Source organism: Sporosarcina sp. P26b, from assembly GCF_002743245.1.
Lineage (GTDB): Bacteria > Bacillota > Bacilli > Bacillales_A > Planococcaceae > Sporosarcina > Sporosarcina ureae_C.
In genome coordinates, this window is the sequence record NZ_PDYW01000014.1 from 1 (window position 1) to 57,671 (window position 57,671).

Annotated in this window: 62 protein-coding genes, 3 pseudogenes and 1 riboswitch (1 of these 66 running past the window's edge); of the genes and pseudogenes, 55 read left to right on the top strand and 10 right to left on the bottom strand. The window is 42.1% G+C overall.

What is annotated here, in order from left to right; translation table 11 throughout:
* Positions 1–142: 142 nt before the first annotated feature.
* From CSV69_RS17335 to CSV69_RS11715, 9 genes and pseudogenes are all read left to right on the top strand, one after another.
* Positions 143–487, top strand: a pseudogene (locus tag CSV69_RS17335) (lyase family protein); the annotation flags it as partial.
* 228 nt (positions 488–715) lie between these two features.
* On the top strand, positions 716–970 hold the full coding sequence (locus CSV69_RS17340; RefSeq protein ID WP_255396882.1) for a hypothetical protein: 255 nt from the start codon (positions 716–718) through the stop codon (positions 968–970).
* A 67-nt stretch (positions 971–1,037) separates the two neighbouring features.
* Positions 1,038–2,342 (top strand): MmgE/PrpD family protein, encoded by a 1,305-nt coding sequence (locus tag CSV69_RS11685; RefSeq protein WP_233192387.1) that lies wholly within the window; start codon positions 1,038–1,040, stop codon positions 2,340–2,342.
* Between the two features lie 21 nt (positions 2,343–2,363).
* Positions 2,364–3,374, top strand: a complete 1,011-nt coding sequence (locus tag CSV69_RS11690) for a D-cysteine desulfhydrase family protein (protein WP_099693492.1) — start codon at positions 2,364–2,366, stop codon at positions 3,372–3,374.
* 27 nt (positions 3,375–3,401) lie between these two features.
* Positions 3,402–4,394: a tripartite tricarboxylate transporter substrate binding protein gene (locus tag CSV69_RS11695; protein WP_099693493.1), complete on the top strand. Its 993-nt coding sequence runs from the start codon at positions 3,402–3,404 to the stop codon at positions 4,392–4,394.
* A 77-nt stretch (positions 4,395–4,471) separates the two neighbouring features.
* Complete coding sequence (locus CSV69_RS17420; RefSeq protein ID WP_099693494.1) at positions 4,472–4,921, top strand: tripartite tricarboxylate transporter TctB family protein; 450 nt, start codon at positions 4,472–4,474, stop codon at positions 4,919–4,921.
* A gap of 46 nt (positions 4,922–4,967) precedes the next feature.
* Positions 4,968–6,425 (top strand): tripartite tricarboxylate transporter permease, encoded by a 1,458-nt coding sequence (locus tag CSV69_RS11705; RefSeq protein WP_233192382.1) that lies wholly within the window; start codon positions 4,968–4,970, stop codon positions 6,423–6,425.
* A gap of 22 nt (positions 6,426–6,447) precedes the next feature.
* Positions 6,448–7,203, top strand: coding sequence for a sulfite exporter TauE/SafE family protein (locus CSV69_RS11710; protein WP_099693496.1), 756 nt, complete (start codon positions 6,448–6,450; stop codon positions 7,201–7,203).
* Between the two features lie 751 nt (positions 7,204–7,954).
* A pseudogene (locus CSV69_RS11715) lies at positions 7,955–8,296 on the top strand (response regulator); the annotation flags it as partial.
* A 99-nt stretch (positions 8,297–8,395) separates the two neighbouring features.
* Here the strand turns inward: CSV69_RS11715 and CSV69_RS11720 are convergent.
* Together CSV69_RS11720 and CSV69_RS16870 are read right to left on the bottom strand one after the other, a co-directional pair.
* Positions 8,396–8,575 carry a hypothetical protein gene (locus CSV69_RS11720; protein WP_099693497.1) on the bottom strand — a complete coding sequence of 60 codons (180 nt, stop codon included), beginning with the start codon at positions 8,573–8,575 and terminating at the stop codon, positions 8,396–8,398.
* A gap of 73 nt (positions 8,576–8,648) precedes the next feature.
* The gene (locus tag CSV69_RS16870) at positions 8,649–8,822 is read right to left on the bottom strand and encodes a hypothetical protein (RefSeq protein ID WP_158232664.1); all 174 of its coding nucleotides are present in this window, start codon (positions 8,820–8,822) and stop codon (positions 8,649–8,651) included.
* Between the two features lie 219 nt (positions 8,823–9,041).
* Between CSV69_RS16870 and CSV69_RS11725 the strand changes: the two genes are divergently transcribed.
* The 17 genes from CSV69_RS11725 (at position 9,042) to CSV69_RS11800 (ending at position 19,931) form a co-directional block, all read left to right on the top strand.
* The gene (locus tag CSV69_RS11725; protein ID WP_099693498.1) at positions 9,042–9,464 is read left to right on the top strand and encodes a hypothetical protein; all 423 of its coding nucleotides are present in this window, start codon (positions 9,042–9,044) and stop codon (positions 9,462–9,464) included.
* 47 nt (positions 9,465–9,511) lie between these two features.
* Positions 9,512–11,770 (top strand): ATP-binding protein, encoded by a 2,259-nt coding sequence (locus CSV69_RS11730; RefSeq protein ID WP_143560828.1) that lies wholly within the window; start codon positions 9,512–9,514, stop codon positions 11,768–11,770.
* A 33-nt stretch (positions 11,771–11,803) separates the two neighbouring features.
* Positions 11,804–12,049 carry a hypothetical protein gene (locus CSV69_RS11735; protein ID WP_158232665.1) on the top strand — a complete coding sequence of 82 codons (246 nt, stop codon included), beginning with the start codon at positions 11,804–11,806 and terminating at the stop codon, positions 12,047–12,049.
* 71 nt (positions 12,050–12,120) lie between these two features.
* Positions 12,121–12,351, top strand: a complete 231-nt coding sequence (locus tag CSV69_RS11740) for an ATP-dependent Lon protease (protein WP_233192383.1) — start codon at positions 12,121–12,123, stop codon at positions 12,349–12,351.
* 103 nt (positions 12,352–12,454) lie between these two features.
* Positions 12,455–13,051 carry a hypothetical protein gene (locus CSV69_RS11745; RefSeq protein ID WP_099693501.1) on the top strand — a complete coding sequence of 199 codons (597 nt, stop codon included), beginning with the start codon at positions 12,455–12,457 and terminating at the stop codon, positions 13,049–13,051.
* A 131-nt stretch (positions 13,052–13,182) separates the two neighbouring features.
* The gene (locus CSV69_RS11750) at positions 13,183–13,392 is read left to right on the top strand and encodes a hypothetical protein (RefSeq protein WP_085428004.1); all 210 of its coding nucleotides are present in this window, start codon (positions 13,183–13,185) and stop codon (positions 13,390–13,392) included.
* Between the two features lie 87 nt (positions 13,393–13,479).
* Complete coding sequence (locus CSV69_RS11755; protein ID WP_099693502.1) at positions 13,480–13,764, top strand: hypothetical protein; 285 nt, start codon at positions 13,480–13,482, stop codon at positions 13,762–13,764.
* Between the two features lie 72 nt (positions 13,765–13,836).
* The gene (locus CSV69_RS11760) at positions 13,837–14,061 is read left to right on the top strand and encodes a hypothetical protein (protein ID WP_085428006.1); all 225 of its coding nucleotides are present in this window, start codon (positions 13,837–13,839) and stop codon (positions 14,059–14,061) included.
* Between the two features lie 112 nt (positions 14,062–14,173).
* Entirely contained in the window at positions 14,174–14,650 is a 477-nt protein-coding gene (locus tag CSV69_RS11765; RefSeq protein WP_099624974.1) for a hypothetical protein, read from the top strand.
* A 171-nt stretch (positions 14,651–14,821) separates the two neighbouring features.
* Positions 14,822–15,550 (top strand): Fic family protein, encoded by a 729-nt coding sequence (locus CSV69_RS11770; protein WP_099624975.1) that lies wholly within the window; start codon positions 14,822–14,824, stop codon positions 15,548–15,550.
* 105 nt (positions 15,551–15,655) lie between these two features.
* Positions 15,656–15,808, top strand: a complete 153-nt coding sequence (locus tag CSV69_RS16875; RefSeq protein WP_158232666.1) for a hypothetical protein — start codon at positions 15,656–15,658, stop codon at positions 15,806–15,808.
* Between the two features lie 120 nt (positions 15,809–15,928).
* The gene (locus CSV69_RS11775) at positions 15,929–16,216 is read left to right on the top strand and encodes a hypothetical protein (protein ID WP_099624976.1); all 288 of its coding nucleotides are present in this window, start codon (positions 15,929–15,931) and stop codon (positions 16,214–16,216) included.
* A 145-nt stretch (positions 16,217–16,361) separates the two neighbouring features.
* Positions 16,362–16,772: a type VII toxin-antitoxin system MntA family adenylyltransferase antitoxin gene (gene mntA, locus CSV69_RS11780; RefSeq protein WP_099624977.1), complete on the top strand. Its 411-nt coding sequence runs from the start codon at positions 16,362–16,364 to the stop codon at positions 16,770–16,772.
* An 85-nt stretch (positions 16,773–16,857) separates the two neighbouring features.
* A complete protein-coding gene (locus CSV69_RS11785) occupies positions 16,858–17,313 on the top strand; it encodes a hypothetical protein (RefSeq protein ID WP_099693503.1) in 456 nt (151 codons plus the stop codon).
* 57 nt (positions 17,314–17,370) lie between these two features.
* Positions 17,371–17,862, top strand: a complete 492-nt coding sequence (locus CSV69_RS11790; protein ID WP_099693504.1) for a DUF4825 domain-containing protein — start codon at positions 17,371–17,373, stop codon at positions 17,860–17,862.
* 135 nt (positions 17,863–17,997) lie between these two features.
* On the top strand, positions 17,998–19,044 hold the full coding sequence (locus CSV69_RS11795) for a threonine aldolase family protein (RefSeq protein WP_099693505.1): 1,047 nt from the start codon (positions 17,998–18,000) through the stop codon (positions 19,042–19,044).
* A 284-nt stretch (positions 19,045–19,328) separates the two neighbouring features.
* The gene (locus tag CSV69_RS11800; protein WP_233192388.1) at positions 19,329–19,931 is read left to right on the top strand and encodes an RIO1 family regulatory kinase/ATPase domain-containing protein; all 603 of its coding nucleotides are present in this window, start codon (positions 19,329–19,331) and stop codon (positions 19,929–19,931) included.
* 46 nt (positions 19,932–19,977) lie between these two features.
* Here the strand turns inward: CSV69_RS11800 and CSV69_RS11805 are convergent, their stop codons facing one another.
* Together CSV69_RS11805 and CSV69_RS11810 are read right to left on the bottom strand one after the other, a co-directional pair.
* Positions 19,978–20,823, bottom strand: coding sequence for a DegV family protein (locus tag CSV69_RS11805; RefSeq protein ID WP_099693507.1), 846 nt, complete (start codon positions 20,821–20,823; stop codon positions 19,978–19,980).
* A gap of 232 nt (positions 20,824–21,055) precedes the next feature.
* Positions 21,056–22,102: an FUSC family protein gene (locus CSV69_RS11810; protein ID WP_099693508.1), complete on the bottom strand. Its 1,047-nt coding sequence runs from the start codon at positions 22,100–22,102 to the stop codon at positions 21,056–21,058.
* A gap of 243 nt (positions 22,103–22,345) precedes the next feature.
* Here CSV69_RS11810 and CSV69_RS11815 point away from each other — a divergent pair, with 243 nt between their 5' ends.
* Positions 22,346–22,600: a GlsB/YeaQ/YmgE family stress response membrane protein gene (locus tag CSV69_RS11815; RefSeq protein ID WP_099693509.1), complete on the top strand. Its 255-nt coding sequence runs from the start codon at positions 22,346–22,348 to the stop codon at positions 22,598–22,600.
* 193 nt (positions 22,601–22,793) lie between these two features.
* Positions 22,794–23,303: a YfiT family bacillithiol transferase gene (locus tag CSV69_RS11820; protein ID WP_099693510.1), complete on the top strand. Its 510-nt coding sequence runs from the start codon at positions 22,794–22,796 to the stop codon at positions 23,301–23,303.
* 69 nt (positions 23,304–23,372) lie between these two features.
* Here the strand turns inward: CSV69_RS11820 and CSV69_RS11825 are convergent, their stop codons facing one another.
* Positions 23,373–23,786, bottom strand: coding sequence for a hypothetical protein (locus CSV69_RS11825; protein ID WP_099693511.1), 414 nt, complete (start codon positions 23,784–23,786; stop codon positions 23,373–23,375).
* A 108-nt stretch (positions 23,787–23,894) separates the two neighbouring features.
* On the opposite strand from CSV69_RS11825, the gene CSV69_RS11830 reads away from it, so the two are divergent.
* The 3 genes and pseudogenes from CSV69_RS11830 to CSV69_RS17425 form a co-directional block, all read left to right on the top strand.
* Positions 23,895–24,650, top strand: a complete 756-nt coding sequence (locus CSV69_RS11830; RefSeq protein ID WP_099693512.1) for a TcaA NTF2-like domain-containing protein — start codon at positions 23,895–23,897, stop codon at positions 24,648–24,650.
* Between the two features lie 125 nt (positions 24,651–24,775).
* The gene (locus CSV69_RS11835) at positions 24,776–25,357 is read left to right on the top strand and encodes a DUF6518 family protein (protein ID WP_233192384.1); all 582 of its coding nucleotides are present in this window, start codon (positions 24,776–24,778) and stop codon (positions 25,355–25,357) included.
* A gap of 219 nt (positions 25,358–25,576) precedes the next feature.
* Positions 25,577–25,807, top strand: a pseudogene (locus CSV69_RS17425) (PaaI family thioesterase); the annotation flags it as partial.
* 39 nt (positions 25,808–25,846) lie between these two features.
* Here CSV69_RS17425 and CSV69_RS11845 read toward each other — a convergent pair.
* Positions 25,847–26,680: a cytochrome c oxidase assembly protein gene (locus tag CSV69_RS11845; protein ID WP_099693513.1), complete on the bottom strand. Its 834-nt coding sequence runs from the start codon at positions 26,678–26,680 to the stop codon at positions 25,847–25,849.
* A complete protein-coding gene (locus tag CSV69_RS11850) occupies positions 26,670–27,173 on the bottom strand; it encodes a DUF2243 domain-containing protein (RefSeq protein WP_099693514.1) in 504 nt (167 codons plus the stop codon). The genes CSV69_RS11845 and CSV69_RS11850 overlap by 11 nt, the downstream gene beginning before the upstream one ends.
* A gap of 380 nt (positions 27,174–27,553) precedes the next feature.
* Between CSV69_RS11850 and CSV69_RS11855 the strand changes: the two genes are divergently transcribed.
* From CSV69_RS11855 to CSV69_RS11875, 5 genes are all read left to right on the top strand, one after another.
* Positions 27,554–28,675: a glycerate kinase gene (locus tag CSV69_RS11855; RefSeq protein ID WP_099693515.1), complete on the top strand. Its 1,122-nt coding sequence runs from the start codon at positions 27,554–27,556 to the stop codon at positions 28,673–28,675.
* A 66-nt stretch (positions 28,676–28,741) separates the two neighbouring features.
* Positions 28,742–30,163 carry an alanine/glycine:cation symporter family protein gene (locus CSV69_RS11860; RefSeq protein WP_099693516.1) on the top strand — a complete coding sequence of 474 codons (1,422 nt, stop codon included), beginning with the start codon at positions 28,742–28,744 and terminating at the stop codon, positions 30,161–30,163.
* 337 nt (positions 30,164–30,500) lie between these two features.
* A riboswitch (cobalamin riboswitch) is annotated at positions 30,501–30,677 on the top strand.
* A gap of 198 nt (positions 30,678–30,875) precedes the next feature.
* On the top strand, positions 30,876–33,059 hold the full coding sequence (locus tag CSV69_RS11865) for a ribonucleoside-diphosphate reductase subunit alpha (RefSeq protein ID WP_369823301.1): 2,184 nt from the start codon (positions 30,876–30,878) through the stop codon (positions 33,057–33,059).
* Positions 33,047–33,484: a flavodoxin gene (locus tag CSV69_RS11870; RefSeq protein WP_085428032.1), complete on the top strand. Its 438-nt coding sequence runs from the start codon at positions 33,047–33,049 to the stop codon at positions 33,482–33,484. Before CSV69_RS11865 ends, CSV69_RS11870 begins: the two co-directional genes overlap by 13 nt.
* Complete coding sequence (locus CSV69_RS11875; RefSeq protein WP_085428033.1) at positions 33,463–34,500, top strand: ribonucleotide-diphosphate reductase subunit beta; 1,038 nt, start codon at positions 33,463–33,465, stop codon at positions 34,498–34,500. Before CSV69_RS11870 ends, CSV69_RS11875 begins: the two co-directional genes overlap by 22 nt.
* A 413-nt stretch (positions 34,501–34,913) precedes the next feature.
* Here CSV69_RS11875 and CSV69_RS11885 read toward each other — a convergent pair whose 3' ends face one another.
* The gene (locus CSV69_RS11885) at positions 34,914–36,434 is read right to left on the bottom strand and encodes a succinyl-CoA:acetate CoA-transferase ScpC (RefSeq protein ID WP_099693518.1); all 1,521 of its coding nucleotides are present in this window, start codon (positions 36,432–36,434) and stop codon (positions 34,914–34,916) included.
* 431 nt (positions 36,435–36,865) lie between these two features.
* On the opposite strand from CSV69_RS11885, the gene CSV69_RS11890 reads away from it, so the two are divergent.
* From CSV69_RS11890 to CSV69_RS11940, 11 genes are all read left to right on the top strand, one after another.
* A complete protein-coding gene (locus tag CSV69_RS11890) occupies positions 36,866–40,540 on the top strand; it encodes a nitrate reductase subunit alpha (protein WP_099693519.1) in 3,675 nt (1,224 codons plus the stop codon).
* Positions 40,530–42,146: a nitrate reductase subunit beta gene (gene narH / locus CSV69_RS11895; protein WP_099693520.1), complete on the top strand. Its 1,617-nt coding sequence runs from the start codon at positions 40,530–40,532 to the stop codon at positions 42,144–42,146. Before CSV69_RS11890 ends, narH begins: the two co-directional genes overlap by 11 nt.
* Positions 42,139–42,708: a nitrate reductase molybdenum cofactor assembly chaperone gene (gene narJ, locus CSV69_RS11900; protein ID WP_085428037.1), complete on the top strand. Its 570-nt coding sequence runs from the start codon at positions 42,139–42,141 to the stop codon at positions 42,706–42,708. The genes narH and narJ overlap by 8 nt, the downstream gene beginning before the upstream one ends.
* On the top strand, positions 42,701–43,396 hold the full coding sequence (narI, locus tag CSV69_RS11905) for a respiratory nitrate reductase subunit gamma (RefSeq protein ID WP_085428038.1): 696 nt from the start codon (positions 42,701–42,703) through the stop codon (positions 43,394–43,396). The genes narJ and narI overlap by 8 nt, the downstream gene beginning before the upstream one ends.
* A gap of 30 nt (positions 43,397–43,426) precedes the next feature.
* Entirely contained in the window at positions 43,427–43,906 is a 480-nt protein-coding gene (locus tag CSV69_RS11910) for a GAF domain-containing protein (protein ID WP_099693521.1), read from the top strand.
* Between the two features lie 13 nt (positions 43,907–43,919).
* Complete coding sequence (locus tag CSV69_RS11915; protein WP_233192385.1) at positions 43,920–44,969, top strand: sensor histidine kinase; 1,050 nt, start codon at positions 43,920–43,922, stop codon at positions 44,967–44,969.
* On the top strand, positions 44,950–45,600 hold the full coding sequence (locus tag CSV69_RS11920) for a response regulator (protein ID WP_085428041.1): 651 nt from the start codon (positions 44,950–44,952) through the stop codon (positions 45,598–45,600). The genes CSV69_RS11915 and CSV69_RS11920 overlap by 20 nt, the downstream gene beginning before the upstream one ends.
* A gap of 15 nt (positions 45,601–45,615) precedes the next feature.
* Entirely contained in the window at positions 45,616–46,149 is a 534-nt protein-coding gene (locus tag CSV69_RS11925) for a hemerythrin domain-containing protein (RefSeq protein ID WP_233192386.1), read from the top strand.
* A gap of 68 nt (positions 46,150–46,217) precedes the next feature.
* Positions 46,218–47,729, top strand: a complete 1,512-nt coding sequence (locus CSV69_RS11930) for an MFS transporter (protein WP_099693524.1) — start codon at positions 46,218–46,220, stop codon at positions 47,727–47,729.
* A 43-nt stretch (positions 47,730–47,772) separates the two neighbouring features.
* Entirely contained in the window at positions 47,773–48,792 is a 1,020-nt protein-coding gene (locus CSV69_RS11935) for a ThiF family adenylyltransferase (RefSeq protein ID WP_099693525.1), read from the top strand.
* A 12-nt stretch (positions 48,793–48,804) separates the two neighbouring features.
* Positions 48,805–49,326: a MogA/MoaB family molybdenum cofactor biosynthesis protein gene (locus CSV69_RS11940; protein ID WP_099693526.1), complete on the top strand. Its 522-nt coding sequence runs from the start codon at positions 48,805–48,807 to the stop codon at positions 49,324–49,326.
* A gap of 589 nt (positions 49,327–49,915) precedes the next feature.
* On the opposite strand, the gene moaC is transcribed toward CSV69_RS11940, so the two are convergent.
* Positions 49,916–50,407, bottom strand: a complete 492-nt coding sequence (gene moaC, locus CSV69_RS11950) for a cyclic pyranopterin monophosphate synthase MoaC (protein ID WP_099693528.1) — start codon at positions 50,405–50,407, stop codon at positions 49,916–49,918.
* 71 nt (positions 50,408–50,478) lie between these two features.
* Here moaC and CSV69_RS11955 point away from each other — a divergent pair, with 71 nt between their 5' ends.
* Genes CSV69_RS11955 through CSV69_RS11985 form a run of 7 tightly spaced genes read left to right on the top strand, consistent with a single transcriptional unit; the run spans position 50,479 to position 55,436 of the window.
* On the top strand, positions 50,479–51,735 hold the full coding sequence (locus tag CSV69_RS11955; protein WP_099693529.1) for a molybdopterin molybdotransferase MoeA: 1,257 nt from the start codon (positions 50,479–50,481) through the stop codon (positions 51,733–51,735).
* Positions 51,732–52,202: a molybdopterin-guanine dinucleotide biosynthesis protein B gene (gene mobB / locus CSV69_RS11960; protein WP_158232667.1), complete on the top strand. Its 471-nt coding sequence runs from the start codon at positions 51,732–51,734 to the stop codon at positions 52,200–52,202. The genes CSV69_RS11955 and mobB overlap by 4 nt, the downstream gene beginning before the upstream one ends.
* Positions 52,199–52,645 carry a molybdenum cofactor biosynthesis protein MoaE gene (locus CSV69_RS11965; RefSeq protein WP_085428050.1) on the top strand — a complete coding sequence of 149 codons (447 nt, stop codon included), beginning with the start codon at positions 52,199–52,201 and terminating at the stop codon, positions 52,643–52,645. The genes mobB and CSV69_RS11965 overlap by 4 nt, the downstream gene beginning before the upstream one ends.
* Positions 52,642–52,875, top strand: coding sequence for a molybdopterin converting factor subunit 1 (moaD, locus tag CSV69_RS11970; protein ID WP_085428051.1), 234 nt, complete (start codon positions 52,642–52,644; stop codon positions 52,873–52,875). The genes CSV69_RS11965 and moaD overlap by 4 nt, the downstream gene beginning before the upstream one ends.
* Positions 52,872–53,441, top strand: coding sequence for a molybdenum cofactor guanylyltransferase (mobA, locus tag CSV69_RS11975; RefSeq protein WP_099693531.1), 570 nt, complete (start codon positions 52,872–52,874; stop codon positions 53,439–53,441). The genes moaD and mobA overlap by 4 nt, the downstream gene beginning before the upstream one ends.
* Positions 53,438–54,457, top strand: a complete 1,020-nt coding sequence (gene moaA / locus CSV69_RS11980; protein ID WP_198166157.1) for a GTP 3',8-cyclase MoaA — start codon at positions 53,438–53,440, stop codon at positions 54,455–54,457. Before mobA ends, moaA begins: the two co-directional genes overlap by 4 nt.
* A gap of 13 nt (positions 54,458–54,470) precedes the next feature.
* Complete coding sequence (locus tag CSV69_RS11985; RefSeq protein ID WP_085428054.1) at positions 54,471–55,436, top strand: 2-hydroxyacid dehydrogenase; 966 nt, start codon at positions 54,471–54,473, stop codon at positions 55,434–55,436.
* Between the two features lie 174 nt (positions 55,437–55,610).
* On the opposite strand, the gene CSV69_RS11990 is transcribed toward CSV69_RS11985, so the two are convergent.
* A complete protein-coding gene (locus CSV69_RS11990) occupies positions 55,611–56,492 on the bottom strand; it encodes a TetR/AcrR family transcriptional regulator (RefSeq protein ID WP_099693532.1) in 882 nt (293 codons plus the stop codon).
* A 175-nt stretch (positions 56,493–56,667) separates the two neighbouring features.
* Between CSV69_RS11990 and CSV69_RS11995 the strand changes: the two genes are divergently transcribed.
* Positions 56,668–57,671, top strand: the 5' portion of a protein-coding gene (locus CSV69_RS11995) for a DHA2 family efflux MFS transporter permease subunit (protein ID WP_099693533.1). It continues 499 nt past the right edge of the window; 1,004 of the gene's 1,503 nt are visible here — the first part of the coding sequence; its start codon is at positions 56,668–56,670; the stop codon falls past the right edge of the window.

A 57,671-nucleotide genomic window follows, 5' to 3' on the forward strand; every position in this document is an offset into this window, starting at 1 on the left:
TGTAAACCATCCACTTTTCCACTTCCTATTCCTCTCTTTCTATAGACTAGCTTCAGTATATAGAAAGTAGATTTATATTGGAAAACTGTTGATTCTTATTTGTTGGAAGCTGTTGAATCTAGTTTAACGTTTACACCGGTCTTCTGAGAGATTACAGCAAATGAAGCCTAGATTGCTAGTTGGACAATTTTCCGGTGCAGTTGGTTCTTTAGCTTCAATTAAGGAAAATGGTATTGAGCTTCAGAAAGAGTTGATGAAGGAACTTGACTTGGGCGTGCCAAGCGTATCATGGCATGCTTCAAGAGATAACTTTACTGAGTTCGCTGGATTCATGGGTATTCTAGGAAGTACTTTGGCAAAGATTGCGAATGAAGTGTTCCATCTTCAAAAAACAGAATTCACAGAACTTGAAGAACCGTTTAAAAAAGGGAAAGTGGGCAGCAGTACAATGCCACATAAACGCAATCCTTCGAGAGCACAAAACATTGTTACGATGTCTAGAATTTTAAAACAAAATGTTCCGTTATTCCTAGAAGCTATGATTCATCAGCATGAACGTGATATGATTTCTTGGCAAATGGAGTGGGAAATTCTACCTGAATCGTGTATGTTGTTCGGAGCTATTCTATCAAGTACTGAAGAGTTATTAAAAGGTTTGACAATCAATAAGGAACGCATGTATAAGAATGTGTCCGAGTTAACTAATGGACTTATCATGTCTGAAGCTATCATGATTAAACTTGGTGAAACAATTGGACGTCAGCATTCACATGACTTAATCTATGACGCTTGTATGGTTGCATACGAAGAGAATATCGATGTGAGGGATATCCTATATAAAGACGAAGTGGTAAAGACAGAATTCTCTCAGGAAGAATTCAAAGACATGTTTGATATAAAAAACTATACTGGTTATTCTAATGTTTTTGCTGATCAAGTGCTCGAAGAAACTAGAAAATTAATTAGATGACATTGACTGAAAGTGAAAGGAGGTACTTTTCATCAATAATACTTTAAGTGAAGTATATAATTTCATAATAAATACCGACTTTAATGACTTACCGGAAAACTCCGTCAAGACTGCGAAACTCGCATTCCTAGATACGATAGCTGTATCTCTCGCAGGAATCGGAAGTGAGGAAATGAACATTCTTTCCGAAGAGCTGATCGGTGGAAGTGATCTATCGTTGTTGGAGCGACTGAAGGAAGCCAATGAAAAAGACTTTGCATTATTATTTGCAACACTTAGTCACGTCATCGATTATGACGATGTAAATTTTACTTTTCACGGACATCCTTCTGTTGCATTAATACCACCATTATTGACCTATGGGAAATTCCAAAATGAATTAAGCGGTAAAGAATTGATTTTATCCTACGTTATCGGTTTTGAGGTGCAGGCCAGACTCGGAGAAGATCTCGGCAATGCGCAATACCAAAGGGGGATGCATGTAACATCTACACTTGGCATCTTTGGAGCGGCAGCAAGTTTAACAAAGGCTATGAAACTGAACTTTGAACAATTTAGTAATTTGATTGGGATGTGTGTGTCGTTTTCTAGTGGGGTGCGCAAGAACTTCGGCACAATGACCAAGCCTTTGCATGTGGGCATTATGGCGAGTAATGTAATGCTGTTTGCAAACCTTGTGAGAAAAGGCTTTACGTCCAACCCAGAAGCGTTCTCTGAGCCAATGTCTTATTCAGACGTCTCAACAGGCTCCCATAATAGTTTGCTAGCGATAAAGAAGCTCGGTGAGGTCTGGGAATCTGCGGATTTTGGAATTATCGTGAAAAAGTACCCTTGCTGTGCATACACTCATAGATCAATCGATAGCGTAATTAAGTTGATAAATGACAATGATATCGATGTGTCTAGTATTACAAAAGTAATCGCTAAAGTGAATCCTAAGGTACCAACTGTGCTAATTTATCCGAATGCCAATACACCAGCTGAAGGGAAATTCAGTATGCAGTATTGTCTAAGCGCAGCTATTATTGATAAAGAAGTAAATTTAAATACGTTTACACAAGACAGAGTGGATAGAAGTGAAATCAGAGTTCTGATGAGTAAAGTAGAAATGGAGGGTGACGAAGCACAAATAGGGGTGAATAAAGAACAATCTGCATCCGTTACTATATATACTGCCGATAATGTATATCATGAAATGACAGAGTTCCCACTCGGACATCCGAAAAATCCATTGTCAGAGATACAAATGTTTGAAAAAGTAGCTGACATTGTGAATGAAAACATCACACGAGATAATAAGGAGCTATTACTTAGTTTACCAAAATTTCTACAGGACAAAACATCAGCGGATTTACTAAATATGTTTTCTTGATTCGAAAAAGGGGTTTTCAAAATGAAAATTAACTATGATAACAAAGTCAAACTAGGCAATTTGCCTACTACCATACAATCGTTGAAAACGTTGTCGAATACATTGAATGGACCTAACATTTATATTAAGCGCGATGATGAAATCGGTTTAGCATTCGGAGGTAATAAAGTTCGGAAATTAGAATTCATAATGCATGATGCACTTGAAAAAAAAGCAGATATTATCATGACATCAGGTGGAATCCAAACAAACCATGGAAGATTGACAGTTGCTGCGGCTAATAAATTTGGACTTAAATCAGTACTAGTAATTACGGGTGAGGAACCAGAGCGTTATGAAGGGAATTTACTCTTAAATGAGTTGCTTGGTGCTGAAATTCATTTCGCTTATAATCATGATTTCGATAGATCCGTAATGAATCAAAATGAAGCAAATCGTGTGGCAGGAGAGAATAGAATAAGAGAGCTGGTAGAGTATTATGAAAGTCGTGGCTTAAATGTCTACGTAGTACCTAGAGGTGGGCGATGTATTCCTGGCACGTTAGGCTATACATCGGCTGTTAAGGAAATCATAGAACAAGAGGAACAAATGAATGTGAAATTCGATTATGTCGTTACTTCAGTAGGTAGCTCCAGTACTATAGGTGGCTTACTTGCTGGTAAGAAAATGTACGACCTGGGTGCTAGTATAATTGGTGTAAGTGTTTCGCGGAAGGAAAGCGAACTGAAACAACTAATCATCGAACAAGTACATGCATTTGCGGAGTATTTTCAAGAGCAGATTAATATCAATGAAGATGATATTAAAGTTTATGATAGCTATGTAGGTGAAGGGTATGCTATACCATCGGAATTAGGTAATCAAGCAATTCACTTATTAGCAGAGAAAGAAAGCGTTTTCATTGATCCGGTGTACACAGGAAAAGGGATGAGTGGACTTATTGATTTAATAAAGAACAATGTTTTCAAACCGGAAGATAATGTGTTATTTATCCATACCGGCGGAGCACCCGCGCTATTTGCTTATGCATAAATGTAACCTAGGAGGAGTTAGGATCATATGAAAAAGATATCATTAATTACTTTGCTTGCTGTATTGTTATTGGTCGTGGCTGCTTGCAGTAATAGCGATTCGAGCTCAGAATCAAACGAAACATCTGGAGACAGTAAGACAAACTTCCCTGAAAAAAATATGAAAGTCATTGTTCCATTTGCCCCAGGTGGGGCGGTTGATACGATTAACCGTATGATTAGTAAGCATAGCGATGAATATATGGATGGTCAAAAGATCATTGTTGAAAATAAAGAAGGCGGCGGGGCAGTCATAGGTCAGTCATTCGTAGCAGGAAGCAACCCTGATGGCTATACATTGCTAGCATTCACTTCATCGGCAGTTAGTAATCCGCTGACGACAGAAACTAATTACACACACGAAGATTTTGAACCAATCGTTATGTATTCATTTGAACCTGAGTTGCTTGTTGTACCGGCTAATTCTCCTATTAAAAGTTTCGAGGATTTTGAAACACAAGCAAAAACAGGAGAAGTCATGTTGGCAACACCAGGACATTCAACATCACACCATACAGCAGGAATACTTCTCCAAGAAAAATTCGGATGGAATATTAACTTTATTCACACCGAAAGTGGAGGAGAACAGCAACAGCAATTATTAGGTGGCCATGTCGAAGCAGCGTTGCTGACATATGGTGAAGTACAGGCGCAAATTAAAGAGGGTACGATTCGCCCAATCGCTATCATGGATAAAGAAAGAAGCGAAGAAATTCCAGACACTCCCACATTTAAAGAGAATGACGTAGATATTGAGTATGGTCCCTTCCGAGGCATTGCTACGCCAAAGGGGATTCCTGAAGATGTGAAAGAAAAACTTGAAAAAATGTTCACTGGAGTCTTGGAAGATCAAGGATTTATTGATGATATGGAAAAGGCGGGATTTAAAGTAGTGTATGGCGATTCAGAAGTATTACAAAGTAAAGTAAATCAAGAATTTGACTTTATTAATCAAATTTTGCCATTACTTTTGGAAAAGTAATCACAGATGCAAATGACTACGAAAGAGCTACCTTTTGTGTAGCTCTTTTCAATCCATTTAGGGGGAGGGCTAGTTAAGTGAAGGTATCAAACATTATATTCTCTTTCAGTATGATTGGGTTAAGTATATACATATTTATTTATAGTCTCTCATTAGGTAAGGATTCTTCACTATTTCCAATTATAATATCTGTTCCTTTGTTTGTTTTTTCAATAATGCTTCTTATAATAACTGTAAAAGGGAAAAGCATTGTTTCTGCAAATATACAAGTAAAAAGGGAGAAGCAATTAAAGTTTACTTTTGCAATTGTAACGATGGTGGTCTATACAATCATAATAAATTATCTTGGATTTTTCCTGTCTACGATTTTTTTATTTATTTCTACCGTATTTATTTTATCGGAAGAACCAATTAACAGATCGATCAAAAGTAATTTATTGATATTTATTACTGCAATTATTATTGTTGGGATTGTTTATTCACTGTTCAAATTTATGCTAAATGTTCCACTTCCGGAGTTATTATAAGGGGGATTGAGTGATGGAAGGAATTATTATAGGAATTAACGAACTTATGAATGTTTATACTTTACTATTTTTAGTAGGTGGCGTAATAATCGGTCTAGTAGTCGGTACTCTACCTGGCATGAATGACAATATTACAATTGCAGTGCTCATCCCAATTACATTTGGTATGGAACCACAGCATGGATTATGTTTACTTGTAGGTATTTATTGTGCAACTTGTTTTGGTGGATCATTTCCTGCAATACTATTAAACATACCAGGTACTGCATCGTCAGTGGTCACGACATTTGACGGCTATCCTATGGCTAAAAATGGACTAGCGGGACAAGCACTGGGAATAAGTACAGTGAGTTCTGTAATTGGTGGTGTGATCAGTGGATTCACGTTACTTCTATTTGCTCCGATTCTTGCCCAACAGGCATTAAAATTTGGACCTACTGAATACTTCTCCTTGATCATTCTGGGTTTCTGTACAGTAATAGGGATGGCTACAGGTAATATTATTAAAAGCATGATAGCCGTTATTATCGGATTGTTCATTTCTACTATTGGTATGAGTCCTCAAACTGGTGAGAGCCGCTTTACTTTTGGAAACGCAAACTTGCTGGATGGTATTCCACTTGTAACGTTAATGATTGGATTATTCGGGGTGACAGCTGTTTTTGAGATGATATTTGAGGTAGTTACCAAAAAATCTAATAAGAAAATGGAAGTGGGCCGTATTTGGCCTGATAAAAAGCTCTTCAAACGCATTCTTCCCACTACATTAATTTCTGGTACAATGGGTACTGTCGTTGGTATTTTACCAGGAGCAGGAATGATTATGGCTATTTACTTAGCCTATGATACGACCGTCAGACGATTGAAGAATAAAGTAAAGAACTTTGGTCAAGGAGCACCGGAGGGGGTAGCCGCACCCGAGTCGGCTAATAATGCCGTCGTTGCAAGCTCCATGATTCCTTTAATTTCACTTGGAATTCCAGGTAACTCTGTTTCGGCTCTGTTCATTGGAGCTTTGATGATTCATGGACTACAGCCAGGACCAGCATTATTCAAAGATGCTCCTGAAATCTCCTATTTGTTATTAGTTTCATTTTTAGCGGCGTATGTTTTCATTTTGCCATTAGGTTTATTAATGGCAAAGTTTTTAACAACAACAATTCTAAAAGTGCCCAAGAACTTATTGGGGGCTACTGTCATTGTACTTTGTTTTACAGGAGCCTTCGCTTTTAAGAATAGTCTGTTTGACTTCTGGATTATTATCATTTTTGGCGTTATCGGATTCATCTTTAATAGATTAAACATACCATTTTCTGCTTTGATACTAGCTGTTGTGTTAGGTAAATTGTTGGAAAAGAGCTATCATCAAAGTATGGTTCTTTCAAATGGCTCATTCGCAATTTTCTTTGAGAAGCCGATCAGTCTGACTTTGCTTATTGTATCATTATTGTTTGTTACATGGCCTATCATTACAGGTTTCAGAAAGAAAGAACCAATAACTTAATTTTGGAGAAGGTAGAGATAGCATGGAAATTTCATTACTAATATTATTGTTTTTTGTAGGTATTTTGGTTGGATTTATCAATATCGTTTCTGCTGGCGGATCGATGCTTACGTTACCTATACTTATTTTTATGGGGCTGCCCTCTTCGACCGCAAATGGAACAAACCGGATTGGAATAATAGTCCAAAATATTTCCGCAATGATGCATTTCAGAAAGAACAATCTTTTTGATTGGAAGTTAGGGCTTATATTATCATTCCCTGCAGTCATTGGCTCTATATACGGAGCAAATTTAGCAATTGATCTGTCGGATAAGATTTTTAATAATACGCTTGGTATTTTCATGTTGATTATTATTGTGCTGTTGACAGTGAAACCGCAAAGGTACTTAAAGAAAGTAAAGATACAATCCAACGTATTACGAATAACATTAATAATAGTTGCGTTTTTGATTGTAGGTTTTTATGGCGGTTTCATTCAAGCAGGTGTCGGTTTTATTATTATCATAGCTTTATTACTACTATACCCCAATAAGACACTGGTCGAAATGCACAGCATTAAAACCTTTGTGATTACAATCTATCTGTTGATCTCCACATTCGTCTTCATTATAAACGGGAATGTAAATTGGACATTTGCCATTGTACTTGCGCTTGGAAGTGCGATTGGAGGGAATCTGGGCGGAAGATTCGCATCAAAGGTACCTGAAAAAGTATTACAAACAATATTGATAGCCGTTGTATCCATAATTTCAATAAAACTTTTTCTAGGAAGTTAAAATACTTAATTTTGAAAATAGCTTTGTTTTGGAAGCGTTAATTGAGTAAGTCTTTCAATATTTGACGCTATCTCAATTAACATACAATTACTTTGCAACTAAAGATTTGTATAACGTATGTATTAGAATACCGATAGGCTTGGAAATATTGTGAATAGTGGCTTGGATTATAAACATTCTCTTATCCTTCAGATGACGTACAAACGTCACTCAGTTTAGACGTTTTAAGTTATCAATTTCAATATTCAAAACAAAAAATCTTACATTCCATAGTTTAATAAAAAAGTAATTACAATGTGTTGCATAAGACCATCAAAAAGCTCTTCATTTTATTTTATGGTGGTTCGTCATATGAATTATGACAGAAATGAAAGCGAATATTTTAATCGTCCGTGATTGGAAATTGATTATGGGAGGGAAATTCAACGAAGATTCATTTACCCACATGACTCTATATGAAATCAAAAAATCAAAACACATTTTCCAACGAACGTACTTACGATGTGTTTTTAGCGTATAGAGTTGCTTTCTATGCATTATCTAAGCGTACTAGTTATTATATATAAGAAGGTCAAGCGTTAAATGCTTCAGTCATAAATAGGTAGCTCCTGAATAATCCTTTGGGTAGTTGAGGAATAGTTTTGCTTCAAGGGATACTGCTAATTTCCAGATTGTCCGATACGTTGATTATTGATTGTAGTACTTCGATATGTAAACAAAACTAACGAACCTTGAGAATTAGGCACTTACTTTGCATGATACGCTAAGTGAAGCAGGCTACGCAAATCTCGACTTTTATGAAAATGGTCAAGATGCATTCGATTATTTGGAGTCGTTAGTGGCGGACGCTGTAGACGTGAAGAAAGAAGTCCAGTTGGTCATTACGGATATTGAGATGCCACAAATGGATGGTCATCACTTCACAAAACGTGTGCGTGAAACACCCCAACTATCCGGTCTACCTATCATTATCTTCTCTTCACTCATCACAGATGATATGAAGCACAAAGGGGACAGCGTCGGAGCTGATGATCAAGTCAGTAAGCCGGAAATTGCTGAATTGGTATTGAAGATCGATAAGTATAAATTATAAGAATGAGAGACTTCCGTTTTATGCGGGGGTCTTTTTTTGTTCCTAGACTAAAAACACGCCACTTACCGATACCGGCAAGTGGCGTGTTAAGTGGGTTCTTTATTTATCGTCGTCACGTTTCACCTTATCATCGATCGGAACATATTCTCCCTTAAGTCCATCTTTTTTGATGTCGTAGTATTTATCTGCACCTACTCCACCTTCATCGATCATTCTTGAAATACCTTTCGTGCGCATTTCATGTTCTTTCACAATTTTTTTGCGGTCGTCATTCGTCATATTCGTTTCCACCTTTCACTGAAATGTATGTTGGAGAAAATGGTGTGCCTTTACAGACTGATCTACCATTTACTTATTCTTTACTATTTTTGTCTTTGGATACTTCTACGATTTCTTCTTCCGGTGACACTTTTTTAATGTCATAATACTTATCCGCGCCCATCCCGCCTTCATCGATCATCCTGGCGATTTCCTTCGTGCGCATTTCATTTGCCTTCACAATTTCTTTTCGGTCGTCTTTAGCCATTTATAATTCCTCCTTTAAAATAAAATCTTCTTTTACTCTTTTAGGAAATATAATCTGTGTCTGGACTCTTTGTTGAATCTTCTCTCTATTTTACCACAAATACGTAAAGGAATGGGGAAATGCAAGTACTCTACTAGACGATTTACAGAAAATTTCATTATTGAAAGACAATTGAATGAAGAAAATGGTATATTTAGTGAAAGGAAGGGAGTTGCGCGTGTGAAAAAGCTCTTTTTACTCATTTTTGTATTTAGTAGCCTGCTGGTCGGATGCGATGAAAATACAGTGTCCTATTCGGAAGTAAAGCAGGAGCAAGTCAATGAAAACGTCAAAAGATTCATTCAGAGTGTAGAAGGGATTCAAGATCCAGAACGCAACGGAATATATAAATATTATGATAAAGCACATATTCAATACTTATACGTAACGCAGGATTTTCTCGCTAACGAAAAAGGTTTTGGCGGGTTGGATATCGAAACAGATAAAGATTCTATGCATATATATTTGAATGAAAATGATGAGCCGACAGAAGATACCTATTGGCTATATCGAATTAAATCAGATCGTGAATTTACGTATTCCAAGGTCTATAAAAATGGTGAAGAAACCTATTTCGGTACGATTGGCGTATCCGGCGACTAACGACTATATATTTACTGTCGAAAAAAGGGAAGTGCGAGCAAGTGGTAATGAATATAAATAGAAAAACAGACATTCCTCATATATATGCGAAAAACAATGAAATCTATAAAGTCAGTGATGGATTCTTGCGATTAACTGGATATGAAGAAAAAGATCTCATAGGACTATCACTTACAGATGTAGGCGTATTACTAAAATCTGAACATCAACTATCCATTCAAACTATCCAAGATGAAGCGCACGTCTATATTTATAACGATGAACTATTGCCGATAGAAGTGACAATTAGCTTCAGCACACTGGACTCCGATGTTAGCGTCTATTACTTTGAGAAGCTGGAAAGTCCTTCATTATACTTCACGTTAAATAATTTCGGAAGCAACGCAGCCAATCAAAATGGTTCTGTCGCGATTTTTAGCTATCCAGAAAGAATTCTTCTGCAGTATGACGAGAACTATATGGACGTCTTATCGTCGATGGATAGTAATTCCGACAACGTGTTAGGTAATCACGCCGTATTTTCAGTCGCCATCATGGGTGTACTATCCGAAGGCTTGTCTCTTCATGAATTTGAAGTGAAGGTTGTCGGGGCTAGGGGAATGGCGACGTATTGGGATATCAATATAAAAATGATTACGGGGGAACGCGATCGTCAGTTTGCCGTAATTTCCTTTTATGATGTGACGGAGAGGGCTTATAAGAGAAAGTGTTCCGAAAAACGTCATGCCGGGATGGAACTGATTCTGGATAATATTTCAGATGCGGTTACTATTTTGGATAAGGATGGGAACTTCGTCTATATAAATAATATGGCCAAAGATTTCTTATCACCCTATCTTCCGTCTCATATCACGAATTTTGAATTGAGTTCTACTAAAATAGCCTATGAAGCGTATGAATTAAACGATGTAAATGGCGAGAAGATTGCGTTTGAAAATACGCCCGATCGGCGAGTGTTACGCGGTGAAAAGTTAAGTAATCACAAAATCATTGCAACGAGCGAACGGTCTACGACGTATTTTTCATGTGAAGGCCAACCCCTTTATGATATGGCAGGAAATATAGACGGCGCTATTTTGATTTACAAAAACACGGCGCTCGTCCATAAAGCAGTAGAATATCAAGCACTAAGAGAAAACATGGATGTGTCTCCCATTTACTATGTGTCCTTTTCTCCAGAAGATTATAAAATCGATTATATTAATCAATACGCATTTCAATTTATTCAGATGCAGCGAAGCAATATCTCTACAGAACTAGATATTATCGGAAGATCGTTTTTTGATTTCTATAGAGCAGATAATTTACATGACGTGAAAAATGAAATCCACACTTCCATTACAACTAAAATTCCTTTTGTACACAAACATCAAGCCATGTTAAAAGGAGAGAAAAGGTATACAAAAACTATATTCCATCCCATATTTACGTGTGACAATATAGTAGAGAAGATTGTCGCGGTAGGGTTTGATATAACAGATGAGAAAATCGCAACGGAAAATATGGAGAAACTACTCACAATGCAAGAAGAAATCTTCATTAATATATCCCACGAACTCAAAACACCGTTAAGTGTCATATTCAGTGGTGCACAATTAGTAAACTTGTATTTAGAAAAAAATTCTCTCGAAGAACATAGGGAAGAACTCTTCAATATCAATAAAGCCACGATAGGAAATTATTATCGACTCATTAAATTGGTCAACAATATTTTGGATATTTCCAAGTTGGAATCGGAAGTGTATGAGCTAAGCACATACAATTATAATATTGTAGAGATTATTGATGGGATTATAGACTCGGTATCAGACTATACGAAGTCTCAAGATATTCAACTCCTCTTTGATCCTGAAGTGGAAGAGGTAATGATGGCATTGGATGTTTATAAATTCGACAGGATTCTACTCAACCTTATTTCCAATGCTATTAAATTCTCTGCAAAGGGCAGAAAGATACTGGTACAATTAGTGGTAACCGATCAAAATACTGTAAGAATTTCCGTCACGGATGAGGGAATCGGTATCGCGCAAAAAGATCTGCACGAAGTCTTTAAGAAGTTCATCCAATTGAATCGTAATTTTAATCGTCTATCTGAAGGCGCAGGACTTGGTTTACCTTTAGCCAGATCTTTAGCCGAACTGCATGGAGGCACACTGTACGTTGAAAGTGTATTAGGTGAGGGAAGTACATTTACTATTGAACTGCCCATCGAGAATTCCACTACTAACGGAACTATATATGAGCCTACTCATGATATGGATCGGATGGAGAGAGTGAAATATGAATTCTCGGATATATATTTTTAAAAAGGGCATGAAGATATGGATATGAATACTGTGATGGTAGTTTTAAGAAATTTATTCATGGGTTTATTCATTGTTTTATTCGTTGTGGATATTTTCTCGAAAAAGTCATATAAAATTCAGTACTATGTGGCTATAACACTCGGAGTCGTCTTTTCAGCTGTAATCTGGGATTGGCCAATAGCGGTCAAAGTGGGGTTTATTGCGCTGTATGTTGGTTTAGCTGTAAAAACAATTTCTGACGTTAGAAAAAGAAATGTAGAGATGAATGCAGATGTATGAACGCAAAAGAGTCCATTAACGCAATCGGACTCTTTTGCAACAGTCAGGTAGTTAGATGAAGGAGGAGTTTTGTGAAGTACTTGTCAACCGTACTAGTGGCCATGTTTTCGGGGATGTTGATTTTCTTTGGCCCTATCGGAATGTATATCTTATGTGTATTGATCATCGGAGTCATTTTCAGGTCATTCATATTAATTAATGAAATCCATAAACAAGTCGTACCAGCCGATAGCAATGACAGAGTGAAAGAGGCGTACGAGAGATATATAAAAGAGAGAGAAGAAAAAGAAATGGAAAGCTAATCTATGACGTGCTTAAACTTTCCGACGCGATTGCTTGATATTGCAATCAGACCGAACTATCTGAATGAACAAGCGGATTGGTCTGATGATAAAGGGGCTTTATATGAATACAAAACGTAAAAAGAAGGTCTGGGGGATAGGTGCAGGAGTATGTATTGTACTTGTTGTAGCTTTCATATCTTGGTATTATTATCCGTTCTCGCCTTTTAGCATCCATCAAAGCTCTACCTATCATCCTGTTCCAGAAACTCATAACAGCAAAACCTACGAAGAAGCGATGGGTCAGTTTAAAGTTGCTTATGAGAAAGATCTAGATAAGGATGTAGAAAGTGATCATCGCAACCCTACGGTAAATCGAACTCAATTTATTCTTCCGGTTTTTGAACAAGAATGGCTGATCGGTACGGATTCGAAAACAATGGATAAAGACAAACTGGATAGAATGCTTTTAGATGTACAACAGGCAAGAAACACCTTGTTACATCTTGTGTCTGAAGGAGATTATTCTAGGGAACAAAGAGTACACCTGGTAGATAGTTTAAATAACTTCCTGAACTTAGAAGAGAGTATTAGATTTATAAAAAACGGAAAGTATTTTTCGAGAAGTGATTTACAAACGATGTTAGGTAATCTGCAAGGCGATTTCTGGGCAGTTTTTGATCACTATACTACCGTCTTTTATGATGTATCTCATAAATAAAAGTTTGTTTTATAAGTAACTATCATAGTACCGCAATAGAGTAAGAATAATGAGTAAGAGAAGGTAACTTGTAAGGGCAATTGAATCTTTACATAACTGAATGGCGTAAATAAAAAAAGGAGGGGACGAAAATGAGCAATAAATCTACTTTAGCCGTTTTTTTAATTGCAATTCCTATACTGATCGCAGCTTTTCTTATTATTAACCCGGATCTATTACTATCGGGCGGCTATGAATTAGCTCTTGACGGATTTGTACTATCAAGAACTTTAGTGATTATTTTCATATTGTATATGCTATTTAAATTAGGTTTGATTTTAGTTAAGCAATCAGACAAATAGTTTTTTATTAGAATGGTGTATTAACAGAATAAGATTTGAGCTTTAAACGGGCCGAAGTGAACGGTTAACAAAAGGGGATTGATACACATGAAAAGACCTTTTAGTACCTGGTCAATTGTTTTTATAGTTTTAGGATTAGTGGCATTTGTGGTCAATTGGATAACACCTGAAATAATGGAGCCTGTTGTTCTAGTCGGTTATATCTTTTTAGTAATTGGCATGATTTTTAGTTTTATCGCTTTTCTCAAAAGGGAAAATGGCGTAATGAAAATAATATCATGTGTATCCTTTTTCATCATTTTACTTTGCCTTGTATTGATTGAACCACTTATGTTTGTCTATATACTTACTTGGTTAAAGAACATATTTTAACAAATGGATACGTTTACTGAATAAGGGCAGGGCTACAATCGGACCAAATTATTAGAAGAGGAGATTGAAAGAATGAATGATATGAATTTTATGGGGGCAGGAAATTGGATTGGTATGCTCTCAACAATTTTAATCATTACTTGTTTTTATTTTACACTTACATTTTTCCAACATTTAAGACTTAACGATGAACGTGTTGTTAAACAGTCAAAGTTAGCAGCAGTTATTTGTTTAGCACTTGGCTTGCTGTTACCCGTCTTATATGGTTTTTATATGTACAATCAGATGATGCGGTGAAAAATAGGTAATGTGGGACAATCGAGTACTTGATTGTGGCACAAATTTTATGCCATTAACGGGCCAGTTTGAGCATGAACTTTATTGAACAAAGATTGGGCGAGGTGGATATGTGCTACTAATATTTTTATCTTTCTATGTTTTACTCATACCACTTTTTATTTTATTACATGAAGTTGGGCATGGATTAGGAGCTGTTTTTTCTTCTGATTCTGAAGTACATATCTATTTAGGTATAAAAAACGAAAAAAATAAGGAAAACTTTAAGATTGGAAGATTACATTTTCATATAATTTGGTCTTACACTGGCTTTGCATATTGGGATGCAAGATTAAATAAAAGGCAAAAAGTAGCTGCATTAGCCGGTGGTCCTTTAATGTCCTTGCTACTTACACTTTTATTTGGGTGGTTAACAAATATAACTTCCCAAAATGAGCTCCATCAATTATTTTTTGGATCTATGGTTTTTAATCTTTTTCAATTTATATCGACAATAGTACCTGTTAAATATCCTCGATGGATGGGTGGATATAGTGGACATCAATCAGATGGTTTACAGCTTCTGAGGATAATGAAAAGTGTAAACTAACAATCGGGCGCGTTTACGTGATAGCGACAAAATAGATACTCCATAAATCATTAACTAAAATCACATCGTTATAATTTAAAAGTATGATCACTATCAATTAGGTATAGAACTTTTCCAATATGCGGTATAATAATAGAAATACTCTACTTGTATACTTGGGAGGTTACTCATTTGTTTGAAGTTATTAATAAAAAGAAGGCACAATTAGATGCTGCTCGTCCCTTGCCTAAATATACATTAAAAAGTTTGCGGGAAAAGTTATTTCTAGAATGGACCTATAATTCGAATGCGATTGAAGGAAACACCTTAACCATGAACGAAACGAAAGTGGTCCTTGAAGGAATTACAATCGGTGGTAAGACACTAAGAGAACATTTGGAGGTCATCAATCATCGTGATGCTATTACTTATGTTGAAGAAATTGTCCAAATGAAAGAACCCCTTTCTGAATGGCAAATAAAAAATCTACATCGTTTAGTGCTGAAAGGAATTCATGACGAGTATGCAGGTGCGTATCGTAAAGAACAAGTTTTTATTTCTGGGGCAAGACATAGACCACCAGCACATTATGTACTTGAAGAAAAAATGGAACAAATGATGAATTGGTATCTTAACGAAGCTATCCATCTTCATCCAGTTGAGCGTGGAGCGATGTTACACGCTATTTTTGTAGGCATTCATCCATTTATAGACGGAAATGGACGCACTTCAAGACTTTTGCTGAATTTAGAAGTAATGAAAGATGGGTTTCCTCCTGTCATTATTAAGGTGGAAAATCGATTGGCCTATTATGAAGCGCTTGACAAAGCACATACGACAGAAGATTATAGCGATTTTATAGCATTAGTAGAACGTGAAGTAGAAGATTCTCTTGACTTATATCTAAGTACAATTAGTTAAAAAGCATCTCTATGAGGTGTTTTTTTGCAACCATTAGATGTGCTTCAATCGGGCCAATTAGTTCAAATGGCTAGGAAAATAATATTGCATTGAAAGGAAACGACAATGAAAAAAGTAAGAGCAATTTTTATTGGTGATGTTAGATATGATCAATGTCCAGTTTTTGAATTGAATAACGAAACGGACTACTTTGAAATGATAATTGACAAAGAAGTTAGATATGGAAAAGTAATAGTTGAGGAAGATGATGATTTTTGATTTTTGAAATTGAAAAAGATATCGCAACATTAATCGAGTAATAAGGTAATCGGGCGCAATTCTTAAATAAGGATTGTACCCTTTTTCATAAAATGGGCCTTTAAGAAAGGTTGTTGTGATATGGATAAACTAAAAAGGTTTGATGATGTCCCAGCAGGTGAAAGTATTAGTTATGAACATTTTTTATTTTACTTAGAACAAGGTAGGGAAATTGAATTTGTTTATCAGAAGCAAGAATACTTTATTTCACATTCTTTAGAAGGAAGAGCTATGTGGATTGGTCAAAAAAGGGTAAGCGAGTATTTTGGTGACCTTAATCAATATATAATTGATTATGTGAAAATAGAGGGAATTCCTTTAGCGGATCTAATTAAACGAAAAGAAATTAAGATCACTACTGTTTTTTAGTAAAAGGTTGTAGTCTATAATCTTCGTTAATCGGGCGCGTTAACGGCAAATCGTTATGTAAGAAACGAGTGTGGATGAGGGGAGGAGTAGCCATTTTTGGTTACTCCTTTTATAATAGATAAAACAGACGAAAGTGGTGAGAGTCATGCTATCTGAAGAAATAAAAAAAGAAGTTGTAGACTTGCTAAATGAACGAGTAAATCCGTCATTTATTTTATTATTTGGATCTCATGGAAAAGGCACTGCTAGAGAAGACAGTGATATTGATTTGGGTTATTATGCAGTTGATTTACTTTCATCATATGAACGTTTTATATTAGCGGGTGAACTAGCACAAGTTGCTAAAAGGGAAGTCGATTTAGTCAATATTCGAGAGGTAGATACAGTATTTGCTATGCAAATTTTTTCAACAGGTAAGTTACTTTCTTGCCGTGATGAAAATGAGTTTATAAAACAGCGAATGAAGGCTTTTAGTATGTACATTAACCTTAACCAGCAACGAGCAGAAGTATTACAAAGCATTCGGGAAAGAGGGAGTGTATTCGGCGATGAATGATGTGATTTTAAATAAAGTGACAACCATCGAACGTTGAGTGAATCACATCTACCTTAAGGTTTTAGCATGAATAGAGGTAAAATAAATGAAACTTTTACGAAGATTTAGTATCGCTATACTTTCTGCACTAGTATTTGCTTTAAGCTTGGCATTTTTTGAATATACTTCTTCAATGGAACAGCAAGCCGGCGTTAGTACCTTTACTATCAGCGCGCTGTTTGTTCTATACCTCCTTTATTCCTTACCCATATATATAATTGGTGGGATTGTGTACTCGCATTACGTCGATGTCTATTTCGAGAAAATCAAGTTTCGAAATGAAGTCTTGAAATACATCATGTACATCCTCGTATATATAGCAGGCGGATTATTCATTGTAGGCTTACTTTTACTCATCACGTACCTGATCGACGGAGAAGTCTCGGGATTACTCATATCCAATATTTTTATACTCGGTGTGTTAGCTTCGTTATTATTTTTCCACATTTCACTGCTTGTAAACAAAGTGTTGAAAATAAAAGCAAATGAACCTTTCATGTAATCGTGACTTTTTAATTAGACTAGCTTGATCAATGAAGACGAATGAGGGGGATGAAAAATGAAGAACATCACAAAGCGTTTGCTACTACCACTATGTTTACTCCTTCTATTGACAGGTTGCAGTTCCACTACGAATCAAAAGAGTGAGGATGTATTTCAATACAAAGGATCATTGATTGGGGATAATAGTGCGGTTATTCATATAATTGAACAACTTCCATACGCTGAAAAGTTTCATGAGGTTTCGCTTGAAACAAAAACACAACCGTATGGAATGACCATCATGTATGAAAATATAGATACAGAAATGGCTGAACGTGAATATGAGGAAGCGGCTGTTTACAATGCTAGTTATCTATTAACATTAATTGATAATGCCGAATGGGTTGTCTTTGATTTTGAAGGTCATTCATATAAGATGAGCAAATCGAAGTTAGAAGACTGGTATGGCAAGGAATTACATGAATTTACAAATGAAAACGAGTTGGAAACACTCATTCAACGTATGCTTGAGCAAGATAGCGAGTTACATCAGCTTTTCACAGAATAAGTACGTTCTAGCCGCTTTTAATTAAAGAACAATCGAAACATTCGACATTATAAGAACAATTTAAATTACAACAGACACCCACATTTCTATGGTATACTTGCAAAAAAAATCAAGCATATTTGGAGATGGACAACTATGATACGATTTGAAAATGATTATACGGAAGGCGCTCATGAGCGAATTCTGAAACGATTGATTGAGACGAATGAAGAACAAACTCCTGGATACGGTATGGACGAACACTGTGAAAAGGCTAGAGGATTTATTCGAAAAGAGTGTGAAGCATCAGAAGCAGATATCCACTTTTTAGTAGGGGGAACTCAAACCAATACGACAATCATCGCTTCGATTTTGCGTCCATATCAAGGCGCCATCGCTGCAGAGAGTGGCCATATCGCTACACACGAAACGGGTGCCATTGAAGCGACTGGACATAAAGTGCTTACGATACCGAGTGAAGACGGAAAGATTACAGCTGATCAAGTGAAAGAATTAGTCGATGCTCATTGGCGTGATGCAAGTCCTGAGCATTCTGTGCAACCGGGTCTCGTCTATATTTCGAACCCTACAGAAAATGGAACGACTTACACAAAAGCTGAACTGGAAGCTTTGAATAAAGTGTGTAAGGAAAGTCAGTTGCCACTCATACTGGACGGAGCTAGATTAGGATACGGTTTGGCATCGCCAGACAACGATATCACACTGGCAGATTATGCACGACTATGCGACGTATTCTATATTGGCGGAACGAAAATCGGTGCCATGTTTGGCGAAGCGGTAGTTATCACAAATGAGTCACTAAAAAAAGATTTCCGCTATTTGATCAAACAAAGAGGTGGCTTGCTGGCTAAAGGACGACTTTTAGGCATCCAGTTCGAAACATTGTTTGAAGATGGATTGTACTATGAAGTTTCAAAACATGCTGTGGATATGGCGTTGATCCTTCGCCAAGCATTTGTGGAAAATGGATTTGCCTTACGCTATGATTCCACAACGAATCAGCAATTCCCGATTTTGCCGGAGTATGTCATTGCGGAATTAAGCAATAACTATTCATTCTCTCACTGGGAAAAGGTAGATGCGACACATAGCGCGGTTAGATTTTGTACAAGCTGGGCTACGAAGAAAGAACATGTAGAGATGTTCGTCAACGACTTACATCGTGTATGTATTAAATCATGAATTGTTTCGTGATGATCCATGCAATTCATTGATGTATCATCCGTTTCGGTTTATAGTGAACTTACAACATTATACGTTCCGCTTCCGTTAAGGGGAGTAGCTATTACAGTAAAAGTCGTCAATACAGGATACACATCCTCGGCCTTACTGGCAACTCACGTTGTTTGCGAGACCTTACCAATTATTTGGTGAGGTCTTTTATTTTAGTAGAGACATCGAGACCAATAATTGGTCTTGATGTCTCTTTTTTATTTTTTAAAACTACTGGAGGTAATATATTGAGTATGTATCAAGAACTTGTAGATTCGATCATCATAAATAAAAAGAATCGTCTACTGGGCTATAATCCTTCGTTGCAGCTAGTCGGAACAGGGAGAAGTGCATTTGTTTTTAGGATTATGTCTTCGAATAAAGCCATTAAAGTGTTCTTTCCAGGTTCTTCGTATATCGCGAAAGAAGAAGCTGAAGTGTATCAATCACTTACAAGCATTCGCTATTTCCCTAGTATTTATGAAACGGGAGCGAATTATGTGGTGATGGATTATATTGAAGGAGAAACGCTTTTCGATTGTATGACCAATGGGCGATTAATTACAGAGGTGCATATAAAAGAGATTGATCATGCGTTATCTTTAGCAGTAAATTGCGGATTGAATCCTTCAGACATTCATTTACGTAATATTTTCATCACGCCTGATGAGCAAGTGCGGCTCATCGATGTGGCACGGTATAGACAGAAAAAGAACTGTAAACAATGGAGTAATCTTAAAAAAGCACATCGACAATTTTATCAAAAACGTTACTTTTCGAAAAAAGTGCCTAGTTCATTTTTGAATGCGATAGCGTTCTTGTATAAAAAGGGACTCATACCTTCGTATAGGCTATAAAAAGAGGCGGGGACCGAATCTGTATAGATTCGGTCCCTGCCTTTAGTTAATAGGTTACCCAGCTTAAGCCAGTAGTTCCTTCACCGGCATGTACCGCTACGCAGACACTCAGTGAAACGACGTGTACTTGCAGTGTCGGGAATTCTGATTGTAATTCATTCTTCCAAATGTCCGCGTCATGCGCATTGTGGCAGTGGATGACAGCCACTTCGTGCACATCGGCTTTTACCATGTCAGCTCGGAGTAAGGATGTTACGTGATTTTTTGCCCGCTTATTCGACCGAACTTTTTCTGTCATGACAGCTTTCCCGTTCTCGAAACTGATCAGGACTTTAATGTTCAGTAGATTACTTAAGAAAGTCTGTGTCCCAGAAACGCGTCCACTTTTATGCAATTGGCCAAGACCACCCGGAATAAACGACAACTTCGAGTGAGAAGCCATAGCGTTAAGGGTTGCGACCACTTCTTCTGGTTCTTTGCCGTATGCGAATAATTCATTGCCAATTTCAATCATCTTAACCATCGGAAATGAACCGATTTTTGAGTCGATGGGATACACAGGGAAGTCTGTCATGTTCGCAGCCGCTCGAGCAGTTTCAAACGTTCCAGAAAGTCCGCTAGATAAGTGCACAGCGACCGCAAAGTCATATCCATCAGCCTGTAATCTTTCGTATAATGAAGTCATCTCACCGATTGCGGGTTGAGAGGTTTTTGGAGAAACTTTTGCCGCACGTAATTTATCGTAAAACTCGTCCTTCGTAATATCGATGGACTCTTTATAACAGACATCGGAAAAAACTACACCCAGTGGCAGAACATATACATCATATTTTTGGATGAATGCATCATCCAGTTGTGCAGCAGTATCTGTAATCCAAGCTATTTTCTGCAATAACTGTTTCTCCTCTATATAAATGTGATTTTGAAACGTACATGACCTATTCATAATCTACACTACTGCATAGTAACGTCCTAGTGACAGTTGTCATATCTTGTCGAATTTTAGGGGGACTGTCTTAATTTGAACATATGTCTATGACATAAAGAGGCGATAGACCCGTAGAGAATGTATATGAGCAAAAAAAATGAGTCCGAATATATTCAGACTCTTGTTGAACAATAAATTATTGAACTTCCTTTTGTGCCACTTTCAAACTAGCGGGGTCATAATATTGATCCACTAAATCATAAATAGTGATCAATTCATAGAGAATCACGAACTCTGGCGGGAACTGGTTCGGATGAATTCCTTCATCTGCTGTGATGCACTTCGTATCTTCCCAAAAAAGATCGGTGACATGTTGTAATTGCGCCCTGTGCTTTTCTGGATCATAGTCAATAGAATGCTTTAAGTCATGCGCCAGCTGCGTCACGGCTTGCATGATCACATGACGTTCTGTCGGAGTCCACGAAGTGATTTGCCGCGGAATATGCAGTAAAGTCCCCAAGTGAAATTCAAGATTATGCAAAAATGTTAATTGCCTTTCTGCCATGAGAAGTTCTGCCTCTCGATTTTTGACCCATGGATAAATTTTGGATTCATTGCGCTGAAAATTTATGAACGTTTCTGTCCTTTTGATGTCTTTCGTTAGTTGCTTGAGATTTTCTCGTTCACCTAAGTGATCTTCATGTTCATCATATAAATTTTTTCGGAATGTTCGTTCCAACATACTGCCTGCCCGTTCTCCGATACTTTGGATGCTTGTCAAAATATCTTTCCGGTAGTTCGGAGGGAAGACGAGCATGTTGACTGCGGTAGATACGAGTAGACCGACTGTTGTCGTACCTAATCGAATGAAGAACGCGATTAAGTAGTTGCTGTGGATGACTTCGACCATAGCGACGGCTGTCAATGTGGCAACGAGTAGGCCTGCGTGTAGATTTAATCGATAACAGACTAAAATCGTAGCGACCGCGGCCAATGTATACGTAATCGGGGAATTCCCGAATAATGTAATGAACAGAACAGCAAATGCGGAACCGATAGCGGAAGCCGGAAATCGCACAAGCCCTTTTTTGATGGAATCACTAACGGTCGGCTCAATTGTAACGATGGCTGTGATGACCGCGAATACCGGTGGCCAATTAAACCATTCACAAATAATTGCGGTTAAAAATATAGCCAGCCCTGTTTTCAATATTCGACTGCCATTGAAATGAAAGGATCGCATGCGGTTATAACCTCCAGTTCTAACTGCGTATATTTAGTACTGTAGTACATTATATCATTCACGACCATCGGAACGTACGAGCGGTACTATTTGCGCACATGCACCTACACAGATTTTTATTTGGCGAATACTATGCTGTATCAAGGAATAGATTATTCATAAGGCTGTAACTCGATCACTTCATTGTCAGGTTCGGAGATAAAGTATTAAATACGTATAAAAATAAGAGAAGGGGTGTGGGAAATGAGTATCCTTTTATATTTAATAATTGGCGGTGTCATTGGCTGGTTTGCTAGTCTAATCATTGGCAAAAGTGTTCCAGGCGGTATCGTCGGCAATATTATTACAGGAATCATAGGTGCGTGGATTGGTGGAAATTTATTCGGCAGTTGGGGACCGCGCTTAGGCGATTTTTATGTCGTACCAAGTATTGTAGGGGCGCTGATTTTTGTCATAATCGTTAGCTACATTATGAAAGCAGCGCAGAAAAGAAGGTAATTAGATAGGAAAGAGGGCTACCCGAATTGTCGTTGGGGAGTCCTTTTTTGTAATATAATGTGTGATGCAACGTAAGGGGCGATACATTCAGTAATGTTTTCAAAAATAATTGAAATTACTATTTTCACCGCTCAATAAATAGAATAGTTAGACAGTTTGTGGGATAATGAGGTAATGAAAAGGGGGGTTCGTCATGGATAGTCGATTTCCGATCGGAGAATTACACGTTCCTGAACATGTAACATTGGAAGATATTCAACAGTGGGTACGAGAAATTGAAACCTACACGACTCGATTGAGAGAAACTGTAGATTCATTGAATGACGAAGAGTTACATAAAACGTATCGCGAAGGTGCATGGACCGTTCGTCAATTGGTGCATCATATTGCAGACTCGCAGTTGACGATGTATCAGCGACTAAAGCTTGCGTTAACTGACGACAATCCAACAGCGCCCGCGTTTGATCAAGAGAAATGGGCTGTACTACCTGACACAAAACTACCGGTTGAGCCTTCGATTAAAATGCTCGAAGGAATCAATGAGCGTATTGTAGCGTTAGGCAATAGTCTAACGGAAGTGCAACTGCAACGAACATTTATTCATCAAGTAAACGGCGAGATCACAGTAGCGAAAAAGATCGCAAAGCTAGCTTGGCATGAAGAACATCATTTAGCGCATATTAAGATAGCTTTGGCGAAATAGGCGTGTCTTATATCGTATGACCCCGCCACTTCTTCACATGGAGGAAGTGGCGGGGTTTTATTAATGTTCCTAGATATCTCTTGAACGCTTTATTGCGCGAACCAATGCCAATTCTGACTGATGATTGGCATAATCAACCAACTGTGGGACACGAAATAGATCGAGCAATAGCCAAAGGTACGGAATGAGTGGAAGAATGATAAAGTGTGGATGCATGAGTAAAAATAAGATGTAATCGAACGTCATTTGATTAATATATGCTTCTCTGAAGAAATAGATAATTACACCATTTAGTAATAACGTATAAATTGCACCAAAAATCGCATATGGCGTAATACCAAGATAAAATCTGTGAAGAAAGTAATTGCCAAAGAAAATCAGAAGTACATACGTGATGACATTTGTTTTCTTGCGGTTATTGTATTCATACTGTAATTGCATTACCTCTTCGTGTGTCATGCCTTTCTTACTTATGTAGTCCATTGTACTATCATCCCCTATAGTTCTTTATGTTACTTAAACCACTATATCATAAACTTCTCTGATATAATGAGACTAATTAAAGGAGTATGAAAAGGGAGGCTTAATTATATGAAATGTACAAGATGTGGACGTCATTTGCAGTCTAGACATGAAGACTGTCCGAATTGTGGTGAGCCGATTGTCTATAAATTAGAGAAAAGTCATAATGTGGCGAAGATGTTTTTTTCAGCGGTGTTGACGATTGGAGCCATAGTCACTGTAATTGTTATACTATACAATGATCATGATTTTACGTTGAAAAAAGAGAGTGTAAAACAGGCGACAAAATCTGTCTTAGATGAATCAACAACTAATCCGAACTACGACGAGGGGTGGGAGGAAGAAGAATACGAAGAAATTGCAGATGATCCCTGGGTTGAGACTGAAAGTGTATCCGGACAATCTGATCCGGTTATAGGGGAGACGCAAGAATATGAAGTTGATGAACCGTTACCGATGCGTGAGCTAGTGGATGAATTCTATCAAGACTATCGCTTGATGTATAGTGAGTCATTGAATAATTTGGATTTTAGTATAGTCGCACCGTATTTAACTCCAAATAGTCCAGCGTACAGTGGGATGTATGAGTACATAGGCGATATCAAAGACTCTGGATACTATTTCAACTTCTATGATAACGAAGTATTGGACTATCATAGAGACAAAGGGATGCTGTATCTAAAAACATATGAGGCGTTCGATTTAATTGATCAGAATGGAAAAACAACTTCACATCAGCGAAATAAAACCTATACAATAGTATTGAATTACAATAATGTACCTGTTCAAATAGATGCAATCGAGATTACAAATTATTATCGATAACCTCAATATAATTTTGAGGCATATTTGGCTTTTCAAAGTACAATTTTATCGAAGGTAGAGAATTCTTTTTTACATAGATCTTCTTACATATAATAAACTACTTAATGCATGGAATATAGTAACTTATGGATGTGAAAGAGATGCAAAGAATAGTCGTGCTTGTATCATGGCTAGTAGTCAGTATTCTATTTGGTGTATTAACCAAGATGTTAGATTTTGTCCCTTTCCTTGGAGATGTCTTCACTAGAATGGGCATTTGGGTATTAATTGCAACTTGCATTGCGGCATACAGTCAAACAGCGATGCGGGCGGCGATTCATACATTACTATTCTTTTTAGGAATGCTGACCGGCTATTATCTATACTCCGCCCATTTATTCGGTGTGTATTCGACGAATGATATGAAATACTGGGGGAGTATAGCAGTCGTTACGCCGTTTCTTGCGGTGATGGTCTGGTATGCGAAACATAGTAGATATTTGGCTAATTTTTTACCCGCGTTACCTATGGGGGTGATGTTAAATCTTGCACTCGGCGTGGGATTGTTTTATTTTAATGTGAATTATTTAGAAGAGCTTATTATGTACGTCATTTTGTGCGTGATCTTCTACCGAAACCCTAGACAACTGTCTATCGTGATTATTCTTTCTATTATGGTCACAGGTGTAATTGAATTGACACCATTGTCTTGGTTCTTTGTGTTTTGATTTATCCTACTTTACGGACGCTTTCCTATCGATGAAGAGGGCTTTTTTTGTGGATGTACAATCACCGAAAATAAAATTTTTCATATTGGTAAACAAGCACTAAAAGCCCAATCTTTCAGAGGGCTTTTGGGAACAAAATTACTGGATTTCACTACAGTGGAAGTAGTTTTAGAAGTTCCCACCATGGAACATCTACTATAGCAACATGGTTTTGTACAAGTTGGGGTTATTGGTTATGCAGCGGATAACGCGTTGACTTTTGTAGGTGGGTCCGTTCTAGGTCCTAACGTATTGACCATAGAATACAAAATCAACTATGTACGGCCCGCGATAGGTGGAAAAATAATTGCCCGGAAGACAGTTATTTCTTCAGGTAAACGTCAAGCCGTCTGTCGCTGTGATGTCTTTGTTGTCAAAGATGGGGATGAGAAGGTTTATGCCACTTTCTGACGGTTGTATCGGAAATAGATACATACTAAAACGCACCCATTAGCTAGCGGGTGCGTTTTGTGTTATTTCATTTGCGTGCGCCTGCCGGTTGGGAGTAGATGGAACGTGGCTATGTTGACGTTTGGTCGAATGATACCAGCTGCTAAACAACAGAATGATCATCATAAGATCCACCGCATCACCACCGTAATACATAAGCATCGCTCCTGCACGCGCTTCTTCAATAGGTACACCAGCAGGCGGATAGGCGTATAGTAATTTGGATAAAATTCCGTGTCCCGCCAGAGCTACAATAAAGACTGCGGTGCGGTAACGGTAACTGTAGCGGCGAGATACGGGATCGATGTATAAAAGAGAAATAGTAAATAGATAGCCCGCAACAAACACGTGTATATGGATCACGATATGCAGCCAGAGATGGTGGTGCATGACCGCAAACAAACCCGTTGTGTATAACAGCCAAAGCCCACCGATGTTCAAAATGGAAGCGACGACGGGATGTGTATAGAACCCTGCAAGTCGGCTTTTTAGCAAGCGGCTAACCTTTCTAGCCTGCCGAACGGGAAGTGTCCGCAGTAATAATGTCATCGGAGCAGCGAGTGCTAATAGAAGGGGGCCGAGCATGCCGAGTAAAAGGTGGCCCAACATATGCCAGGTGAACTGATCATGTGATAGTTCAGCAAGCGGCCCGGTAACAGCGCTTACTGAAGCGAATACACCTGCTATCCACAACACAGTCCGTCTTCGTGGCCATTTACGCAAACGTCGTTGCCGATTGGAATGAAATACCGCGCCCCCGTATAACAGAACGGCGATCACTGCAAGCGTCCCAAACAGCCAATCGGTCGCGCTGAGATAGGCATCATGTGGCATGAAGCACCAGCCTTTCCGCCGATCGGGCATCCTGTTGCGCTGACTTAATTAACAATAGACCGGCCGCAATCATCACAATCGCAGCACCGTTCCAAACGATATCATACGGAACGATATCTACATCATAACGAATCTGATGAATGCGCATGACCTTATGTTGAATGGTCCCATCATACAATTGGAACGCGCCACCCCCGATCAACTTGCCACCCCAGAACATCTTATGCCATAACGCATTCCTCCTGCGTAAATCCGCAACCAAATACAATCCACCAACCGTCGCAAACCAGCTAAACGCATGAAATAAACCATCCGACACTAATCCGATCGCCACTGTAGATTTATCGTAAAACTTGTGCCAATGCAGCAATTGATGAAACAGTGTCTCATCCAAAAACGCCACAAACCCAAGTCCGAATAATATGCCGGCCCATAGGTTTCTCTTCTGATAACTTTTTCGATTCGACCAATTTTTCACTTGCGACTCAGCCATTTATTACTGCTCCTTTCCTCACGTACGTAGTGTTCCCTGAGAATGGTGTGATTAATACATAATGGGTACTGTAATATGTGATGGCTCATTACAGTACGTAGCCTTGTTTAGAGCGCTCGCGTCTTAAGTATGAGCGTATCCAGGTTGACATAGAGTGGATAAACACCCCCATAGAGCGGATAAACACTCTCATAGAGCGTATAAACACTCTCATAGAGCGAATAAACCCTCCCATAGAGCGCATCCACCCAACTATACAAAAAACTAACCATCTACAAAGCACTCTGAAGGCCTTCAATAGAAATACTTTAACCATCCACTATTTTACGGTAACTTTTCCCGCATAATCTGCTAGAATACGATTAAAGGGAGTGAGAGTCGTGAAGATTGTTATTGCACCTGATGCATTTAAGGGTAGTTTGAGTGCAGAGGAAGCGGCCGACGCTTTATCTAATGGAGTGAAAAAAGTGTTTCCAGACGCAGAGGTCGTACGGTTACCTGTTGCAGACGGAGGGGAAGGGACGCTGGATGCGCTGATTTCGTCAACTGGCGGGACTATTCAAACGGTGTCTGTGCAAGATCCGCTTGGCCGAGTGATCGATGCACATCTGGGGGTGCTTGGAGACGGCGAGACGGCGGTTATTGAAATGGCCCAAGCCTCTGGATTGATGTTGCTTGCGAGAAAAGAACTCAATCCGATGAAAGCGTCTACATACGGTACGGGGCAATTGATTCGTCATGCGCTCGACCAAGGATATCGTAAATTGATCATCGGGCTTGGGGGCAGCGCGACGAATGATGGAGGTACAGGTCTGCTTGAAGCTCTCGGAGTGAAATTTAAAGCGGCAGGGTGGCCGTTAGAAATGAATGGCTCCACGCTTTCTGTTTTCGATGAAATCGATAGTTCGAAACTGGATAAGCGACTATTGGAGGCGGATATTCGCATTGCGTCTGACGTGGAGAATCCATTCATTGGAGACCAAGGAGCGTCGGTGGTTTTCGGTCCGCAAAAAGGAGCCGATCCCGAAATGGTCTTGGATTTAGACGAAGGACTGGAGCATTTTGCGGATGAGACTGAAAGAGTGACAGGTGTACGTCTGCATGAGCTGCACGGAGCGGGCGCGGCAGGGGGAAGTGCGGGTGCATTAATTGCCTATTGCGGTGCACGTCTGGAAAGTGGAATCAGTGTCGTGCTTGAAGCGATAGATTTTGCAAACCATCTTTCTTCTGCTGACCTTATTCTGACAGGTGAAGGAAAGACAGATCGGCAAACGCTTGCCGGCAAAGCGTTAATGGGCATCGCGAAGCTAGCGAAAGTAGAGGGGGTTCCGGTCCTCGTCATTTCGGGAACTATTGATGAAGCGGCACGTACCGAGTTACTCGAATGGTTCTCTGAAGTGCATGCATTGGACGACGGAGAGAAGTCGTTGGCTGAATTGATGACCGACGCAGCAAATTTATTGGAGAATAAAGCAACTGTAGTTTTGCAAACTAGAAGCTAGTTATTTTATTATGTAAGGCATAGTAAGCAAGTGAGTAGGGTATAGAATACACAAGGAGGTGGTCAGATGTTTCAAAATGCGATCGACTGGCTTGTAGGGCCGGCGAATAATTTCATTTGGACATATGTTTTAATAGGACTTTTATTGGCAGCAGGTTTATATTTCACGATTCGTACGAAATTTGTACAAGTACGCTTGTTTCGTGAGATGTTCCGTCTAATTGTAGAGAAGAAAGATAGCAACGACGGTGTATCACCATTTCAGGCGTTCACAATTAGTGCCGCGTCACGCGTAGGGACAGGTAACGTAGCAGGGGTTGCCCTAGCAATCGGAATCGGTGGACCTGGTGCAGTATTTTGGATGTGGGTTATTGCGCTAATCGGTATGGCAACTGCCTTCATTGAAAGTACATTGGCACAAGTATATAAAGTGAAAGATGGCGATACTTTCCGCGGAGGACCCGCATATTACATGCAAAAAGCACTCGGTTGGCGGAAACTAGGTATCGTCTTCGCGATTTTATTGACAATGTGTTTTGGATTCATCTTTAACGCAGTGCAATCAAACACAATCAGTCAATCGTTCACTGACGTATTCGGCATTCCGCATTGGGCTGTAGGAGTTGGACTCATTGTCCTGACGGCAGTAATCGTCTTTGGCGGTGTGCAACGTATTGTTAAAGTAACGCAGACAATCGTCCCTGTAATGGCAACATTTTATATTATCGTGGCCTTGTATATTGTAATATTGAACATTACAGAAGTTCCAGCGATGATCGCATTAATTGTTGAGCACGCATTCGGTATTAAAGAAATCATGGGTGGCGGAATCGGTATGGCTATGATGCAAGGTGTACGCCGAGGTCTCTTCTCCAATGAAGCAGGTATGGGTAGTGTGCCAAACGCAGCAGCGACAGCGAACGTATCGCACCCTGCAAAACAAGGACTCGTACAATCATTAGGTGTATTTTTCGATACTATCATCATCTGTTCAGCAACTGCCTTCATTATCTTACTAGGCGGCTTGTACCAATCAGGCGAAACGAATGGTATCTTATTGACACAAGCATCCATGGAAGTACACGTAGGCGCTTGGGCACCATACTTCATCGCCGTAGCGATCATGTTCTTCGCTTTCAGTTCCATCATCGGTAACTACTACTATGGCGAAACGAACATCGAATTCATCAACGCCAACGTCATGTGGAAACGAATTTATCAAGTACTCGTACTCGCAATGGTCTTTTTCGGAGCCGTTGCAAAAGTACAAATAGTCTGGGACATGGCTGACCTATTCATGGGACTAATGGCCATCATCAACCTAGTCGTTATTCTACTCCTAGGCAAAATCGCCTTCAAAGTACTCGACGACTTCACCAAACAACGAAAAGCCGGCAGAAACCCCGTCTTCAAATCAGCTAGCATCCCCGGCCTAAAAGGCGCAGAATGTTGGGAAGAAACAGCTGAAAGAGCGGAAGATCGTTTGTGAGATAAGAGATTATATTGCGCTTTTATGTTTTGATCTTAAGACTTTGAATTGACACTAATAAATACAGTGAATGTTCTAGGTGGTTTACGTTAAGAAGTAGGATTGTAGCGGAAGCGGAAATCCCTTCTCGACACTAATTTCACAATCTATTTAAAAACGTTCACACAAACAATTTAGTCAAGAAGTAAAAAGTTTGATATACTATAAAATACTGAATAAGAAAAATCGAATCGTAGTTCAGAAGAAGGATTCTGAACATCGGTTCGATTTTTGTTTTGCATGTTTGAACACAACATGTTAGGGTTATATATGAATCAACACACTATATATAGTGTGTAACAGCATTTAGATGAATTGGTACCCACCACGTTTAAAAGGGAATCCGCCACGAACGGAGCTGCCCCCGCAACTGAGGGCACGGACGACTATCTTATGAAAACCACTGCTTCGGCGGGAAGGAAAGATGGAAGAACGATGTGCCAGCCAGTAGACCTGCCAGTCATCTCAGCAAAACATTCTTCGGGGTTGGAGAGTGAAAGCACAAAGCAGTCTTTTTTCAGTCTGCCTAAAACTTTCCGCTATCTACTACACGTCAATCGACGACTCCCGATTATATCGGGAGTTTTTTTATTTAGTACATAACCGAATTAATTAACTAAAGGGAGCGGATATAATGGCTATTATTCAAGAATCTGTGGGACTTAATTTATTGATGGAAAACTTACAACAGGAATTCGGCAAGAAACAAATTGAACCGTTGATCGAAGCGAGTGAGAAATTCCAAGAGCGTCATCCCGCGAGCTCAGCAACTGAGTGGACAAACGCTATGGTGCTAGAGTCTTTAAGCCGTATTGATGAAGCGAATGCGTATTGGACGTTTGTAGCGGCGCGTATTTATTTATTCGACGTCTATGCAAAGCAAAAAGCATTGCGTGGAGCGGATGTTTATACCGATTTTGCGAAAAATGTAGAACGCTTGGTGGAACAAGGTTTATATACACCCGTTTTGACTGAAAAGTACAGCCAGGACGAGCTACAGGAAATCGGTAAGCTACTTGATCCTTCTCGTGACCTATTATTCACATATATCGGTTTGAAAACATTGGTAGACCGCTATGTAACAGTAAACTTTAAGAAGCAGTCCGTAGAGCTTCCGCAAGAGCGCTGGTTAATCATCGCGATGACGTTAATGCAAGACGAAACAGTAGACCGTATTCATAAAGTCGGCGAAGCGTATTGGGCGATGAGCAACTTGTACATGACGGTAGCGACGCCTACATTGTCGAACGCAGGTAAGATGCACGGTCAGCTATCAAGCTGCTTTATCGATACAGTAGATGATTCACTGCAAGGAATCTACAACAGCAACACCGATATCGCGAACTTGTCGAAATTCGGTGGCGGGATCGGCGTCTATATGGGGAAAGTTCGTTCACGCGGTGCATCGATTCGTGGTTTCGAAGGTGCGTCAAGCGGTGTTCTTCCTTGGATCAAACAGCTGAACAACACAGCAGTCAGTGTCGATCAGCTCGGTCAACGTCAAGGTGCCGTAGCCGTTTATCTCGACGTATGGCATCAAGATATCTTCACGTTCCTCGACCTCAAGCTCAATAACGGGGATGACCGTTTACGCGCACATGACATTTTCACAGGCGTCTGCTTGCCGGACTTGTTCATGGAGAAAGTCGAGTCCCGTGAAGACTGGCATTTATTCGATCCACATGAAGTTCGCACGAAAATGGGCTATTCATTGGAAGATTTTTATGATGAAACAAAAGGACAAGGAACATTCCGCGAGAAGTATGAAGAATGTGTCCGCAATGAAGATCTATCGAGAGAGACGGTTTCAGCCATTGAAATCATGAAACGTATCCTACGTAGCCAGCTGGAGACAGGAACACCATTCATGTTTTACCGCGACGAAGTAAACCGTATGAACGCTAATAAGCATGAAGGAATTATTTATTCTAGTAATTTGTGTACAGAAATACTACAAAATATGTCAGCATCTACACATGAATCGGTTACACTCGAAGACGATATGGTCGTCACACGCACGAAGCCAGGCGATTTCGTTGTATGTAATCTATCATCGATCAACCTTGGAAAAGCTGTTACAGCAGACGTTTTAGACCGCTTGATCAAAATTCAAGTACGCATGCTCGACAACGTTATCGATCAAAACCAAATTCCAGTTGTACAAGCACAACGCACAAATGCACGCTACCGTGGAATTGGACTCGGCACATTTGGTTGGCACCATTTACTCGCATTGAAAAACATTCAGTGGGAATCAGATGAAGCCGTGAATTTCGCAGACGAATTATATGAAAATATCGCGTATTTGACAATTAAAGCTTCAATGGAATTATCAAAAGAAAAAGGCGCGTATCCATTGTTTGATGGTTCGGATTGGCAAACGGGCGAATACTTCGAGCAACGCGAATACGATTCCAATAAATGGCGTGAACTGCGCATGGATGTGGCGATGAACGGTATGCGTAACGGCTACTTGATGGCAGTTGCACCGAACAGCTCGACGTCGGTTATCGCAGGCTCAACAGCATCCATCGATCCAGTGTTCAAGCCGTTCTACCATGAAGAGAAGAAAGACTATAAATTACCGGTTATTGCACCGGATCTAGATCACAATACGTATGACATTTACCGTCGTTCTGCTTACATCGTCGATCAGCGCTGGTCTATCAAGCAAAATGCCGCGCGTCAGCAGCACATCGATCAGTCGATTTCATTCAACATCTATGTACCGAACTCCATCCGCGCATCTGTTATTTTGGATCTGCACTTGCAGGCATGGAAATCCGGCATGAAAACGACGTACTATATGCGTTCAACCGCAGCGGAGATTGAGGAGTGCGAGTGGTGTCATTCTTAATCGCCTATGCATCCTGGAGTGGCAACACGCAGGAAGTAGCGGAATTGATTACGGAGCGACTACAAAATGAAGGTGTCGAAGTCGATACCTATCGTATCGGCATCGGCCTCATCCCAAATGTTAAAGAATACGACGCGTTGTGCATCGGTTCATTCACATGGGAAAAAGGGGCAACGCCGGATGAAGTCAAAGATTTCGTGGCGGACGTCGGCTATAAACCCGAGCTCGTCTACGTCTTTGGCACAGGGGATACCCAGTTTGGCGGCGATGATCTATTTTGCAAAGCAGCAGACAAGCTAGCGAAATTTTATCATTCCCCATTTGAACCATTGAAGATCGAACAAAGCCCACGCGGCATGCAAGAACAAATCGTTACGAATTGGACGAAAGGAGTGCTCGAACATTGGCGACACTTACACGAGTAAAAGTACTGAATCCTGCAAACCCGAATAAGGCAACAGCTATTTTCGGAGGGGAAGCAAGCGGCATCCTGAACTGGAACGACATCGCGCACCCTCATTTCTATACACTACGTCAGCGAATCCGGGCTCTTTTCTGGACAGCGAATGAAGTGGACATGACACAAGATGTCAAGCAGTTCTCAAGCCTGACAAAAGAAGAGCAATCCGCATTCCTGAAAATTATCGGCCTACTCGCTACACTTGATGGTCCACAAACCGTCATTGCAATGAAAATCGCAGACTTCACAACGGATCCTTCCGTCAAGTCGATTCTAGCGACAATTGCAGACCAGGAAAGTGAACATAATCACAGCTACGCGTACGTACTTTCATCTGTCACGAACTTGGACAAGCAAATGGAAGCTTTCGAAATGGGACGTACAGATGAAGTATTAATGAAGCGAAATGAACGAATTGTAGACGTCTACAATGAATTTGCGGAGAACCCGACAATCGAAACGGTTCTAAAAGCGATGGTCTACACGACTTTATTAGAAGGTCTATTCTTCTACAGTGGTTTCGCGTTCTTCTATAACTTGGCGCGCCACCAGAAAATGGTCGGCACATCGACGATGATTTCGTACATCAACCGTGATGAACTGCAACATGGTAAAGCGATCAGCGATATCTTCCGAGCAGCATTGGCTGAAAATCCAGAGTACAACACAGACGAATTCACGGAATGGATCTATGACCAATTCCGCCACTCCGTCGAGCAAGAAGTCATCTGGAGCCGCTACGTATTAGGAGGCATCGATGGTCTGGAGCTGGAAGAGATGGAAGGTTACATCAAGTATCGCGCAAACAAAATGTTGCGCATGCTCGGCTTGAGCGAAATCTACCCAGAGTTCACGGACAATCCAATGAAGTGGATCCGCGCGTACGTTGATAACTTCGACGATACAAAGACGGACTTCTTCGAGCAAACTAGCCGTCAATACGTGAAGACTAGTGATTTGAATGGTTTTGATGATTTGTAATAGATGAGGAGGAGAGGGACCCGTGATGGGTTCCTCTTTTTGTGTCGAGGGTAGGAGAAAGCACCGTTGATCAACTTGTGCTGTTTTTTTGAAATGATGTCACTTCTGGAATGCTCAATGAACATGGCTGAGTGCTCTATCAGGCAACTTAAGCGCTCTATGCCAGTGCGTGACCGCTCTATCAGCCGTGTTATTCGCTCTAAGCCGCCCCGCGACCGCTCTATCAGCCGTGTTATCCGCTCTAAGCCGCCCCGCGACCGCTCTATCGGGCATGCTATCCGCTCTAAGCGACCCTAGCCACCCCAGCCACCCCAGCCCTCCCAGCCACCCCAGCCACCCCAGCCACCCCAGCCAACCCACATAAAAAAAACCGAGCGGGTCTAACCCCGCTCGGTCTCTTCAAATCTATAAAATTACTTCTGAGCTTCTGCAGTCTTGTGCATAGTCTTGTTTTTCGCAAGATTTACGTGCCAAGATAGAGCTTCTTCCAAGATGTGTGGAGTTTGTCCGCCAACTTGTTCACATGCTCTGTTGTAGTAATCACGTAGCTCTTCCTTGAAATCAGGGTGAGCACAGTTCTCGATCAACAACTCCGCTTTTTGTCTTGGAGCCAAGCCGCGAAGATCCGCGTAACCTTGTTCCGTAACAATTACGTCTACATCATGCTCCGTGTGGTCTACGTGAGAAGAGAAAGGTACGATGGATGACACGTCTCCGCCTTTTGCGTAAGACTTCGTAACGAAAATCGCGATGCGCGCGTTACGAGCGAAGTCACCAGATCCACCGATACCATTCATCATGCGCGTACCGCTAACGTGTGTGGAGTTAACGTTTCCGTAGATGTCTAGCTCAAGCGCTGTGTTGAATGAAATAATACCCAAACGACGGATTACTTCCGGGTGGTTGGAGATTTCCTGTGGACGGAATACCAACTTGTCACGGTATTTACCGATGTCGTCTTGGAAGCTGTCCAAACGTTTTTTAGATAGAGTCAATGAAGTAGCAGAAGCGAATTTCACTACGCCGTCATCGATTAAGTCGAAGATTGCGTCTTGAAGTACTTCGGAATATACTTCGATATCTTTAAACTCAGAAGTTCTCATACCGTCAAGTACTGCGTTTGCAACTGAACCAACACCTGATTGAAGTGGCATTAGCGTTTCATCCATGCGGCCTAATTTGATCTCGTCACGGAAGAAGTTCAACAAGTTGTTCGCAATTTCTTGTGTCTCTTCGTCTGGAGGAACGATAGGGGATGGAATATCACCTTTCTCCGTAAGAACGATTCCGACAACCTTAGCAGGATCTACTTTGATTCCTGGTGTACCGATTTTATCTGTTGCACTATATATAGGGATTTCTTTACGTTGGTTTTGAGCATCTGGAATATAAATGTCATGCAAGCCTTCAAACTCCATAGGTGCATTCACGTTCAATTCGATGATGACATGCTTCGCTTCTTGAACGAAAATCGGAGAGTTACCAACAGAGCCAGTCGGGATGATATATCCTTCTTCTGTGATAGCAGCTGCTTCGATGATCGCATAGTCAACAGGACCAATTACGCCTTGGCGAATCCATTCAGATGTATGAGAAAGGTGCTGATCGATGTAGAAAGAATCACCTGAGTTGATTTTACCACGCATTGCTGGGTTGCCTTGATAAGGAACACGCAAATTGATAATGTCTGCGTTTGCCATCAATTCATCAACGTTCGGGCCCATGGAAGCGCCAGTGAAAACGTTTACTTTGAAGTCTTCAGTCTTGCCTCTTTCTGCCAATGCCAATGGAACCGCTTTTGCGTCTCCGGACAAAGTAAATCCACTCAGACCTAGAGACATTCCGTCCTCGATCCAAGATGCTGCTTCTTCTGCTGTAACAATTTTGTCTTTCAGTGCTTCGCAACGAAGTACCTTGTTTAATTCGTTTGCCACGGTATCATCCACCTTACCTTTCAATTTGTATATAATTCTATCATTTATATAAATAAAATCAACACAATATTATGAGAACTATACTGATTTATCCACTTATTCAATAAAACCACTTTAATTGATGAAAAATTACAAAAACCATACAGCGCGTGGAATAGACGGTAGCTGAGAGTTTTCCCTTACGTGGAAATACAAAAAGAACATTGTTATGGAGAGAATAGGGAATTCCCCGATAGAAACCTACTAAAAAACACGTATACTTATATAATATAAAGGAATTTTATTAGAATTAGGTAAAAGCTCACATATTACACAAAAAGAATAGGGAATACCCTTAGTTTAAATTCAGATTACTTAGTTTATTTTAGGGTAAGAAGATTAGTAGGTTTACTACATGTACTCTACATTCTGAGAAGGAGTGGAAATGTTCGATGAAAAAGAGATTCGGATTGAATTATTTTAAACCCGTCGAGAGTTTTTCTGGAAATTGGTCAGTATTGGAAGAGAAAAATCGTGATTGGGAAAACATGTACCGTCAACGCTGGTCGCATGACAAAGTAGTGCGCACGACGCACGGCGTAAACTGTACAGGCTCATGTAGCTGGAAAGTTTTCGTCAAAAACGGCATTATCACTTGGGAAAATCAGCAAATCGATTATCCTTCTTGCGGTCCAGATATGCCGGAATTTGAACCCCGTGGTTGTCCACGTGGTGCATCGTTTTCTTGGTATGAATACAGTCCATTACGCGTGAAGTATCCTTATATAAGAGGGAAACTGTGGCGTATGTGGAACGAAGCATTGCAGGAAACGAAAGATCCGGTAAAAGCATGGACATCAATCGTCGAAGATCCCGCGAAGTCCAATGAATACAAGAAAGCGCGCGGCAAAGGCGGTCACGTTCGAATTCATTGGCGTGATGCGACGATGCTGATCGCAGCTCAACTCATCTATACGGTACAAAAATACGGTCCGGATCGCGTAGCTGGATTCACACCGATTCCTGCTATGTCGATGGTTAGTTATGCATCGGGCGCACGCTTCATTTCATTGCTCGGTGGCGAAATGCTCAGTTTCTATGACTGGTACGCAGATCTTCCACCATCTTCACCACAAATTTGGGGGGAGCAGACGGACGTTCCAGAATCAAGTGACTGGTTTAACGCGGGCTACATCATTATGTGGGGCTCGAACGTTCCGCTTACCCGTACACCGGATGCGCACTTCATGACAGAAGTTCGCTATAAAGGAACGAAAGTCGTTTCCGTCGCGCCGGATTATGCGGAAAGTGTAACGCACGCAGACGACTGGATCGCAGCGAACCCGGGAACAGATGCAGCGGTTGCGCAAGCGATGACACATGTCATTTTGGATGAATTCTATCAAAAACGTAAAGAACCAACATTTATAAACTACGCCAAACAGTACACGGACATGCCGTTCTTGATTTTATTAGATCCGCATGAAGATTCCTATAAAGCAGGACGTTTCTTGCGTGCAAGTGATCTTGGACAGCAGTCGCCACATGCTGAGTGGAAACCCGTGTTATTTGATGAAGCGAAAGATGAAATCATAGTTCCGAACGGCACGATGGGGCAGCGCTGGGAAGAAGATGTCAAGTGGAATCTGCAACTGGAAAATGCGGATGGCACCCGTGTTGAGCCTGCATTATCCATTGAAAAGCATGCAGAGAAATGGCGAGAAATTCATTTCCCTTATTTTGATAACCGAGGAAACGGCACATTCAAGCGCCCAATCCCTGCGATGAAAGTTCAATTCGCAGACGGCACAGAGCGTTTAGTTGCGACAACATACGATGTCATGCTGAGTCAGTACGGTGTCAATCGAATCGACAGTGAGCTAGAAGCGACAGGGTATGACGACGTGACGTCTATCTATACGCCGGCTTGGCAAGAAGCGATCACGAACGTTAAACCTGAACTCGTTACGCAAATTGCAATGGAATTCGCACAAAACGCCATCGACACAGGCGGTCGTTCCATGATCATCATGGGAGCGGGAATCAATCACTGGTTCAACAGTGATACGATCTACCGCGCGATTCTTAATCTTGTAACATTGACGGCTTCACAAGGAGTCAACGGCGGAGGCTGGGCGCATTACGTAGGACAAGAGAAATGTCGTCCGATTGAAGGCTGGAGCACGATTGCCTTTGCGAAAGACTGGCAAGGCCCGCCACGTCTGCAAAATGCGACTTCATTCTTCTACTTTGCGACCGATCAATGGAAGTATGAAGAAGCGGGTACGGATACACTCATGTCACCACTTGGTGGAGAAGCGCGTTACCAGCATCCGGCAGACTATAACGTACTTGCAGCGCGCCTCGGCTGGTTGCCATCGTATCCACAGTTCAATAAAAATAGTTTAATGCTTGTGGAAGAAGCGGCGAAGCTTGGGAAGACCGATACAAAAGAAATCGTTTCGCATGTTGTCGATCAGTTGAAATCAGGCGAACTACAATTTGCGGCAGAAGATCCAGGCGCACCAGAAAACTTCCCACGTTCATTATTTGTCTGGCGTTCGAACTTGATCTCCAGTTCGGCAAAAGGGCAGGAATACTTCATGCGACACTTACTCGGTGCTTCAGACGGCTTGCTTGCAACGCCGAACGAAGATATGAAACCGAAAGAAATGGTTTGGCGCGATGATGTGGAAGGAAAGCTGGATTTACTCGTAGCACTCGATTTCCGTATGACGGCGACACCGCTCTATGCAGACATCGTGTTACCAGCTGCTACTTGGTACGAAAAAGTAGATCTGTCTTCAACAGACATGCACCCATTCGTCCACCCGTTCAATCCAGCAGTCAATCCGTTATGGGAATCAAAATCGGATTGGGATATTTACCGCGAGATCGCGAAAACATTCTCAACACTTGCGGAAACGCATTTGCCGGGCGTCTACAAAGACTTGGTCACATCACCGTTAGCACATGACTCCGTTCAAGAAATTGCGCAGCCGATGGGCGAAGTGCATGACTGGAGTAAAGGTGAAATTGAAGCGATCCCTGGTAAAACGATGCCAGGCATGACGATTGTCGAACGTGACTTCACAAAAATCTATGATAAATACATTACACTCGGACCGCTATTATCCACAGGGAAAACCGGCGCGCACGGCGTCAGCTTCTCGGTAGCTGATGAGTACGAAATGATGAAAGGAATCAACGGTGTATATGACGACGATACCGTAAAAGACGGTTTGCCGAAATTGTACACAGCGAAACACGCAGCAGAAGCGATGTTGACACTGTCTTCCGCAACGAACGGCCGTGTATCGCAAAAAGCGTTTGAAGCGGCAGAGCACGATACGGGCATGGAGTTAAAAGACATCTCGGCAGACCGCGCAGCGGAGCGATTCACATTCGCAAGTATTACCGCGCAACCGCGTGAAGTCATTCCGACACCAGTCTTTAGTGGTTCCAATAAACTCGGTCGACGCTACTCGCCATTTACAACGAATATCGAACGACTTGTCCCATTCCGTACATTGACGGGCAGACAGCATTTCTACGTCGATCACGAATTATTCCTTGGATTTGGTGAAGCATTGCCAGTCTATAAACCAACACTTCCGCCATTCGTCTTTGCGGATCGGGATGCAGAAATTAAAGGCGGACAAGATGCACTCGTCCTTCGTTACTTAACACCGCACGGTAAGTGGAATATCCACTCGACGTACCAAGACAATCAGCACATGCTGACATTGTTCCGCGGAGGTCCGACTGTCTGGTTATCGAATCTCGATGCAGAAGAGCATGGAATCGACGACAATGCTTGGCTTGAAGTGTATAACCGAAACGGCGTCGTCAATGCACGTGCCGTCGTCAGTCACAGAATGCCTAAAGGTACGATGTTCATGTACCATGCACAGGATAAGCACATTCAGATGCCTGGCTCGGAAATTACCGAGCAACGCGGAGGAAGCCATAATGCACCGACGCGAATTCACATGAAGCCGACTCAAATGGTAGGCGGCTACGCACAGCTCAGTTATGGATTCAACTACTACGGACCGATCGGTAATCAACGTGATGTCTACGTCGCAGTCCGTAAGATGAAGGAGGTCAACTGGCTTGAAAATTAAAGCACAGGTTGCAATGGTGATGAACTTAGACAAGTGTATTGGGTGTCATACGTGTAGTGTGACGTGTAAAACGACATGGACGAACCGCGAAGGTGCCGAGTATATGTGGTTCAATAACGTAGAAACAAAACCGGGGATCGGCTACCCGAAACGTTGGGAAGACCAGGAACTCTATAAGGGTGGCTGGCAGTTGCGAAAAGGAAAGCTTGAACTGAAATCGGGTTCGAAGCTTTCGAAAATTGCACTAGGGAAGATCTTCTACAACCCGGATATGCCTGAAATGAAAGATTACTATGAGCCTTGGACATACGACTATGAAAAGTTAACATCTGCGCCGGATCAAGAACATACGCCGGTTGCACGTGCAAAGTCTGTCATCACGGGTGAATACATGGATCCGGAGTGGGGCCCGAACTGGGAAGATCAGTTAGCAGGCGCTCATATCACGGGACCAACTGACCCGAATATCGAGAAAATTGAAGAAGAAATCAAATTTAACTTTGAACAAGCGTTCATGATGTACTTGCCACGACTATGCGAACACTGCTTGAATCCAAGTTGTGTAGCATCTTGTCCTTCAGGTGCCATGTACAAGCGTGACGAGGACGGAATCGTTCTTGTCGATCAGGATGCGTGTCGTGGCTGGCGTTACTGTATGACCGGTTGTCCGTACAAGAAAGTCTACTTCAACTGGAAAACGAATAAAGCAGAGAAATGTACATTCTGTTTCCCACGAGTGGAATCTGGTTTACCAACAGTCTGTTCGGAAACATGTACAGGCCGAATCCGTTATTTAGGTGTTTTGCTTTACGACGCAGACCGCGTACAGGAAGCGGCATCTACACCGGATCCAAAAGATTTATACCAAGCGCAGTGTGATTTGTTCTTAGATCCACATGATCCTGAAATCATCGAGCAAGCAATCAAAGATGGCATTTCCGAGGACTGGATTGACGCAGCACAGAACTCACCTGTTTATAAGTTAGCGATCGAGTACAAGTTAGCGTTCCCATTGCACCCCGAGTACCGGACGTTGCCAATGGTATGGTATGTTCCACCGCTTAGCCCGATCATGAACTACTTTGAAGGGAAAGACTCTATCAAAAATCCGGACATGATTTTCCCTGCTATCGAAGAAATGCGAATTCCGCTTCAGTATTTGGCGAATATGCTGACGGCTGGAGATGTAGATATTGTCAAAGGAGGTTTGCAACGTATGGCGATGATGCGTTCATACATGCGTGCAGTTTCTTCCGGCAAAGACTTCGACGAATCCAAACTAGAACGCGTTGGATTGACTGCTAAACAGACGAAGCAAATGTATCGTTTGCTGGCCATTGCGAAATATGAAGATCGTTTTGTAATTCCGACTTCACATAAAGAGAGTCAGATGAACGTGTACCGTTCCCAAGGTTCTGCAGGATATGACGGCATGGGTACGTATGGCGAACAAGCACCTGCCCAAAACCCATATTCCTCATTCTCCGTAATGGGCTCGGACGGAGGTTGTGACGGTTGCGGTCCTGTAACACCAGGAGCAGCTCCAGTGAAAACAGGCAAGCAAATCTATGAAGAGAATTTCTATGGGGGGATCTGGCGTGATTAATCTTGATCTCTTATATGAAAAGAAGCATATCTTCGGCTTTTTCTCCCATCAACTGAACTACCCGGAAAAGCTGACATTCCATCCAGATATGTGGAATGAGTATGTCACAGAAGATGCTGCAGGTTACGAGGACCTGCAGCTCTACTGGGAGACAATGCAAACGTACAGTTTGGATGAAATACAAGAGATGTACACGTACACATTCGATTTCCAAAAAGACGCTACGTTGTTTATGACTTATGTGAAATTTGCAGACTCGAAAGAGCGCGGTCAGACACTGGCGCAGTTAAAAGTGTTATACGAAATGTTCGGGCTCGAAATGCCGGATGAAGAACTATCTGACTTGCTTCCGTTAATGTGTGAATTTATTTATGCAGCTGAATGGAAGGGAGATCCGCGAGCGCAACAGAGCTTCACGATGTTGCTTGCGGTCATCGAGGACGGTTCATATTTCTTGATGAAAGCACTTGAGAAATATGAAAGTCCGTGGCTTCATTTGATCCGTGCACTGCGTGAAACATGTAAATCATGTATTCAACGGGAGGTTTCCGCTAATGACTAGTCAATTTTTGTGGGTCATTTTTCCTTACATCTGCATCGCAGTATTTATTGTAGGACATATTTTCCGCTATAAGAACGATCAATTCGGCTGGACCGCGAAGTCGAGTGAGTTCATCGAGAAGAAGCAATTAATGATTGGTAGCTTACTGTTCCATATCGGAATCTTCCCCGTCATTTTAGGGCATGTGGCGGGACTTGGGATTCCTAAAGAATGGACACGCGCAATGGGAATCAGTGACCATATGTACCATATTGGTGCTGTATGGGGTGGCGGATTCTTTGGAGTCGTGACGTTCGTTGGAATGATTATTTTAACATCCCGTCGTTTCACGATAAAAAACGTACGCAAGCTATCTTCTAGATCGGATTTAATCGTCAACTCGTTGTTGCTGTTCATCGTATTCCTCGGTGTCTACAGCTCCTTGATCACGAACACGATGACGCCGGGATTTGATTACCGTGATACGATTTCGGTCTGGTTCAGGTCCTTACTGATTTTCCAACCGGAAGCCGCGTTCATGGCGTCTGTTCCCATTATGTTTAAGCTTCACGTTTTGACAGGATTCCTCATTTTCGCGATGTGGCCATTCACGCGCCTTGTGCACGTTTGGAGTGTGCCGTTGAATTATGTGGGCAGAAGTTATATTCTATATAGAAAACATCAGCCGACCAAACAGTCACCTCGTTAAGCGAATGATGAATAATAGGAGATCATATCTATGACGGGACAACCAAATAGTAATTTCCAACTAGCGATCGACGAATTGAAAGAAACGCTTCATGCCGATTTCATTGCTCTAGCGTTAGTGGATTTACAGAAGAACCACCACGAATTAAAGTGGCGATATGTCACGGGGAATATAAGTTTACGCTATCGTAGAATTGTTCTTCATTCAGGTAAAGGTATAGCAGGGAGCGTTTTCAAAACAGGTAAGCCTCTGAGAATCGAAAATGTGGAGACGTCCGTAAAGTATCAGAATTTATATAACTATCCCATAATCGTATTTGAAAAGCTGAAGAGTTTTGGCGCGATTCCTTTGTTTCAAGAGGATCATGTGCAAGGTGTGCTACTGATCGGCTACCGTGAAGTGAATCGGTTGACGGCTGAAAAGTTTGAGGAATTTAGGCGCGTAGTAGGACCTCGATTCGGACCGTTTCACATGAAGGAGCGATTGAAAGATGACTATATTGAACAATGACGAGCTAACCACTATGCTTCGCAAACTATACGACCGCACGACGGAAGCAATGTTCTTTTTCGGTGCACACGGTGAGATATTGTCAATGAACGAAGCGGCGAAAAGCATTATGGAGCCAGCGATCTATAGCAAAATGCAACGAGGCGAAGCAGATGCGATGTGTCTTACATGTCGGGGGTTTACAAGTGAAGACGAGCAGATGACATGTGTCTCGTGCTTCATGGAAAAACCACAGCAAACATTATCTTCATTCCAGCTGTATTTGGAGACGAAAGATGTAGGGTTACAACCGTATAGTGCGACGTATCAAATACTTGATAGGGAGCAAGAGATTTCTGTGCTAATGCTGCGTAATTTGACACGTCAAACGCAAACGTCAGAAGTTCTCCATCAAAAATTGCGCATGCAACAAGTGATTTTAGCGCAGGAAAATGAACGCAAACGAATTTCACGCGAGTTACACGACAGTGTGGCGCAAGAAATGCTCAGTACGCTTGTCGACTTACGTGTACTGAAATACATGGGCATGAACGACAAAGCCCTTGATAAGTTGCGGCATACAGAAGGTTCATTAATGCGTTTACTCGATGAGATTCGTCATCTATCCGTTGAACTGCGACCAGCTGTACTCGATGACTTCGGATTGGAAGCAGCTTTTCGGACGCATATGAAGAATTTAGAGAAGAATTACGGATTATATATTCATTTGGAATCGAATTTGAAAAAAAGCCGCTATGACGGTGCGATTGAAACTGTTGCTTACCGTATTGGCCAAGAAGCGATTCTTAACGCCATGAAGTATGCGCAAGTAGAAGATGTCTTCTTATATTTGGATGAAGTTGATAATCAGCTGCAAATAAAAGTCTGCGATGAAGGTGTTGGCTTCGACGTCAATGACTTTTCACCGCAAGGCACGGGCCTCGGCTTATATGGCATGAGAGAACGGGTAGAACTAGTAGGCGGTAGTTTGACGATTATTTCCAGTCAACAAGACGGCACGACAGTTCAGGCAACTATTCCATTGAAGAAGGAGAGAGCAACGAGTGAAAATCATAATAGCTGATGATCATGCAGTCGTCCGCACAGGTTTCATGCACATATTGAATTTCCAGGAGGATATGGAAGTCGTAGCAACAGCTGCAGATGGATTGGAAGCGTATGAACTGGTTGCTAAACATAGACCGGATATTATTTTACTGGATCTAAGCATGCCTCCTGGCCAAAGTGGATTAATTGCGACAGGCAAAATTCATGAAGACTTCCCTGAAACGAAAATTGTTATTTTGACGATGTATGATGATGAGGAGTATATGTTTCATGTATTGAAAAATGGTGCATCGGGCTATATTTTAAAAAATGCTCCCGATGAAGAATTATTACATGCCATTCGTGAAGTGTATGATGGCGGCACGTACGTCCATCCATCGATGGCTACTTCGCTCGTGCGCGAGTTTGTGACAAAAGGGCCGAAAGAGGCAGACGAAGATGATCCGTTTAAGATTTTATCTAAACGAGAAATCGAGATTTTGCCACTTGTTGCAAAAGGGTACGGCAATAAGGAAATTGCAGAAATGCTTTATATTTCCGTCAAGACTGTAGAAGCGCATAAAGCGAAAATGATGGACAAGTTGCAATTGAAGAGTCGTCCTGAACTCGTCGAATATGCGTTACGCAAGAAGTTTTTAAGTTTCTAACGATAGAGGTGAAGGATGATGGTCAATACAGGACTTACGCATACGCTACCTGCACTCCGCGTGCTTGAAAATGAACATCGCTTCCTAACGACTTTGATGGAGGAGTGGCATGCGATTGTACTGGACTTCGAGAATGATAGATTCACGCGTGACGAAGGTCTAGAAGCGCTTAAACGATTGCGTGTGTTAGTCGTCGAATTCATTGATCCGCTGAAGAATCATACGGAAAAGGAAGAGGAATTCCTATTTCCGATGCTTGCAAAATATGTAGGCAGTGATCAAGGTCCGGTTCAAGCGGTGCAAGAAGAACATGACGAAATCGATGCGTTTATCGGGCATTTTCTTCATCATACAAGAGGCGATCTATCGGAATTTACACTCGCTATGATGCAAGATGTCGTAAAAGATGCAGGCGAAGCGTTTGAAGTCATCATGATTCATTTTGTAAAAGAAGAAAACGTCATTTTCCCGATGGTATTATCGGTGTTACTTGCAAAAGAGCAAGATGAATTATTCGATCAATTATATACATCGATTCTACCGGAATAATAAAAGTAAAATCTTATAAAAGAGTAAGTGGGTAGTTTTGCAACTAACTTTAGATTGGATGGATTCCTATGACACAAAAGATTCAGTTGCCTTTGCAAACGGCAAATCTAGTTGTCGGCTTCATGGTGTGGGTTCTCATATCTTCCTTGCTACCATTTATCAGCGAAGATATTAATATTCCACCAGAGCGTGTGGCCATCATCACAGCAATCCCTGTAGTACTCGGTTCCATATTGCGGATTCCGCTCGGCTACTACGCCAACGTCTATGGCGCGCGTATGATGTTTTTCATCAGTTTCATCGTCTTACTATTTCCTGTCTACTACATAAGTGAAACATCAACAGTGACAGGACTTTTGATCGGCGGAACGTTACTTGGGATAGGGGGAGCGATTTTCTCTGTTGGTGTTACATCGCTACCGAAGTACTATCCTAAGGAAAAGCACGGACTCGTCAATGGTATTTACGGGATGGGGAACATCGGGACAGCGATCACGACGTTTTCAGCACCGGTTCTCGCGATGAAGTTCGGCTGGTCCATGACCGTCAAAATGTATTTGATTTTATTACTTGCGTTCATCGCGTTGAATTTCTTCTTAGGTGACCGTAAAGAAGTCAGGGTGAAAGCGCCGATTGTCGAACAGATTAAAGGGGTCTATAAGAACGAGAAATTATGGTTCTTCTCGTTGTTCTATTTCATCACATTCGGTTCATTCGTTGCATTTACGGTGTTCTTGCCAAGTTTCCTCGTTAATTACTTCGAGTTAGATAAGGTAGACGCGGGACTTCGAACAGCCGGTTTCATCGTCGTTGCGACGTTGTTACGCCCTGTCGGTGGTTGGTTAGGTGATAAATTCCAACCGTTATTCTTATTGATGGGTTGTTTCGCTGGTTTGACGATCTCATCCATCGTACTAGCATTTTCACCAGGTATTGGACTGTACACAGTCGGTAGTATTATGATTGCGGCGGCTGCAGGTCTCGGGAATGGTGTCATCTTTAAACTAGTACCGATGTATTTCAGTAAGCAAGCAGGTACTGTGAACGGGATTGTATCAATGATGGGTGGTCTTGGTGGATTTTTCCCTCCATTACTACTCGCAACTATTTTCTCGATGACAGGTTCGTATTCAATTGGTTTCATGGCATTTTCACAAGTGTCGTTAGCCAGTCTCGTATTAGCTTTCTGGCTTTACTACATGGATCGCACAAGCTTGTCCAAAGAAGTATTTGATTCAACAGGACAAGGCATTCTCGTGACCAATTCCAAGGGGCTCATTGTTTCGGTCAATCCGGCATTTACGAAACTAACAGGGTATAGTGAAGAGGAAGTGCTTGGTCAAAGTCCGAATATCTTAAGTTCAGGCAGACACGATCGGGAATACTACGACGACATGTGGCGCACAATTGATCAACAGGGTGAATGGCAAGGCGAGATTTGGAATAAGAAAAAGAACGGTGAAGAGTACTTAGAGTTCCTATCTATCAGTTCTGTAAAAGATGGAACAGGCGACGTCGTTCGCTACGTTGGTTCGTTCAGCGATATTAGTCCAGAAGCAAGCGTAGGCAATCGGTCATAACCGGTTGCCTTGCTTCTTGTTTTAATGAAAGGAAGTAGATCCAGTGGAGAATCGATATTCGAGACAAACGTTATTTCAACCAATTGGCATGTCGGGACAGAGACAATTAGCTGACGCACATGCAGTCATCATAGGCTGCGGCGCGCTTGGCTCTTCCATTTCAGAGACGCTTGTACGTGCAGGAATTGGAAAAGTCACACTTGCAGATCGTGATTATGTCGAAGCGTCGAATTTGCAGAGACAGCAATTATTTGTTGAAGCCGATGCGAAAAACAGTGTGCCAAAAGTGGTCGCGGCAAAGCGACGTTTGCATGCTATTCGTGAAGATGTGGAGATCATAACGCTGCTCGATCATATCGACGGCCCGTTGCTCGAAGAAATCGCGGTAGGGGCGGATATTTTACTTGATGCAACCGATAATTTCGAGACGCGTTTGTTGATCAATGACGTCGCATGGAAACTGAATATCCCTTGGGTCTACGGCGCAGTCGTCAGCAGTTCAGGCAGCGTCTTTCCTTTTATTCCAAGCAAGACACCGTGTTTCCGTTGTTTACTGCCGGTCATGCCAGCGGTCAATGAAACGTGTGATACAGTAGGGGTAATTGCGCCCGCTGTACAGATTTCGGCTGCACATCAAAGTGCGGAAGCGATGAAATGGCTGACGGGGAATGAGTCGGCTATGCGCACGAAACTTCTACATTTTGATGTGTGGAATAATACATCAGTTGAAGCGGGAATCAGTCGGATGAAGAACCCGCAATGCGAGACATGCGGGGAACATCCAACGTATCCGGCGCTGCATCAAGCAGCCGGTACACAATATGCTGTGCTATGCGGACGTGATACGGTACAAATCATACCGGACGCAGGACGTCAGCTGACGGTGGCAGACGGTGTGAAAGTCGCGAAGCAGTTAGGGTCCACATTCCGAGAGACACCATTCTTCGTGGAGTTTCAGGCGGAAGGATACCGCTGTATTTTATTCGGCAATGGCAGACTATTGATTCACGGTTTAAAAGATATGCAAGAAGGGCGAAAAATCTATCATTCATTATTCGGCTAGGAGGAATGGGAAATGGAAGAGGCTCATTTGCCGCAGAAGGCGCGTAATCAATCGATTGCAGTCGCAGTATTGACGATCAGTGATACGCGGACAAAAGCGGATGACAAGAGCGGTAAGGTGATTTGCGACAAGTTAGTGGAAGCTGGACATACTGTGAAAGCGTATGAAATTTGCCCGGATGAAGCGGAGCGTATCGTAGAGCGGTTATCCGTTTGGTCGTCCGATTCATCGATTCAAGCCATGATCTTCACGGGTGGAACGGGCATTGGCGCACGGGATATTACGATAGAGACCGTGTCACCTTATTTCACGAAGCCATTGGACGGGTTCGGCGAGTTGTTCCGATTTTTGAGTTATACCGAAGACGTAGGATCGAAAGCATTACTCAGTCGTGCGACGGCTGGCGGAATCGGCTTGCAGGCGGTGTTTTTATTGCCGGGATCTTCAAAAGCTGTAGCGCTTGCGATGGATAAGTTGATTATTCCCGAGTTGCCGCATATCGTGCATGAACTGGGGAAGCATTTGGAGGCTTGATAGAGCGTTTGGCTTGTTGGATAGAGCGGGTATAGGGCTTGATAGAGCACTCATCGCGTGGCATAGAGCGGAAACGTGGCTTGATAGAGCACTCATCGCGCGGCATAGAGCGGAAACGCGGCCTGATAGAGCACTCACCGCGCGGGATAGAGCGGAAACGTGGCCTGATAGAGCACTCACCGCGCGGCATAGAGCGGACGCGCAGCCTGATAGAGCACTCACCGCGCGACATAGAGCGGCCACGCGGTCTGATAGAGCACTCACCGCGCGGGATAGAGCGGAAACGTGGCTTGATAGAGCACTCATCGCGCGACATAGAGCGGCCACGCAGCCTGATAGAGCACTCACCGCGCGGGATAGAGCGGAAACGCGGCCTGATAGAGCACTCATCGTGCGGGATAGAGCGGCCACGCGGCTTGATAGAGCACTCACCGCGCGGCATAGAGCGAATACGCGGCTTGATAGAGCACTCACCGCGCGTCATAGAGCGGCCACGCAACCAAATAGAGCACTCAAGCAACATCATTGAGCCCAAAAACTCTCCAACACGCCCAATCCAACCCAACTCAATCAAAAAAACACACGGAATTTACTCCGTGCGTTGGTAATCGCCATTTTTTCCACCAGATTTATGTTGCAGCATCGTCGGTCCGATGACCATATCTTTGCCAGCGGCTTTACACATATCATAAATGGTCAATGCAGCGGCGGAAGCGGCAGTCAAAGCTTCCATTTCGACGCCGGTGACGCCTTTTGTTTTGACTTCGGCTTGAATGAGCACATTATAGTGGGAAGATTCTTTATCGATATCCCAATCGAATCGCACATCCACACCCGTTAAGGGAAGGGGATGGCACATGGGGATGATGTTGGACGTGTTTTTTGCGGCCATGATGGCGGCGACTTGCGCAACTGCGAAGACGTCTCCTTTTTTATTCGTACCATGGGTGATTTGCTCGTAAATCGATGCGTTAACCTTAATTGATGATGTAGCGATTGCCGTACGTAATGTAGTTTCTTTGTCGGACACGTCGACCATTTTGGCGCGACCTTGTTCGTTGAAGTGAGTAAGTTCGGACATGTTGATCATCCTTTCATTTCGTTTCATTTCATTGTACTGATTAGTATAACAAAAGAAAGTAGGAGATGTACGTGGTAGAAATTCGAAAACCTATTCAAGTGGCGGAAGCTGTAGAACGAGTGATGAATAATGTACATAAGTTGGGGACAGAGACCTTGCCGTTAGAAGATACATATGGACGTGTGTTGGCCGAGCCCATCATAGCAAAACACGACGTACCACCTTTTGATCGCTCGCCGTATGATGGTTTTGCGATTCGTGCGGAAGATTCTGCAGGAGCTTCAGGTACTGACCGCAAAGCTTTTGACGTTATTGGTGAAATTGGTGCGGGACATGTGGCGGATCGTCCACTTGAGCGGGGTGAGTCGTTTCGTATCATGACAGGTGCGCTCATTCCGGAACAAGCGGACGCAGTCGTGATGCTTGAGCAAACGGTGGAAAATGAGACAGGTTTTACGTTGCGTAAGCCGTTTGAAGCGGGCGAGAACATTTCACGTCAAGGTGAAGATATGAAACAAGGTGAGACGCTGATCGAAGCAGGAACGATCATTCATCCAGGAACGATTGCGTTGCTTGCGACGTTTGGCTATGCCGAAGTATGCGTCGCGAAACGTCCAATTGCCGGAGTGCTTTCGACGGGTACGGAATTGCTGCGTGTTACGGATGAACTGGAACCTGGCAAGATCCGCAATTCGAACGGACCGATGATCAATGCGCAGTTGACGCGGATGGGTATTGATTATAAATCATATGGCATGATGGAAGATGATTTGGCTGCATGTACCGAAATCGTCAAGAAAGCACTGGAAGAAACGGACCTCCTCATTACGACGGGGGGCGTGTCAGTTGGTGATTATGACTACTTGCCAAAAATATATGAGAGTCTCGGGGCGGAAGTGTTGTTCAATAAGGTGGCAATGCGACCGGGAAGCGTGACGACAGTAGCAGTGCTTGACGATAAACTATTGTTTGGTCTGTCTGGCAATCCATCCGCATGTTTCACGGGATTTGAATTATTTGCACGTCCTGCTATTTACTCGATGATGGGTTGCACGGCTCCTTATATGCCACGCATTCAAGCAAAACTCGGAGATGATTTCAAGAAAGCCAATCCATTCACTCGTTTCGTTCGTGCAAGCTGGTCGATGACGAATGAAGGAATCATTGCCACGCCCGCTGGTTTCAATAAATCTAGCGCCGTGTCTTCGATCGCACGTGGTAACTGCATTATCGTTTTACCAAGTGGGACTCGCGGCTTTGAAAAAGGCATGTCGGTGGATGTATTGCTACTAGGAACGGATCAAGGCGCGGAGTGTTGGGAGCTGTGAAGACGCTACATGTTGTTGGCTTCAAGAACAGCGGAAAGACGACGCTTGTTTCCCATTGGATTACCGTGCTCAATCAGGCTGGTTTCGAAGTTGCCGTACTAAAACATCATGGTCATGGAGGCGCACCGGAACTACCTCCAGCACATACGGACACGGTGCAGTTTCTTGATTCTGGAGCTGTCTCAACCCTTGTCGCTGGTGGCAATATGATACAATTGATACAGAACAAAGAACATTCATTTGAACAGCTAAAGGCATTGGTCGCGTTAGGTGAACCAGATGTTTTATTAATAGAAGGCTATAAAAAAGAGGCCGGTGAGAAAGTGGTGCTCATCCGTAATGAAGAGGAACGGGAAGAGTTGAAATCGTTGCCTGGAATCATTCGGACGGTGAAAACAGCCGAGTTGTTCGAAGATATCACACGACTCGACGACTGGTTGCAACAATGGGTGGAGGCGAGAGAATGAAACGTTATGAAATCATAGACACGCCGATTGACGTGCAGAAATACAGCGATCTAGTGTTGCATCCTGCAGCGGGCGCCGTGACAGTGTTTACAGGACATGTGCGTGAATGGACGCATGGCGTTCGCACATTATACCTCGCGTACGAAGCCTATGTACCGATGGCGGAAAAGAAGCTGGCAGAAATCGGTTCGGAGATGGAAGCGAAGTGGCCGGGAGTTCAAGTCGCTATGGCGCATCGAATCGGTGAGCTGAAGATTTCCGATATTGCTGTAGTTATAGCTGTTTCGTCTCCGCATCGTAAGGAAGCCTATGAAGCGAATGAATACGCGATTGAACGCATCAAGGAAGTCGTGCCGATCTGGAAGAAGGAAATCTGGGAAGACGGTGAAGAATGGATCGGTGCACAGAAGAAATATCCGGAGAAAGGAAGCGAATCACAATGATTACAGTTCATTACTTTGCAAGATTACGTGAGTTGACAGGTAAAGGGGAAGAGTCTTTGGATCGTGCACCTTTGACGGTGGAAGAATTGCTTAACTGGGCAGAAGAAACGTATCCGGGATTTGGTAAAGAGACTATCCATGTCGCGGTGAATGAAGAATACGCATTGAAAGAAGATGTCATTCAATCAGGAGATGTCTGCGCGTTCATTCCACCAGTGAGTGGCGGATGAAAACGGTAGGAATTCTACTGGCAGGCGGCAAGTCTAGACGTTTCGGTTCACCGAAAGCATTCGCGACGCATGAAGGCCACGAGTTCTATCATTATTCGCTGGATGCGTTACGTCCGTTTTGCGATGAAATCGTAGTGGTAGCGCGACCGGAATTTGTGAGGTGTTTTCCCGATACGGTTCACGTGACGACGGATCTCGAAACATTTGCAGGGATGGGACCGCTAGCGGGTATTTTATCCGCCATGGATAAGATCGCTGCAGACCGATACGTCGTGCTGCCATGTGACATGCCGTTTATCGTGGCCGGTGTGATGGGAAAGTTGCTCGAATTACACGTAGGAGATATTTCTGCAGTCACAGTCGATGGGAAACGTCATCCGCTCGTTTCAATTTGGAACGCGAATGTTAAACCGTCGATCAGACAAGCGTTACTAGACGATAACCGTCGTGTAATGCATGTCCAGTCGCAACATGAAGGTCAGTGGATTGAAGGAGTCTTATTGACGGATACTCCAGAAATTGCTTTTAAAAATGTCAACACGCCATGTGAACTGGAAAGGGGATGAAGAAGATGAATGCCATTGTAGATCAACTCGGACGACCGATCCGTGATTTGCGTATTTCCGTGACGGACCGTTGTAACTTCCGTTGTACGTATTGCATGCCAAAGGAAATCTTTGGGGATGACTTTTTATTCCTTGCGAAGAATGAATTATTGTCATTTGAAGAATTGGAACGTTTGGCTCGGATTTTTGCGAAGCTAGGTGTGAAGAAGCTTCGATTGACGGGCGGTGAACCGCTAATGCGCCGGAATTTACCCGAGTTGATACAGAAGCTTCACGACATCGAAGGGATCGAAGACATCGGACTTACAACGAACGCAGTACTGCTCGGTCAATATGCGCAACCGCTTTATGATGCGGGATTGCGCCGGCTAAACATCAGTTTGGATGCACTTGACCCAGAACTGTTCGGGCAGATTAATGGCCGTGGCATTTCACCTGACCTCGTTCTTAAAAACATTCAAAAGGCGCAAGACATCGGCTTCACGATCAAAGTAAATATGGTTGTACAAAAAGGCGTTAATGAAAGTGAAATCCTCCCGATGGCTAAATATTTTAAAGAACGCAATATTACGTTGCGCTACATCGAGTTCATGGACGTCGGAAATGACAATGGCTGGAGCTTTGAAAAAGTGGTCACGAAGAAAGAAATTTACGATATGCTGGCTGCTGAATTCGATATGGAGCCTGCAGAAGAAGACTATTATGGCGAAGTGGCAAAACGCTATCGCTATACAGGAACGGATGCACAAGTAGGGTTTATCACTTCAGTTTCAGAGTCGTTTTGCTCCACTTGTACACGTTCTCGTCTATCGTCTGAAGGGAAGTTGTATACGTGTCTATTCGCATCAGACGGCTTTGACCTACGGGAATTAATTCGCTCGGGTAAAACAGATGAGGAATTGTTTGAAGAGATCGCGAACGTCTGGAGAGGTCGTAAAGATCGCTACTCTGACGAACGTACGGAACAAACCGTGAAGAACCGCAAGAAGATCAATATGAACTATATCGGTGGCTAAAGGAGCGTTGTCCATGAAACCAGTAGTATATATTTGCCGCGAGATGCCGGAAGACGTAGTTGCGCCTGTTCGTGAACAGTATGACGTGCGAATGTGGGAGTCAACGAGTGAACCAGTCCCGCGGGATGTGTTATTGAAAGAAGTGGCAGAAGCAGACGCGCTGTGGGTCGTCATTTCCGATCAAATCGATAAAGAAGTATTTGACGCGGCACCGAAATTAAAACTGATCGTCAATATGGCGGTTGGATATAATCATATCGACGTACAAGAGGCGCAGGCACGCGATATTCTCGTGACGAATACGCCGGACGTGCTGACTGAAACGACTGCAGATTTGGCTTTCGCATTACTCATGGTGACGGGTCGCGATTTAATTGGTGCAGAAAACACGTTGCGTGAAGGACGATGGACATCATGGGAGCCTCTTGGTTTCACAGGTATGGATATTCACGGTGCCACTCTTGGTATCGTCGGTATGGGCCGGATCGGTGAAGCAGTGATGCGACGCGCGAAAGGGTTCGATATGGACGTGCTCTATCATAATCGTACCCGTAAGTCTGAAGTGGAAGATATGTATGGCTGTCGCTATGCCGAGCTTCCGGATTTGTTGGCGACATCTGATTACGTGTTAATTTTGGTGCCGTATAGTGAAGAGACGAAGGGTATGATTGGTGAACAAGAGCTGTCTCTGATGAAGGAGACGGGGATTTTGATTAATGTGGCGCGCGGCGGGATTGTGGATGAGACTGCGTTGTTTGATGCGCTACGCACGAAGAAGATTCATGCGGCAGGGCTAGATGTGTTTGAGACGGAGCCTGTTCCGCTCGATCATCCGTTGCTGACGTTGCCGAATTTGACGGTGTTGCCGCATATCGGCAGTGCGACGGTGAAGACGCGTAAGGCGATGATGAAGCTGAACGTAGATGCGTTGCTTGCGTTTGCGCTAGGAGAAGAGCCTAATCATCAGGTTCGTGGTTAGTAGGGATGTGTAGTGATTCCCCCATAATAGACAAATAAAAACGTCCTCTAGCACCGAAGCGGTTTCAATAACGTAATTTGTTTACAACTAGAAACCACTCAACCTAATCCTTAACAACTGAAAAAGAGACTAGCAAAGCTATAATCGCTGACTTTGCTAGTCTCTTTTGTGCTGTTATTGAGATTTGTCGATGAACGACCAAATCGCCGCGGATAGTTCGATTACTTGTAGTTGCAGTTCGGAACCTTCGAACGCTTGGCGGAATGAGCGCACGACGGATTCTAGTAAATAGAGTCGTGGGTGGTCAGATGATAACTCGTCCAATAGAAATTGGCTGTAAAGCATTCTTTGATTTTCCTCTTCGGGTAACTCTTCGATGAATTTTTGCAAACTCTCGGTCAGCACTTCGCGTGTCATCGGATAAAACTCGGCGGCTGTTAACATGTCTTCTAGCAAGCCCTGTGACAGGAAGTGTGCGTCACGTTTTACAATGTCCGGCACGATGACTTCCATTCGTTGCATGACGAACTCTACTAGTTTCATCGTATCGATTTTCTCTGTAGTGGAACTTTTCCAGACGTTAAGCGCATGTTGGATGAAGCCGAAAAGTAACGATGCGCAATCATAAGAGTACGGTTTTACTTCCTCGCCGTAGACGTTGACCAAACGTTTCGCAATCCATGCGAGTTCTCGAAAATGCATCTGCTTGACGAATTGACGTAGCTCGTCATCAGGCGAATGAACAATCGTTTCAAATAACGGAAGCAAATTTTGTTGTCGGTTCATCGTCAAACGAATTTCAATTTGTGCAGAAAGTAGGGCGGGGTCTGCAAGATCTTTGCCGATCGCCAGCTCGTTTCTTCGTAAATAACTTATATAATAAGCATCGCGCAATATCGCCATGAGACATTCATTTTTAGAAGAGAAATAATTATAGAACGTTCCCTTTGAAATTTGTGCTGCATCCAAAATATCTTGAATGGATGTCGCGTGAACGCCTTTGTCGATAAATAGTTTTTTTGCGATAAGCAATACATGTTTTTTTCGGTCGTTCATAGATAATCACCTGTGTATTTTGATTTTTTTTATACTGTGTGTATACTTCATATACTATTCTTAAAACACTGTTATATCAAGCTTTTGAATCTATACGAATTAATTAGTTGTAATAAATGAACTGGCGGTATAAAATATAAACCTGACATATTTTCACGTGTTATAGGAGGGTAAAATGGTAGAATCATTAGAAATTAAAAAAATGCATGAGAAGCCACCTTATGGCATCATTGCAATTTTGTTCATTGGTGCGTTTGTTGCGATCTTAAATAATACTTTACTGAATATCGCATTACCGGTCATTATGGAAGAGTTTTCGATTACTCCATCAGCTGTTCAGTGGCTGACAACGGGGTATATGCTAGTCAACGGGATTATGATTCCAGCCAGTGCGTTTTTCATTCAGAAGTTTACTAATAGAAGAATCTTCATTACAGCGATGGTGCTCTTCTCGTTAGGGACGTTTATCGCTATCATCGCGCCGACATTCTCTTTACTAGTCGTCGCACGTATGATCCAAGCATCCGGTTCCGCATTGATGATGCCGTTGTTAATGAATGTTATGTTAACAGCTTTCCCGATCGAAAAACGGGGAGCGGCACTAGGTATGTTCGGTCTGGTAATGTTCACAGCACCCGCTATTGGACCGACTTTGTCCGGCTGGGTAGTTGAGAATTATTCATGGCGGACGTTGTTTGAAATCGTTCTGCCGATTTCATTGCTGACACTAGTCCTTGCTATCGTCAAGCTGAAGAATATTACACCGAACCGCGATGTCCGCATCAACTTCTTCTCGTTGGTATTGTCGACGATTGGTTTCGGTGGCCTGCTATACGGCTTTAGTTCAGCGGGTGAAAAGGGTTGGGGTTCTCCAATTGTCTATGGCACGATCGCGCTCGGAACGATAGGGCTTGTATTGTTTATACTAAGACAATTACGTATGAAAGAACCAATGCTCGATTTTCGAATTTACAAGTACCCGATGTTTGCACTCGCTTCCGTCGTATCGATGGTGCTGTCTGTAGCGATGTTCTCCGGGATGATTTTGACACCGTTATACGTGCAAAATGTCCGCGGTATTTCACCACTGGATGCAGGATTGCTCATGCTACCAGGTGCAGTTTTAATGGGGATCATGTCGCCAATCACAGGTCGTTTATTCGATAAATATGGCCCGCG

Coding starts and splice junctions, on each gene's coding strand:
- CSV69_RS11940 (WP_099693526.1), top strand. CDS start 48,805: ATGGAAGAGGCTCATTTGCCGCAGAAGGCGCGTAATCAATCGATTGCA.
- CSV69_RS11755 (WP_099693502.1), top strand. CDS start 13,480: ATGAAAAGACCTTTTAGTACCTGGTCAATTGTTTTTATAGTTTTAGGA.
- CSV69_RS11865 (WP_369823301.1), top strand. CDS start 30,876: ATGGAAAACTTACAACAGGAATTCGGCAAGAAACAAATTGAACCGTTG.
- CSV69_RS11775 (WP_099624976.1), top strand. CDS start 15,929: ATGGATAAACTAAAAAGGTTTGATGATGTCCCAGCAGGTGAAAGTATT.
- CSV69_RS11710 (WP_099693496.1), top strand. CDS start 6,448: ATGGAAATTTCATTACTAATATTATTGTTTTTTGTAGGTATTTTGGTT.
- CSV69_RS11790 (WP_099693504.1), top strand. CDS start 17,371: ATGAAGAACATCACAAAGCGTTTGCTACTACCACTATGTTTACTCCTT.
- CSV69_RS11930 (WP_099693524.1), top strand. CDS start 46,218: ATGACACAAAAGATTCAGTTGCCTTTGCAAACGGCAAATCTAGTTGTC.
- mobA (WP_099693531.1), top strand. CDS start 52,872: ATGAAAACGGTAGGAATTCTACTGGCAGGCGGCAAGTCTAGACGTTTC.
- CSV69_RS11690 (WP_099693492.1), top strand. CDS start 2,364: ATGAAAATTAACTATGATAACAAAGTCAAACTAGGCAATTTGCCTACT.
- mntA (WP_099624977.1), top strand. CDS start 16,362: ATGCTATCTGAAGAAATAAAAAAAGAAGTTGTAGACTTGCTAAATGAA.
- CSV69_RS11695 (WP_099693493.1), top strand. CDS start 3,402: ATGAAAAAGATATCATTAATTACTTTGCTTGCTGTATTGTTATTGGTC.
- CSV69_RS11825 (WP_099693511.1), bottom strand. CDS start 23,786: ATGGACTACATAAGTAAGAAAGGCATGACACACGAAGAGGTAATGCAA.
- CSV69_RS11810 (WP_099693508.1), bottom strand. CDS start 22,102: ATGCGATCCTTTCATTTCAATGGCAGTCGAATATTGAAAACAGGGCTG.
- CSV69_RS16875 (WP_158232666.1), top strand. CDS start 15,656: ATGAAAAAAGTAAGAGCAATTTTTATTGGTGATGTTAGATATGATCAA.
- CSV69_RS11830 (WP_099693512.1), top strand. CDS start 23,895: ATGAAATGTACAAGATGTGGACGTCATTTGCAGTCTAGACATGAAGAC.
- CSV69_RS11845 (WP_099693513.1), bottom strand. CDS start 26,680: ATGCCACATGATGCCTATCTCAGCGCGACCGATTGGCTGTTTGGGACG.
- narI (WP_085428038.1), top strand. CDS start 42,701: ATGACTAGTCAATTTTTGTGGGTCATTTTTCCTTACATCTGCATCGCA.
- CSV69_RS11720 (WP_099693497.1), bottom strand. CDS start 8,575: ATGACGAATGACGACCGCAAAAAAATTGTGAAAGAACATGAAATGCGC.
- CSV69_RS11910 (WP_099693521.1), top strand. CDS start 43,427: ATGACGGGACAACCAAATAGTAATTTCCAACTAGCGATCGACGAATTG.
- CSV69_RS11965 (WP_085428050.1), top strand. CDS start 52,199: ATGAAACGTTATGAAATCATAGACACGCCGATTGACGTGCAGAAATAC.
- CSV69_RS16870 (WP_158232664.1), bottom strand. CDS start 8,822: ATGGCTAAAGACGACCGAAAAGAAATTGTGAAGGCAAATGAAATGCGC.
- CSV69_RS11850 (WP_099693514.1), bottom strand. CDS start 27,173: ATGGCTGAGTCGCAAGTGAAAAATTGGTCGAATCGAAAAAGTTATCAG.
- CSV69_RS11890 (WP_099693519.1), top strand. CDS start 36,866: ATGAAAAAGAGATTCGGATTGAATTATTTTAAACCCGTCGAGAGTTTT.
- moaA (WP_198166157.1), top strand. CDS start 53,438: ATGAAGAAGATGAATGCCATTGTAGATCAACTCGGACGACCGATCCGT.
- CSV69_RS17340 (WP_255396882.1), top strand. CDS start 716: ATGTCTGAAGCTATCATGATTAAACTTGGTGAAACAATTGGACGTCAG.
- moaD (WP_085428051.1), top strand. CDS start 52,642: ATGATTACAGTTCATTACTTTGCAAGATTACGTGAGTTGACAGGTAAA.
- CSV69_RS11745 (WP_099693501.1), top strand. CDS start 12,455: ATGAATACAAAACGTAAAAAGAAGGTCTGGGGGATAGGTGCAGGAGTA.
- CSV69_RS11785 (WP_099693503.1), top strand. CDS start 16,858: ATGAAACTTTTACGAAGATTTAGTATCGCTATACTTTCTGCACTAGTA.
- CSV69_RS11820 (WP_099693510.1), top strand. CDS start 22,794: ATGGATAGTCGATTTCCGATCGGAGAATTACACGTTCCTGAACATGTA.
- CSV69_RS11915 (WP_233192385.1), top strand. CDS start 43,920: ATGCTTCGCAAACTATACGACCGCACGACGGAAGCAATGTTCTTTTTC.
- CSV69_RS11760 (WP_085428006.1), top strand. CDS start 13,837: ATGAATGATATGAATTTTATGGGGGCAGGAAATTGGATTGGTATGCTC.
- CSV69_RS11795 (WP_099693505.1), top strand. CDS start 17,998: ATGATACGATTTGAAAATGATTATACGGAAGGCGCTCATGAGCGAATT.
- moaC (WP_099693528.1), bottom strand. CDS start 50,407: ATGTCCGAACTTACTCACTTCAACGAACAAGGTCGCGCCAAAATGGTC.
- CSV69_RS11815 (WP_099693509.1), top strand. CDS start 22,346: ATGAGTATCCTTTTATATTTAATAATTGGCGGTGTCATTGGCTGGTTT.
- CSV69_RS11750 (WP_085428004.1), top strand. CDS start 13,183: ATGAGCAATAAATCTACTTTAGCCGTTTTTTTAATTGCAATTCCTATA.
- CSV69_RS11860 (WP_099693516.1), top strand. CDS start 28,742: ATGTTTCAAAATGCGATCGACTGGCTTGTAGGGCCGGCGAATAATTTC.
- CSV69_RS11730 (WP_143560828.1), top strand. CDS start 9,512: ATGAATATAAATAGAAAAACAGACATTCCTCATATATATGCGAAAAAC.
- CSV69_RS11990 (WP_099693532.1), bottom strand. CDS start 56,492: ATGAACGACCGAAAAAAACATGTATTGCTTATCGCAAAAAAACTATTT.
- CSV69_RS11735 (WP_158232665.1), top strand. CDS start 11,804: ATGGTAGTTTTAAGAAATTTATTCATGGGTTTATTCATTGTTTTATTC.
- CSV69_RS11835 (WP_233192384.1), top strand. CDS start 24,776: ATGGATGTGAAAGAGATGCAAAGAATAGTCGTGCTTGTATCATGGCTA.
- CSV69_RS11705 (WP_233192382.1), top strand. CDS start 4,968: ATGAATGTTTATACTTTACTATTTTTAGTAGGTGGCGTAATAATCGGT.
- CSV69_RS11925 (WP_233192386.1), top strand. CDS start 45,616: ATGATGGTCAATACAGGACTTACGCATACGCTACCTGCACTCCGCGTG.
- CSV69_RS11985 (WP_085428054.1), top strand. CDS start 54,471: ATGAAACCAGTAGTATATATTTGCCGCGAGATGCCGGAAGACGTAGTT.
- CSV69_RS11800 (WP_233192388.1), top strand. CDS start 19,329: ATGTATCAAGAACTTGTAGATTCGATCATCATAAATAAAAAGAATCGT.